Below are 57,671 nucleotides of genomic sequence, written 5' to 3'. Positions count from 1 at the left end.
AGCTCGACGTTGGCATGACGGTCGATATCGACTTGAATTTTATCGGCGCTGCACTGGTTTCCTTCTTTCCAGAAGGAGCAGTTCGCAACGCTGCAGCTTACGCCATTCGGCATAATCAAATCACCCCCGGTATCAAGTTGCCCGTACCGGGGGTGAGTTATGTCTGCCTTATTTTTGTCCTTGCATCCGACGCTGCGTCATGTAATCACTTTCGTAATACGACAGGTCGTCGCGAAGCTCTTCGAATACTTTGGATACGGACAAGACGATGTCGCGCGACGCGCGAACCGGTTTCTTGCGGAAGCGGATCGCGTCTTGTCCCGTGTATGCATAACGGCCGTCCTCGGAATAGCATTCGTTCTTCGGGTAGAAAAATGCGTTGACGCATTGGTGATATACCTCGTAAAGCGCGCGTTCCGCGAAATCCGTATCGAAATTCGGTCTTCTGAGCGCCACGCCAAGCTTCTCGTACGCCACTTCGGAGAACACAAGCATGTGACGAAGATCGGACAGCAATCCTTTATAGAAAAGCTCTGCGTCGTTTCCTTGATCCTCAGCGGTTAGCTGCGGAAGCGAATACTCGTTCAGAAACGATTCCAGTTGGCTGATGGCAAGCTTCAGTTTGTCTCTCGTTGATTCGCTAATCGCTTTTACGTTAGTCGAAGGCATGATTGGTAGTTCCCCTTTCATCATCGCGAACAAATACTTAAATCATCAACATCGTACCATAAAACAAAGGCGGATGGTACTGCCGATTCGTACGGCCCTCTGTATATTTTCCTCCCGGCCACGTTACTCTAAGGTCATCAGGCGATGGCGTGTCTGCGACTTCGCGCAGCCGCGCTTATCAGGGAGGAAATGACGATGACTCGACGTAAATGGATCGGTTGGTTCGCCGTGCTTGCCGCGGTTGCTTTGCTCATTCCGCTTACCCCATGGTTCGGCGGCCGCGCTCCGTCCGAGACGAATAAGAACGGCCGCGTGCATACGACGGCCGCGCATAAAGAGCATCAAATGAAGCTTGCGACCGTGCAGTCCGACATGGACAAGACCGCCCTGCTCTGCAGGACGGAATGCGCGCGCAATTTCCAGAAGCTGATCAAGCACGAGGCGGCCATGCCGCTCAACAAGCAGCATCTGCAGCATATGATGCGCATGCACAAGCAGATGGTGTACGTGTGGTGGCATCATCAAGGCGGCAGCTTGACGGAAGGCGCCAAGCCGTCGTCCGGGAAGCTGGACGCGGTGATCCGCGAAGCGAAGCAGAGCGTGGCGGCAGGCAAAGATTTCGCCTCTGCTCCGCTTGAAGCGAACGGGCATCGGTACATGATCATAGCGGAAGCGGACAAACAGCATAAAGGCGACGGCATCGTCGGCGTGCTGCTGCAGGATATCGTCATGAAAGTCATGGATCATCAGCGGAGAAACCTCCGGCTTGTTCCGTATCCGGCCGAAGGCAAATACAAGATCGAATCCGTGTCGCCGAACACGACCAAGGACATTACGGTTCGCACCGGCGATGATAACGGAAACGCCAGCCATTACCATATCAACGAGGTCGTCGTCCGATTCAAGCAGCATCCGTCCGACGCCGATCTCGCGCAGATCAAGCGGGACATTACGGCGCTGTCCGCGAAGAAGCTTGGCTATACGTACGTGTTCCGTTCCCGCGTCATGGAAGCCGAAGCGATGATGCGGTATTTCAAAAGCAGCCGGAACGTCGTGTACGTGGAGCCCCATTATTTGTACATGACGAACGAAGTCGGCGCTTCGGTCAACATGCGGGCCGGCACAGGCACCGGAGGCGATTTCACGCCGAATGACGAGCTCTATTCGGAATATCAATGGAACCTGCCCGTCATCGAGACCGAGAAGGGCTGGGGCGTCAGCAAAGGCAGCGACAACGTGCTGATCGGCGTCCTGGATACCGGCGTGCAGGCCGATCATCCGGACCTTGTCGGCAAGATCGAAGCAGGCACCAACCTTGTCGACGAGACGAGCCCGCCGGACGACGACGTGGGGCACGGCACGCATGTATCCGGCATCATCGCGGCCGCCGTCAATAATGGCGAAGGGGTTGCTGGCCTGACCTGGTTCAATAAGATCGTGCCCGTCAAGGTGCTGGACGCCAGCGGCGCCGGCTCCACGTATTCCGTCGCCGAAGGGATCATCTGGGCGGCCGATCACGGCATCAAAGTCATAAACATGAGCCTTGGCAACTATGCCGAAGCCCAGTTCCTGCACGATGCCATCAAATACGCCTACGATAAGGACGTCGTTCTCGTCGCAGCCAGCGGCAACGATAACACGGAGCGTCCCGGCTTCCCGGCCGCCTACCCGGAAGTGCTCGCGGTCGCTTCCACGAATGCCGACGGCACGCGCTCGCCGTTCTCCAATTACGGCGATTACATCGACGTGGCCGCGCCCGGCATGAGCATTGCCAGCACGTACCCGGGCAGCCAGTACGCCGCCCTCTCCGGCACGTCCATGGCCAGCCCGCACGTCGCCGCGCTTGCGGGGCTGATCCGGTCGATCAATCCGGATTTGCGCAATACCGAGGTCATGGACATCATTCGCAAGTCGGCGAAGGATCTTGGCGCCAAAGGCAAAGACAAATACTTCGGCTACGGGCAAATCGACATCGACCGCGCATTGCTCTCGGTGCGGCAATCCAAGGTGAGCCTGCAGCAGTTCCCGCAGCAGGTGGAACGGCGGCTGGCGCAAATCGCGCTGAAGTATAGTTAACGGCCAGCCAACGAATGATTAACCAGATCCGGTTCGGATGACGCCCAAGCTGATTCCAAACTGGACCGGACAACGGAATAACCCGCAAGGCATAATGCCTTGCGGGTTATTTGAGCATATGGAAAGTTTGCCGTAAGCCGGGTTCTGTACTTCGCGTGGTAAGACGGGAGCTACCCTCCCACTTATGAAGCGACAATCATCTATCTAGGCCGATCATTGCTAATCGGCTCAAGCGACCAACCCGAACGCGCCCCGGGCAGGGGTGCAGCTCGAAGCTGCTGCGTTCTCTCGGTCTTGCTCCAGATGGGGTTTACCAGCACCGTTGTCGCCAACGGTCCTCGTGGTCTCTTACACCACGGTTCCACCCTTGCCTGTGCGGCGCGCAAGGCGCCGCCATCGGCGGTCCATTTCTGTGGCACTATCCTTCGGCTCGCGCCGACTGGACGTTATCCAGCATCATCGCCCTATGGAGCCCGGACTTTCCTCTCGCGGCAACGAGGCCGCCAGCGATTGTCTGTCAAACTTTCCGTGTACTGAACAGTATACAAGGATCTTCGTCAAAGCTCAAGACGGGAATGCGGATTGGCTTGCGTTCCCTGAGGTGGGACAGGGAATTCGGCTATCATCTGGAAGCCCGATCAGCTTCGGCAGCTTCACAAGCTTTAGCAGCTCCTGAGCCCCTGACAGCCCTTTTAGCTCTGACAGCCCCTATACGAAACGGAACACTTCCGTATTGATGGCCGACGGAACGGCCTCCGTCGCGTATTTGCGCTGCTGCAGCTCGCCGCGGAGCCAATCGGCGAGGCGGGGTTTCATCAGCTTCTCGATATTATGGCCGGGATCGATGATCGACAGTCCCGCCGCCAAAGCGTCATGCGCCGTATGATAATCGATATCGCCCGTAACGAGCACGTCGGCGCCTGCAAACGACGCATGGCGGATATATCTCGAGCCGGAGCCGCCGAGCACGGCGACTTTGCGCACGAGGCGCTCCGGGTCGCCGACCAGGCGCAGCGCCGGTACGTCGAAGGCGGTCTTGGCCCGTTCGGCCAGCTCGCCCAGCTTCACGGCCTCCGGCAGCTTGCCGACGCGGCCCAATCCGAAGACGCGGCCTTTCAGCTCCACGGGGTAGAGATCGTAGGCGACCTCTTCGTACGGATGCGCCTTGAGCATGGCCTGCACGACCTTACGGTGCGCGCTGTGCGGCACGATCGTCTCGATTCTCACCTCATGCACCCGCTCGAGACGGCCCGTCTCGCCGATGAACGGCTGCGCGCCGTCGCCCGGCTTGAACGTGCCCGTGCCGTTGATGTTGAAGCTGCAATGGCTGTATCCGCCGATCTGACCGGCTCCGGCATTCCACACCGCTTGCAGCACCTGCTCATGATGCGTCTCAGGCACGAAGACGACCAGCTTGTACAGCTTGTCCGTGTGCACGTCCTCCAGCGACGAGCGGCCTTCCGCCGGCACGCCGAGCATGTCGGCCATCCAATCGTTAATGCCGCCGTCCGCGACATCGAGATTCGTATGCGCGATGTAGACGGCGATATCATGCTTGATCAGCTTCTCGTACAGCTTGCCGGCAGGCGTCGACGTATCGAGCTTGGCAAGCGGACGATAGATGATGGCGTGATGCGCCACGATCAGCTCGGCGCCCGTCGCGATCGCTTCGTCGACGACTTCGTGCGTAACGTCGAGCGCCACAAGCACCTTCGTCACTTCTTTCTGAAGCGTACCGAGCTGCAGACCGATTTTGTCATTCTCCATCGCTATATGCTTCGGCGCCAGCTGCTCCAGCAGCTGAACTACCGTTTGGCCGTTCGCAAACAAGACAGCACCTCCTCGATCGCATTGATTTCCAAGCGCAGCTGCGCCTGCTTCTCGCGGGATTCCGCCAGATCGGATTGCTCCATCTGCTTGCAGATCCGCTCCAGCTTCCCGATTTCATGCCGCCACTTCGAATCGAGCAGCTCCGCCCGCTGCCGCAGCAAGTACGGGCCCATGCGATACAGCCACTCGCGCTTCTGCCCCGGTTCCAGCGACGCGGCCAGGAACGAAGGATCGTACAAGTCTTCGTTCGTTACTCCCTCCGGGCTGTCCTCATCGCGGAGCGCATGGAGCACCTCGTACATCTTGCCGTCTTCTTCCAACAGCGTTTCGCTCTGCAGGACGTAGCCGTGTTCCACCAGCCACTTGCGGACGATTTCCTCGCCGACGTTCGGCTGCAGCACGAGCTCTCTTACGCCCGCCAGCTTGCCCGCTTGCCGTCCCGTCTCCAGAATATCCGCCATCAGGGCGCCGCCCATTCCGGCGATCGTGACCGTGTCGGCTTCGCCCGGCTGCAATACGCCAAGGCCGTTGCCCTGCCTCGCCTCGATGGCCTTCGCCAATCCCGCCTCGGCGATCTGTTTCCTCGCCGCCTGCAGAGGGCCCGCATTCAGCTCGCCCGCAATCGCGGACGGGCATCTGCCGGCCTGCAGCAAATAGACCGGCAGCAGCGCATGGTCGGAACCGATATCCGCCGCGCGCGCGCCCGGCGTTACGCAATCCGCAATCGTTTGTAATCGTTTCGATAACTTTATCATGTCAAGCAACCCACGCAATCCATTGTTTTCGCAGCGAGAAGAGCAGCATGCCTCCCGCGATGATCTTGATGATTAATGCGACCTGCAAGCCGCCCGCGCCTCCTCCGAACATCGCCGCGTACAGCTCCGGCATGAACCAGGCGATCGCGCCGGCAATGAACAGGATAGAAGCCGAAGACTTCGACCAGCGCTGCACGAGCCAGCTGCACCAGCCGAATACGAACGACAGCGGCAGCCAATACAGCTGAATTTCATACCATTTCGGCGCGGCCGTTTTGCTGGTCAACAGCCATGCGTACACGAGGAACGACGCGAGCCAGCCGCACAGATGGAGCAGCGGGATCCTGGCGCCGATGCCGAAGGCAATCCAGAGCAGCGCGCATGCCGCCAACAGGCCGGCCTTCCAGCCCCATGCATGGAGCTCGTGCAGCCCGAGCATATATAGCCCCGAACCGAGCATGAGCAGCATACCCGCCCCGATGAACATTAGGCCGACAGACTCACTTTTATTTCGGTACTTTTGACCTATTAACAGCATGGCATATACGCCTGCCAGCGACAGGGCAATTTGCAATAGCGGATGAAAAACGTTAAAATAAAGAACAACAAAACAAATCAAGGAAAAAATTCCAAATGTAAGGAGCCATTGTTTCGCTGTCGCTTCTTTCACGACAACCGCCGCCCTGCCGGTAAACGTCGTCGGCGCTCGGGTTTCCCCTTCTTCCAAATACAGATTGAGCAGAAAATCGCAATATTGCTCCGGCAGCAATTTGCTGCGCTGCCAATGTTCAATTTCTTTCACAATCGCTCTTCGGCGTTCCTGGTCCATGTCTGCCTGTCGTCCCTCGCTTCGTACGTGATGGCATGCAGTTTGCTCCGGCTGCGCAGCGCTGAATTTCCAAAAAAAGACCTTGCTGCTCGCGCAGTAAGGTCTCGAAGGTTATTCAAGGAAATCTTTCAGCCGCTTGCTGCGGGATGGGTGCCGCAATTTGCGAAGCGCCTTGGCTTCGATTTGTCGAATCCGTTCGCGGGTGACGCCGAATACTTTGCCGACTTCCTCCAGCGTGCGCGTACGGCCGTCATCAAGTCCGAAACGCAGGCGCAGCACGTTCTCTTCACGCTCGGTGAGCGTATCCAGCACGTCCTCCAGCTGTTCCTTCAGAAGCTCGTAAGCCGCGGCATCGGCCGGTGCGAGCGCCTCTTGATCCTCGATGAAGTCGCCCAGATGCGAATCGTCCTCTTCCCCGATCGGCGTTTCGAGCGATACCGGCTCCTGCGCGATCTTCATGATCTCCCGCACCTTCTCGGTGCTGAGATCCATTTCCGCCGCAATCTCTTCCGGGCTCGGCTCGCGGCCTAGCTCCTGCAGCAGTTGACGGGATACGCGGACGAGCTTGTTGATCGTCTCGACCATATGCACCGGAATCCGGATCGTGCGCGCTTGGTCCGCGATGGCGCGGGTGATCGCTTGTCTGATCCACCAAGTGGCGTACGTACTGAATTTATAGCCCTTCGTATGGTCGAACTTCTCTACCGCCTTGATCAGACCCATGTTGCCTTCTTGAATCAAATCGAGGAAGAGCATGCCGCGGCCGACGTAACGCTTCGCGATGCTGACGACGAGCCGGAGGTTCGCTTCGGCCAGCCTGCGCTTCGCTTCCTCGTCGCCGTGCTCGATGCGCTTGGCCAGTTCAACCTCGTCATCGGCCGACAGGAGCGGCACGCGGCCGATCTCTTTCAGGTACATCCGTACAGGATCGTTTATTTTAATACCGGGCGGAAGCGCCAAGTCGTCATCGAAGTTGAAGTCGTCATGTTCGCGTTCTTGATCGTCCCGATTGCTGATCGGGAGATCCTCGTCGTTCTCGTTCACGACTTCGATGCCGATATCGTCAAGCTGTTCGAAAAACTCATCGATTTGTTCCGGATCCTGATCGAACGGTGAAAGCTTCTCCATAATCTCTTTGTACGTTAGGGAGGATCTTTTTTTCCCGTGCTCAATCAGCTGTTCTTTGACGAGTTCCAGCTTCTGTTCAGTATCCAATTCAGTATGTTGATCATTCGCCATATTCCGACTCCCTCCTCCCTAGAACGATCATCCTACCGACCTTTAAGCTGTCTCTCTAGGGCTATAATCTCACTTGCAATTTGTGCCGCCTTCAGATAATCGCCTGACCGCTCCGCACGTACCATGTCTTCTTTTTTCTGTTCGATCCCGCGAAGCTTAGGCACTTTCACGATTTCATTCACGTAATCTTCGAGCAGCTGCTCGTCGAACGGAACTTCATCGTCCATCATCAGAATGGAAGCGGCGGCCCTTTCAAGACGATCATCCTGCAGCGATGCGATAAACCGGCTAACATCCGGATCATGGCCTTGCGCATAATAAGCGTATAAGTAAGCAGCAAGCGCTGCGTGATCCTCGACTTGAAACGCTTCTCCGAGCCTTCCGTGCACCGTGTTCGCCACATCGGCGCTTACTAACATTTGCGCCAGCAGCTTGCGTTCCGCGACCTGATAGGCAGGCGCGATGGGCGGCGCCGAGGACGCACGGCGGTTTTCACGGTTTTCATTCCTACCATTATTCCACGAATTGTCGTTATTATCCCTTTGCGGTTTCATTTTTTGAAGCTGCTGCCGCTGCGCAAAACAGTCCTGCTTCAATGAATCCAAAGACATATCGAACTCGCGGGACAGCTCTTTCAAGTAAAATTCCCGCTCTGTCGGTGAATCCAGCACGGCAATGATGCGCACGGCTTCAAGCAAGTAATTTTTCTGTCCCTCTTCTTCTAGGAGTATATGGTTTTTCTTAGCATATAGTAATTTAAATTTTGTTGCGGAGACCGGATGCTCGATTATCTCCCGCATGAACGCGTGCGCGCCGTGCTGCTCGATGAATTCGTCCGGATCCATGCCTTTGGGCAGCAGCGCCACCTGCACCCGCAGCCCCGCTTTCTCCAGGATCGGAATCGTCTTCAGCGCCGCGGCTTGTCCGGCATTGTCGCCGTCGTAGCAGATGACCGCGTCGTCCGCGCTGCGCTGCAGCAGCGCCGCATGCTCGTCGGTCAACGACGTTCCCATGGAAGCGACGCCGTTATGAACGCCGGCGCTCCAGGCTTTGATCACGTCCATGTACCCTTCGAACAGCACGACGCGCCTGTTCTTGCGAAGCGCCGCCCGCGCCTGATGGAAGTTGTACAGATTGCGGCTCTTGTTGAACAGCATCGATTCCGGCGAGTTCAAGTATTTGGGCTGTCCTTCGCCGAGCATCCGGCCCGCGAACGCGATGATCTTGCCGTCGCGGTTCCAGATCGGAAACATGATCCTGTCCCTGAACCGGTCGATATGCCCGCTCTTGTCTTGCTTGGCGATCAACAGGCCGCCCTTCTCCATCAATGCGGAATCGAACTCCCGCTTCTCCAGAAAACGCGCAAGCGTATCCCACTCGGGAGGCGCGTAGCCGATCTGAAATTGATCGATCTGCTTGTCGGTCACGCCCCGGGAGCGCAAGTAGTGCAAAGCCGGCTGTCCGTGCGTCGTATTCATCAGCAGGTAATGATACAATTTAGCCGCCAATTCATGCGCTTGAACCAGCTTGTCGCGTTCCCCGTTTCCTTCGTTTCTTGCCCCGTCCTGCGAACCGGACCATGCCAGCGGGATGCCGGCCTCTTCAGCCATGACGCGTACGGCCTCGGGGAACGAATATTCTTCGATCTCCTCGATGAACTTGATGGCGTGGCCGCCCTTGCCGCAACCGTAACAGTAGAAGATGCCTTTCTCCGGCGTGACCGTGAAGGACGGCGACTTCTCGGAATGAAACGGGCAGAGCCCCTTCAAGTATTTCCCGTGCTTCGAGAGGTGAACGTACTTTCCTACCGTTTCGACGATATCGTGATGCTTCAGCACCGCTTCTATGACGGAATCCGGTATTTTCCCGTAAGCCATAACCTTCACCTTCATCCTAAATAACAAGTAATACTATTCGCTACGGTTCAGCATTTTCCTGCCGAGATTCCAAAACTTTTGTCAGCTTTTGCTGAAAGCGGATCCGGTCCTCGTCCGACATCGCTTTGGGTCCCTTCGTTCTTCCGCCTCCCCGGCGCCGTTTGGCAAGCTCGTGCCTGCGTTCCATTAAATAGTCGATATTCCGGTCGTCATACTGCTGCCCTCTCGGCGACAAGGCGAGCGCGTCTTTGGCCAGCACGATCGTCGCCAAGCCGAAATCCTGCGTCACGACGATATCGCCGCGCTTGATGTGGTTGGCGATATACAGATCGACCGACTGGTCGCTTCGGTCGACCTGCATGATCGATACGCCGTCCTCGGCCTGCAGCCGATGATCATGCGATGCTACCATCAGAACCGGCGCGCCGCGGGCTCGAGCAATTTCGACAATCTCCCGTTTGACCGGGCAAGCGTCCGCATCGACTACAATCGTTGGAATGGCCGTCAATTGTGCACCACCGTATCCTCATGTAACTTCCGTACTATTATATACGGCAAATAACCAAAAAATCCTGCAAAACCGCCTCAAACGGATTCAATATGCTCCAAAATGAGGCTTGCCGTCTCCTCGACCGCTTTATGCGACACGTCGATGACGAGGCACCCGATCCGCTCCATGATGGAAGCCGCGTACTGCAGCTCCAATTCGATCCGTTCCGTCTTCGCGTATGATGCGCTGTCCGGCAGGCCGAGCGCCTTGAGCCGTTCTTTCCGGATGCCGTTCAGATAGCGGACGTCGATAATCAGCCCGACGACCTTCTCCTTCGGAATTTGGAACAGCTCCTGCGGCGGCTCGACTTCCGGAATCAGCGGCACGTTCGCGACTTTGAACTGCTTATGCGCCAAGTACATGGACAGCGGCGTCTTGGACGTGCGGGATACGCCGACGAGCACGATGTCCGCTTTCAAGATGCCCGTCGTATCGCGCATGTCGTCGTATTTGACGGCAAACTCGACCGCTTCGACCTTGCGGAAGTAGTTCTCGTCCAGCACATGGTTCAGTCCGGGTTCCTGCCGCGCCTTGCGTTCCGTCTTCGTCTCGAGGCTCTGGATGAGCTGGCCGAGCAGATCGATCGCCGTCACGCCGTACTTGTCCGCAAGCTCAACCATCCGTTCGCGCAAGCCGGGAAGAACGAGCGTATACAGCATGATGGCATGATGTTCCCGCGCCAGGCGGACGAACCGTTCGAGCGATGCTTCGTCTTGCACGAACGGCGCGCGGCGGATGTCGGTCTGAATGGGATGGAATTGGGCCACCGCAGCCCTGACGACAAGCTCGCCGGTATCGCCGGCGGAATCGGAAACGACATAAATGATTACTTCGGGCTGCGTATCGGCTGCCATTTCAATCCCCTTCCTAATAAGGACGTTTCATACTGCGATTAGTTTCGCACAAGCGCGCTTTGTTCTTTGTTTCCGGCAGACTTGCCAAGGAAGCGTTAAGCTCCGCTTCGCGCCTACCACACCAGCTTCGAGAAATCCGCCACCTGCGTCACGCCGCCCGCGATCGAAGCGAGCGTCGCGAGTCGGTTCTTGCGGACCGCTTCGTCATCCGCCATGACCATGACCGCGTCGAAATACGCGTTGATCGGCGCTTTCAGACCCGCCAGCTTGGCAATGGCCGCGGCCGCATCGCCCTCCCGCACCAGGCTCGTTAGGTCATCGCGCACCGAAGTCCAGGCGCCGTAGAGCTCGCCTTCGACGCTTTCCGCGAACAAGGCGGGGTTCACGTCGTTCGACTCGGCTTTCGCAGCCAGGTTGCATACGCGGTTCAGCGCATCGACGACCGTCTTGAACTCTTCGCGGCGGTCGCCGGCAGCTGCAGCCGTTACCGCCGCGGCGCGATCGACCGTCTGGCGCAGATCGTTGTAGCCCACGGCCATGACCGCATCGACGACGTCGTAGCGCACGCTTTGTTCCGTCAGGACGTTCTTCACGCGGAGCGAGAAGAACTCGTACAGATCTTTACGCACGTCGTCCGCATTCCGTTTCATTCCGCGGGCGCCGTGTACGTCAAGCGACAGATCGAACAGCGTGCCGAGCGGCAGCTTCAAGCCGTGCGCCAGCACGATTTGCACGATGCCGGCCGCTTGGCGGCGCAGCGCGTACGGATCCTGCGAGCCCGTCGGGAGGATGCCGATGGAGAAGCAGCCGACGATCGTATCGATTTTGTCCGCCAGGCTGACGACGGCGCCGACGACGGAAGCCGGAGCGCGGTCTCCCGCGAAACGCGGCTGGTAGTGCTCGTTGATCGCTTGCGCCACCGCTTCGCGTTCGCCTGCCTTGCGCGCGTAGTCTTCGCCCATGATGCCTTGCAGCTCGGGGAACTCGTAGACCATTTGCGTTACGAGGTCGAATTTGCAGATCGCCGCCGTGCGCGCCGCGTCCTCGGAAGCTTGCGCGTCCAGGCCGAGCGCTTCCGTTAATTTGCCCGCCGTGGCGACGATCCGGCGCACTTTGTCCGCGACCGTGCCAAGCTCTTCGTGATATACGATGTTCTCCAGCTTCGCCAGCGCATCGCCGATCGCCAGCTTCTGATCTTCCGCGTAGAAGAACTTCGCGTCCGACAGCCGCGCGCGGAGCACCTTCTCGTTGCCCTTCGCGACGTTCTCGATCGACGTCCGGTCGCCATTGCGAACCGTAACGAAGAACGGCAGCAGCTTCCCGTTCCCATCCAGCACCGGGAAGTAGCGCTGATGCTCGCGCATCGACGTAATGAGCACTTCCTGCGGAATGTTGAGGAACGATTCGTCGAACGTGCCGAACAGCACGCTTGGATATTCCACGAGGAAGACGACCTCTTCTAGCAGGTCTTCCTTGACCGCGATATGCCAGCCCTTCTCGGCCGCCAGCGCGTTGATCTGGCCGACGATCAGCGATTCGCGTTCGGCTGCGTCGGCGATAACATGCTGCGCTTTCAAGAGGGACACGTATTCCGCGGGCGACGGAATTTCCGTCTCCGTGCCGAGGAAGCGATGGCCGCGCGACGTTCGGCCGCTTCGGACCGCCGTAATTTCAAACGGCACGACTTCTTCTCCGAACAAGGCCACGAGCCATTTGATCGGGCGCACGAAGCGAAGATCGTAGCTGCCCCAGCGCATGTTCTTCGGGAACGACATCGACGTAATGAGCGACGTCAGTCCTTCCGGCAGGACGTCGGCCGTTACCGTGCCGAGGCTGCTCTTGTTGGCGTAGACATACTCGACGCCGCCGACTTCTTTGAAGAAGAAATCGCTTGGCTCGACGCCCTGGCTGCGCGCGAAGCCGAGCGCGGCCTTGCTCCATTCGCCCTGCTCGTTCTGCGCGATTTTGCGGGAAGGGCCCTTCACTTCCTCGTTCACGTCGGCTTGCTTCTCTTCGACGCCCCGAACGAGAATCGCGATGCGCCTAGGCGTGGCATAGGCCTCGATTTCGCCATGACCGATGCGGCTCGTCTCCAGCCACTTGGCCGTTTTCTCTTTCAATTGGTTCATCGCGCCGCGCACGAAACGGGCCGGCACCTCTTCAAGTCCGATCTCAAGCAGTAAATCCTTAGCCATTGACGCTCTCTCCTTTCTTCAGCAGCGGGAAGCCGAGACGCTCGCGCTCCTCCAGGTACGTGGCCGCGCACGCGCGCGCCAGGTTGCGAACGCGCATGATGTAGCCGGTGCGTTCCGTTACGCTGATCGCGCCGCGGGCATCCAGCAGGTTGAAGGCATGGGAACATTTCAGCACGTAATCGTAGGCCGGGAAGACGAGCTTATGCTCCATCGTTTTCTTCGCTTCTTCTTCGTACATGTTGAAGAGCGAGAACAGCATCGCCGCGTCGGACGTTTCGAACGTATATTTGGAATGCTCGAATTCCGGCTGCAGGAACACGTCGCCATACGTCACGCCGTCCACCCACTCCAGATCGAACACGTTCTCCTTCTCCTGAATATAGGAAGCAAGACGCTCCATGCCGTACGTAATTTCCACGGCGACCGGATTGGCGTCGATGCCGCCGACCTGCTGGAAGTACGTGAACTGCGTAATTTCCATGCCGTTCAGCCACACTTCCCAGCCGAGACCCCAAGCGCCGAGCGTCGGCGATTCCCAGTTGTCCTCGACGAAGCGGATATCGTGATGCCGCGGATCGATGCCGAGACGCTTCAAGCTCTCCAGGTACAGCTCCTGGATGTTGTCCGGCGACGGTTTCAAAATGACCTGGAATTGGTGATGCTGATAGAGACGGTTCGGGTTCTCCCCGTAACGGCCGTCCGCCGGACGGCGCGAAGGCTCGACGTACGCGACGTTCCACGGCTCAGGTCCGATCGAGCGCAGGAAGGTCATCGGATTCATCGTACCGGCGCCCTTCTCCGTATCGTACGGCTGAACAAGAATGCAATTTTGCTCCGCCCAGAATTGCTGCAGCGTCAAAATCATGTTTTGAAAATTCATGTTCTACTCTCCTTTAGCGAATGTGTTGCTCTGATCCCCTTAGCGCTTGCGATATGCCGGAATGCAAAAAAAAGCTCCCGCCTCTACGTCTGGTTCTCAGACATAGGGACGAAAGCTCGAGCTTCCGCGGTTCCACCCTACTTGGCTCCCGCCCGCGCAATCCGTCCGCGATCGGACGACTGCGGCGACAGCCCGCTTTTGACCTTGCTTCAAACTCCGGAGCGCCTTTCGTCGAACAGGTCCGTCCAGGCTTCCACCATCCCCGGCTCGCTTTCATACGGACGATGCATGTCGACTACTTTCTCCATCATCGCTTATTCACATAATAATCTATCTTACCAGTTTCCAAACGGCGTGTCAAACCAAATTTTGATTAAATCGATGGCGTCCGCTTGGGCGCTCAAATCGAATATTTATCCAGCTGATCCAGGAACGAGCGCGATTTCAGCGGAATGCCGATATGCATATCCATCAACAGCCGCATCGCTCCTTTGAGCTGCTGCTTCGTCTCGTCCTTGACCTGAATATTGCCGAGCCGCCTCAAATCCATCTGCTGAAATAACCGCAGCAGCTTGAGCGCGCTTTCGCTCAGCGGATACGCCTGCGCGTCCTTGTAGGCGCAGCGGCTGCACAGCACGCCTCCGCCCTGCGCGCTGAGCGACATCGGCCCGACCGTATTGCCGCACGAGACGCAGGCGTTGAAATCCGGACCGTAGCCCGCTGCCTGCAGCACTTTCATTTCGAATAATTGCGTCGTAATCATCAGGTCCTTGCCTTCTTCGAACGCATGCAGGCATGCTTTCAGCTGCTCGTACATAAACGCGCTTGCATCCTCTTCCTGCAGCGCGCGGTCGACAAGCTCCGCGGCGTAGGACGCATAAGCGGTCATATCCAGCTGTTCACGCAAAACATGGTGAGATTCGATAATCTCACCATGCGTCAACGTGCCGAGCCCGCTGTTCCGATAGAACAGATACTCCCCTTGGGTGAACAGCTGCGAGAGGGAGCCGTGCCGGCTCTTGATTTTCTTCGCGCCGCGAATGATGACGCCGGCCTTGCCGTGCGTATCCGTCAGCAGCGTCACGATTTTGTTGCCTTCCCCGTAATCCATGCTGCGGATGACGATTCCTTCGACCCGCACTTGCATGAGCCTCTCCCCCAACTCCGGCGTACGGCCTTCGCTAGGAAGCGCCGTCGCTCTCAACCGCCTCTTCCCCGTCCTCGTCCTGGGAATCGACGCCATCCTCCGCCTGCCGCTCCATCTCCTTGTATAGCATGAATGCTTCCACATCTCCGGTCAGCGTAAAATACTTCCACGAAAAATTTCGCATTCGTATTCATCCTTTCCGCGCTCAAGGTGAAACGGCGGTCGCCGCCCGAATCGGCTGCGTGACGCGTTTCATTCCGGAATGTTGCTCACGGATTAGGATGCGATGAAGGGCGGAAGCTTATGCTCGCCGAAATATTGACAATCCAGGCGCGAAGCGGCATTGCCGGTCGGTTAATCGTTGCGGAAGCCCAAATCCTTGAGCACCCGCTCCTGATTGCGCCAATCCTTCTTCACTTTGACCCACAGCTCGAGGAAAACCCGCGAGCCGAGCAGCGTCTCGATATCGCGCCGCGCTTCCCGGCCTACCTGCTTCAGCAACGCGCCCTGCTTCCCGATGACGATGCCCTTCTGGGAATCCCGTTCGACGTAGATGACCGCGCCGATATAGACGACGCCGTTCTCCTGCACTTTCATATCCTCGATCGCGACCGCGATGGAATGCGGCACTTCTTCGCGGGTCAGATGCAGAATCTTCTCGCGCACCAGCTCGGCGCATACGAACTGCTCGGGATGGTCCGTCACTTGATCGGCCGGATAATACTGCGGTCCTTCCGGCAGATAGCTGCCGAGCACGTTCAGCAGCGTGCTGACGTTATTGCCCTGAAGCGCGGAGATCGGCACGATTTCGGCGAAGTCATGCAGGTCTTTATATTGCACGATGAGCGGTAGCAGCGCTTCCGGCTCGATCTTGTCGATTTTGTTCATGACGAGAATGATCGGCGTGTTGACTTTCTTGAGCGCTTCGATAATGAAACGGTCGCCGCCGCCCAATCCTTCGGAGGCGTCGATCAGGAATAGCGCCGCGTCTACCTCGCCGAGCGTGCCGATGGCGGATTTCACCATGAAATCGCCGAGCTTGGACGTCGGCTTATGAATGCCCGGCGTATCCAGAAAGACGATCTGGGAGTTGTTCGTCGTATAGACGCCGTGGATTTTGTTCCGCGTGGTCTGCGGCTTATCCGACATGATGGCGATTTTCTGGCCGATCACTTCGTTGATGAGCGTCGATTTGCCGACGTTCGGCCTGCCGACGATCGCCACGAAGCCGGAATGGAATTTCTCTTTGGCCCCTTTGGAACCTGTCGATGCTGCTTTCATAGGTGGTCTAATGTCCCCTTCCAGGCATTAAGCAATAAGTTGCGCTTTCTTAACTTTCGGATTTATGCAGCTGCGCCGACGAGAATGCGCCCGGCAACAGCTCGGCGACCGTCGATATCCGCCAGTCGCCCTCCATGTTGCCCATGATGACGGGCATGTCGGGCGAACAGAGCTCGACGAGCACTTGCCGGCAGACGCCGCATGGCGTAATGGGCTCGTCCGTGTTGCCTACGACCGCGATCGCCTTGAAGCTGCGGGCTTCATGGCCGTCCGCGATCGCCCGGAACAGCGCGGTTCGCTCCGCGCAGTTCGTCGGACTGTACGACGCGTTCTCGATGTTGCAGCCGGCATGGACGCCGTCTTGCGCATCCAGCAGCGCGGCGCCGACCTGAAATTGCGAATAAGGCACATAGGCGCGCTTACGCGCTTCGATGGCTTGCTCCATCAGACGACGGTAGGAATCGGGAAGCGCTTGTCGATGACCCGCGTTCTCGGATCCCGGGATAGAGTCGTTGTGCGATTCGTTGTTGCATGCGTTCCGAGATGCGTATTCGGACATCGTCTGATCCATCTCCCTCGTTTTAAGGCCGTACATGCGGCCAGAATACAATCAGTCCTACGATCGCTGCCGCGATCGCCGTAACGAGCACCGCGCCGGCCGCCGTATCCTTGGCCGCCTTCGCCAGCGGATGCGGCTGCGGGCTCGCCAAATCGACGACATGCTCGACGGCGGTGTTCATCAATTCGGCCGCCAGCACCATGCCCTGCACGATGATGACCGCCAGCCACTCCGCCCGCGAGAGCCCCAGCAGCAAGCCCGCCGCGTTGACGAGAACGGCTGCGGCGAGATGAATTTTCATATTCGCCTGGGAGCCGGAAGCGCTGCGAATGCCGCCCCAGGCGAAAGCCACGCTTCGCAGAAACCGGCGCATTAGCGCGTCAAACCCGCCTGCTGCAGCACTGCTTCCTGCTTCTTCGTCATGACGGCTTCGCTTGCTTCATCCTGATGGTCGTAGCCGATCAAGTGCAGGAAGCCGTGCACGAACAAGAAGCCGAGCTCCCGTTCCAGCGAGTGGCCATACTCCTCGCTCTGCAGCTTCGCGCGTTCCGCGGAAATAATGATATCGCCGAGCATGCCTTCATATGGGATCGGCTCGCTCTCGTCCTCCACTTCGTAGACGATGCCGAGCTCTTCGTCGCTCTCTTCCTGCATGGCGAAGGACAGCACGTCCGTCGGGCGGTCGATGTTGCGGTATTCTTTGTTCAATTGGTGGATTTCTTCATCGTCGACGATGGACAGCGTCACTTCGCCTTCCGTCAACCCTTCCGCTTCGCCCGCAAGCTGCAGCAGCTTCTCCAGTACGCCGATGAAGTCCTCGGCAATATCCACTTTGTCTTGCTCGTTGCTCCAATCCAATTGCAAACTCATGCCAGCCGCTCCTTTGGTTTCACGTCTTCCGGGTATTCGATGCGCGAATGAAAGATGCCGATGATCGTCTCTTTCAGCGTTTGCGCGATTTTATCAAGCTCTTTCAACGTCAGGTCGCATTCGTTGAACTGGCCGTCGTCCAGGCGGCCTTTGATGATTTTGTGAATCATCGACTCCACCTGCTCCATCGTCGGGCTCCGCATGCTGCGCACGGCGGCTTCGACGCTGTCGGCGATGCCGACGATCGCCGCTTCCTTCGACTGCGCCTTCGGGCCGGGGTAGCGGAAATCCTCTTCCGTGAAATCCGGCTCCTCGCCCGCTTCTTCCGCCAGCTTGAGCGCCTTGTGATAGAAGAATTTCAGGAACGTCGTGCCGTGATGCTGCTCCGCGATATCGCGGATCGGCTTCGGCAGCTTATGGGCTTTCAGCATCTCCACGCCGTCCCGCGCATGGGCGATAATGATCGATTTGCTCAGCTTCGGCTCGATGGAATCATGCGGATTTTCATAGTTTGTCTGATTTTCGATAAAATAACTGGGCCGCTTCGTTTTCCCGATATCGTGGTAAAAAGAACCTACCCGGCACAGCAGGCCGTTCGCGCCGATCGCTTCCGCCGCCGCCTCGGACAAGTTGCCGACCATGACGCTGTGATGATACGTCCCCGGCGTCTCCGTCAGCAGCTTGCGCAGCAGCGGATGGTTCGGATTGGAGAGCTCCACCAGCTTCAGGGCGGACAGGATGCCGAAGGTCACTTCGAAGAACGGCATCAGGCCGACGACGAGAATGGCGGTAAGCAGGCCGCTTGCGAAGGCGAACGCCACCGTCATGATCAGATCCGATTTGGCCGGCAGCTCGCCGAGCAGGATGATGGCCAGCACGGAAGCGGAACCGAACAGGCTCGCCATGATGCCGGCTTTCAGTATCGTCGAGCGCTGGCTGGCGCGGTGTATGGCGAAGATCGCCGCGAACGAGACGACCGCCGTCGTGAAGCCGTAGTTGAAATCGAATATCCGGCCAGAATGCGTATTGAAAATAATGCTGCTGACGATCGCGAACAGAAACGAGCTGACGGCGGCCAGCTGCACGTCGAGCAGCATGACGATCAGCATCGCCCCCATCGCCGTCGGCGCCAAATAGCCCACGTACGGCATCGTCTGCGTCTGCGTCAGCTCGATGATCGACATGGCCAATATGTTCAGCACGTAGATCAACAGCAGCATCGTCAGCTGCGCATTGGTGTATCCCTTCCGCTTGCCGCCGCTTAAATTCGAAGCATGCTCCAGATAACCGTAGATGACGATTAAGAAAAGCACCGAGAACAACAACAGACCGAGCTGCGGCCAATCGTTGCGCTTCGTTTGCAGCAGGCCGAAGTCCGACAGGCGGTCGTACATTTCCTGGTTCACGACCTCGCCCTTATGCACGATGACGTCCCCTTGCTTGATGACGACGGGCGGCGTGTTCTCCTTCGCCGCCACGCGGGCGTCGCTCGTCGCCTGCTTGTCGAGGAACTTGTTCGGCATGATGGCGTAACGGGCCAGCTCCTGCACGATTTCGCGCGATTTGCGCTCGCTGAGCGTGCTGGCGTTGACGAGCTCCGCCACCTTCGTCCTCGCCGTCTCCGCTTCGCGCAGCGAGTCGCCCATCAGCTTGTGGACGATGGATACGGCCACAAGCTGCATGTCGCCCAATTGCACGGGCGTCAGCTGCGGCATTTTGTAGAACGTTTCCTCCGGGATGCGGTACGCCTGATCCTTGACCACGTTGGCCATTTCCTCGAGCAGCGAGTCGTTGTACGTCCCGTTGCCTTTGTTGGACCGGACGAACTGATCCACGAAATCGTTATACATCTGGGGGATTTCGCTGCGATAGATCGCCACTTTGTTCTCATGCGTCACTTGATCGTCCTGATTCAGCTGCTCCATGCGGGTGAACACCTGCTCCAGCAGCAATTCGCTGCGGAGCGCGACGATCGAATAGATCGGCTCGACCTGCTCGGCGGCCTGTTCCTGCGCCTGGAGCGTCGCTTTCTCGTCCTTGATCTCCATCGGCGCCTGGATGTCGCGGTCGCTCGCCTTGTTCAGCTGAATATTATACGTCTTGGGCAGCACATGAGGCGCCAGACTGAAATAAAAAAGCAGAACAAACAGAAGCAGCAAAACCCAGCGAACGACGCCGCTTTGCTTCCATCCGCTCCAACCGATTGCCTTCGTCTTCGCTTCGTGATCCTGGTCAATGTGCTGATTCGCCATCGTTGCTATCCTCCTAAACCTGCATCCCCCTAATCCCCCGGACTTCTTGGGACCCTTTCAGGGACGTTGTCCCTTGGACCCTTCTTTATGAACAAACTTTAGTTATTAAACGTTTCAATTCCGGATTTCGTTTCAAACTTTCTAAAACGTTAAACCTTAAAACATTCAAACCTTAAACGTTCAAACCTTAAAAGCGTTTCACAACCCCCTAAATCCCCCTTTCCTAAGGGGGACCCCAGAGACTCCGTCCCTGGACCCGGAATGGGCTGGACCGCTCCTTGGGCCGGCTTCGTGCCGGGCTCGCTTTCGTCCGCTCGCGCGGACACGCTTTTCAGGCGGCGTTCTTCCGATACTGTGTGCCCTAGAACCAAAGATATTTTCTAACCCCTGTTCTAAATCCTAATGGGCCCGGCCTTGAATGACTCAAAGCGTTTCACAGCCCCCTAAATCCCCCTTTCCTAAGGGGGACCCCAGAGACTCGTCCCTGGACCCGGAATGGGCTGGACCGCTCCTTGGGCCGTCTTCGGGCCGGGCTCGCTTTCGTCCGCTCGCGCGGACACGCTTTTCAGGCGGCGTTCTTCCAATACTGGATAGCCTGGAAGCAAAGATATTTTCAAACCAATTCGCCCGCTGTTAGACGCGCTTTTTCAAGCGCCGCTCTTTCGGCAAGGCCGTTTCGATTGCTGCCTAATTTCCCAGGAAATTTATCGCTTGATGGGACGATAAAAATTGATCATCGTGCACCATAGCCTGTCGACATGCTTCGCATGACTGCGCGGATCGCGAAGCTTTGGCGATGCTTGACTTGCTATAAAACAAACGAGCAAAGCGAGTGCGATCGCTTTGCTGTTCTGTTGCCGTTCGTTGTGTCGGTACGAGTTTACTCGCCCCGGCTCTCCGCGTCGATATTGTAGGCCGTAATGATTTTCTGAACGAGCGAATGCCGCACGACGTCCTGCTCGGTGAAGACGATGAAGCCGATTTCAGGAATGTCCTGCAGAATGCGCTGCGCTTCGATCAAGCCGGAGCGTTTGCCCCGCGGCAGATCGATTTGGGTGACGTCGCCGGTGATGACCATTTTGGAGCCGAAGCCGAGACGGGTCAGGAACATCTTCATCTGTTCCGGCGTCGTGTTCTGCGCTTCATCCAGAATGATGAACGAGTCCTCCAGCGTCCGTCCGCGCATATAGGCAAGCGGCGCGACTTCGATCAGTCCGCGCTCGAACGCCTTCGTCGTCTGATCCGGGCCGAGCACGTCATGCAGCGCATCGTAGAGCGGCCGCAAGTAGGGATCGACCTTCTCTTGCAAGTCACCCGGCAGGAAGCCGAGATTCTCGCCCGCTTCCACGGCGGGGCGGGTCAGCACGATTCGCTTCACGGACCCTTCCTTCAGCGCGGCGACCGCAAGCACGACGGCCAAATACGTTTTGCCCGTTCCCGCCGGCCCGATGCCGAAGACAACGTCCATCTTCTTGATCGTTTTTACATAATGACGCTGGCCAATCGTTTTTACCCGAATCGGTTTTCCGCGAAACGTCGTCGTGATCTCGGCTTTGAACAGATCGAGCAGCTGATCGGCCTGCATCGTTCCGGATAGCTCGAGCGCGTAGGAAATATCCCGTTCCGAGGGCGAATAGCCGCCTCTTACAAGCTGCTGAAGCACCGTGTAGAACTGCTCCAGCGAGTCCACTTCGTCCGCGGGACCGGAAATGGCGATTTCCGCGTCGCGCGACATGATATCGGATGACGATTGCTGCTGCACATGCCGCAGGTAGCGATCCTGCGGGCCAAACAATGCGAGTCCTTCCGCCGCGTTGGCAAGCGGAATCTTGACTACCTTGAATTCATTCGGCAAAAACACTCAGTCCCCTTGCATCTGAACTAACGGTCTCTCTTTCACAATCGACTGCTCGACTTCAAAAAACACTTTCATATAAACTTTACCATTGTCCGTCTTCTGATGCAAAATGTTTTCCGCGCGGATATGCGCATCGGGACCGACCTTGGCCAGCAAATCCGCCCGCGCCTGCTGAAGTCCTTCCGCTGCGGCCTCCTCCTGCGTGATCGTCTGCTGCTGCATCTTGACCTCCATGATCGTCTCTTTCATTCGCCCGAACGGCAGCTTCAGCGTCCGCCAAGCGGCTTTCTCCTCCTGTACGACCCGCTCGTACATATCGTACGGAATTTTGCCGAAACCGCTGACCTGTAGGGCGCGTCCGCCGGCTACGCCGTACCAGATGATCTTTTTATTGCCCGTATATACTTTCGACGTCCGCGTGAGCGGCGATACGATGTCGTACTCATGCCATACGAGGCCTTTCACGTCGCCCTTGGCGACGACCGCCGTGCCCGCCGTCTCGTCCCCCAGCAGGCCCGAGATCAGCACGTCCCCCTGCTTCACCTTCGTATTCGGCTTGACGACCGGCCGTCCCGCCTCCGCCATCACTTTGGTGACGACCGCGTCCGTCGAGGCGACCAAGTGACGCGGGTTCATCAGCGGCTTGGCATCCGGCGTCTTCGATTCCACGATCCGGATCGTTATATGCGTCCCCCGCTTCTCGACGCCGATCCACGCCGCGCCGGGCAGCTTTTGCGCGAGATGCTTCGACAGGTCGGACGAGTCCTGGAGACGGAACGACCATTGAAACGGATACAGTCCTTCCGACTTCGCCGCCTGCAAAATTTGCTCCTCCGACAGCTTGTCGTTGCCCTCCACGTCGATTGACCAGATCAGCGAAGACAACAGATACATCCCGATGAAGAACAGGACGAGCCCGGCGCCAAAAAAAACGCGTCTGCGCAAACGCAGCTGCCAGAACGGCAGTCCCATCCGGCTCAGGACATGCACCCGGCAGCCTGTCCGTTTCAACAGCGGGCGAAGCCGGAAGAAATCGCGGATGACGATATTGCACGACATGCCGCCGTCCTTCGTCCGGCGAATGGACCACAGCTGCAGTCCATCCGCAAGCGCTTCGTTCACGAGCCTTTCCATCGCTTCGCCGCGCAAGGCTACGGTAACGTAGCCCCGCAGCCAATGCATCCATGTCGCATCCATGCCCTTTCTCCCCCTTATTCCCGCACCTCGATATTTTTAATAAAGCCCTCTACGAACACTTCTTCCGTCCATATGGTCCGAATGACCAGATCGCTGCCCGTCACTTCGAGCTCTCCCTTGCTGAGCGCAAGCCGCAGCTTGTCGCTCGAGAAATGCAGCACGCCGCGATGGTTCTCAATATACAACTGCCGGTCGCCGATCATCGTGACACGGGGCAAATCCATGACGACGTCCTGCGGCAAATCCAGCAAATCGGCAGCCAGTTTTCGAAGTTTGCGGTTTATGCGGCGCATCCAGGCAGAGGCCCCCTTCCCGTACTGTACCAAACTATGCGGCGGCGGCCGGAAATATGAAAATTGCGAGGCGACGTTTAGGGGGTTGAACGCAAAAAAGCATCCGCTCCCGAAAGAGCGAATGCTTGATAGGCTGAAAAGGTTATTTCTGGCGCAACGGCCGCTTGGACCGGGGCGGGCCCAGCACCTCGGCCATAATGAAGGCCTGGCGAAGCTCCCTGCCCTGCGGCGCGCGGAAAGAAGCGCCTTGCGGCTGCGACGCCGGCCCCGCCTTGGAAACGGCTGATGCCGGCCTCGTCCCCGCGCCCGGATTCAACTTGTCGGAAGCCAGCTTCTCCGCCTCCAGCGTCCGTTCGAGCAAGCTCGGATCCGCGTCTCTCAATTGCCGACCGCCATCGCGCGTCATAGGGGACGTGTAAACCGAGCCGCCCATCGGCCCGGCTGTTGCCGGCGCGGGCACTGCATCGCGCTGCGGCTGCGCTTGCGGTGCCGCACGGCGCCGCTCCGGCTGTGCCGGCCGCTCCTCCGGCGGCCGCGCTTGCTGCCGGCCGTTCGGTCCGCCGCCGAAGGTCGGCATGCCGTTGCTGCCCTGCCGCTGCTTGCCCCTCGCTTTGTTCAGGACCGACAGCAGAAAGCCGATGACGATGACCACGATATAAATATTCGAGAACAGCAGCTTCAATAGATCTTCCATGCGCGCACCTCCCGTTGACGATGATTCGGTCTACGGCATACCGCCATTAGCGGTCGTCTTTCTCGGTACCGTCTTTGCCGATGGAATTGCGCATGCTCGTATCCGCTTCGATGTTCTTGAAATTCATATAATCGAGCACGCCGATTTTGCCCTGCTTCAGCGCCTCGGCCATGGCGAGCGGCACCTGGGATTCCGCTTCGACGACGAGCGCCCGCATCTCGACGACGCGCGCTTTCATTTCCTGCTCCTGCGCAACGGCCATGGCGCGGCGTTCTTCCGCCTTCGCCTGCGCGATCCGCTTGTCGGCTTCCGCTTGCTCCGTCTGCAGATGCGCGCCGATGTTCTTGCCTACGTCGACGTCCGCGATATCGATCGACAGAATTTCGAACGCCGTTCCCGCGTCAAGCCCTTTGCCAAGCACGGTACGGGAGATCAGATCCGGATTCTCGAGCACGTCCTTATGCGATTCCGATGAACCGACCGTCGTAACGATGCCTTCGCCGACACGGGCGATGATCGTTTCTTCGCCGGCGCCGCCGACCAGCCGGTCGATGTTGGCGCGTACGGTGACGCGCGCTTTGACCTTCACTTCGATCCCGTTCTTGGCGACCGCCGCGACGATCGGCGTCTCGATGACGCGCGGGTTTACGCTCATTTGCACGGCTTGCAGCACGTCCCGGCCGGCCAAGTCGATCGCGGCGGCGCGCTCGAATTCAAGCTCGATGTTGGCGCGCTGCGCCGCGATCAAGGAGTTGACGACGCGGTCGACGTTGCCGCCCGCAAGGAAGTGACTCTCCAGCTGGTTGATCGTCAAGCCGAGGCCGGCTTTCGTCGCTTTGATGAGCGGGTTGACGATCCGGCTCGGCACGACGCGTCGCAAGCGCATGGCCACGAGCGTGATGATGCCTACGCGCACGCCCGATGCAAGCGCGGAAATCCAGAGCATGATCGGGAAGAAGCTCAGAAAGACGGAAATGGCGATGACCGCCAAGACGGCAATGATAATAACGGTTACTGTCGGATCCAATGTCAATACAATCCCTCCTAAAAGTTTTGCGAGTCCACTTCAAAGCCCGAAGTTCGGGCAAGCTGAGCAAAATTCGCTTCGAAAGCATAATCGTTTCGCTATTCGTTCTCGTTCTTCGGCCTGACGACGACGCGGGCGCCTTCCACCTGAATGACGGTAATTTCGGCATTCGCCGCAATAAACTCGCCGCGGGTGACGACATCCACGCGGGCTTCGCCGATCAGCGCCGTTCCTGCCGGGCGCAGCGGCGAAACGGCGACGCCATGCAGGCCGACATAATCCGCTTTGTTCACAGAGGAACGATAGCCTTTGTCGCTCGTCAGCTGATCGCGCAGAATGAATTTGTTCCAGACGCCTTTATGCTTGAACCGTTTCGCGACGATGAAGATGATAATCGCCGCGATCACGACCGCGGTCGCCAGCGACAGCAGCGCGGATTTCGGATTCGGCGCCGCCAGCAGCACGCCGGCGATAAGCGAGGCCGCCCCCAGCACGCCTAGAATGCCGAAGCTCGGAATGAAGAATTCCGAGACGAGCAGCAGCAGCCCGGCGATGAACAGCGCCACGTCCTCGAACCCGGCGAAGCCGGACACGTAATGGCCGAAGAAATACAGGACGAACGCGATCATGCCGATAATGCCCGGCGCGCCGAAGCCCGGCACCATGAATTCAATGGCGACGCCGGCGATGCCGATGATCAGCAGGATGGTCATGACCGCCGGATGCGTCAAGAAATCGGCGATCCGCTCCATCACGCCGGGCTCATATTGAACAATCGTCGGCTGGTTCAGATGAAGCCCGTTCAACGCATCGTCAACCGTCGCCGCGGTACTCTCCGCGTATCCCGCCTTGACCGCGTCCTGGGCGGACAGCGTCAGCACTTCGCCCGCCCCCTTCGTCCGCCCGAGCGTTTTCAGCTCGATCTTAAGCGCCGGATTGACCATGGCCGCCGCGATATCGGGATCCCGATCGTTCAGCAGCGCCGCCGACTTCATCGTCTCCGTCCAGTACGATACGGTCTTCGGATTATCGATCAGCGTGCCGTTCTGGTCCACGACAGCCGCCGCGCCGATCGTGCTCCCGGGCTCCATGACGATTTGCTGCGCGTTGAGCGCGATGTAGGTGCCTGCCGACACCGCTTTGCCCTGCACGTACGCGGTCGTCGGCACCTTGCTTTCGCGAATCAGCTCGCCGATGTTCAGCGCGCTGTCGAGCCGGCCGCCAAGCGTGTTCAGCACGAGCAGCACGCGGCTCGCTTTCGCTTCTTCGGCTTCCTTGTACGCGCGCTTCAAGTACTGATAGAGGCCGGATTCCACCGATCTGTCCGCTTTAACGACATAGACGGCAGCGCCTGCCGACGTATCGGCCGAATCGCTCTCCGCCGCCGCGGCCGTCCCCGCAAAGACGAAACAGAGCAGCATGACCGCGGACAACAGCCCTTTCAGTTTCCCCCGGGCGAATGTCTCCACAGCATTCCCTCCTTAACCGGATTTGACATGCGTCTTCTTATATTCCTCTTATACGGGCATGGCCTGAAAACGTTTCAATCATTCGTGCGCCGCCTCTTTCAGCCGGACTGCCGTCCAATCCGTGCGATAAAACCGGAACATGACGGACAAGCCGAAGACCATCAGGAACGTATAGAGCGACAGCCATGCTCCCATGCTGCCCATGTCGAGGACGAAAATAAACAGATACGCCAGCGGCACGAACAGGAACCAGCTGACAACGAACGAAATCCGGAGCAGGAAGGTCGTATCGCCGATTCCCCTCAACCCGCCCGCATAGAAATTGAGCAGTCCGTCGAAAATTTGCAAGTAAGCCGACGTTCGGATCAGGTTCGCGGCCAATTCATACACCTTGGCATCGTCCGTATACAAATGCGTAATTTGATCCGCGAAAATAAACTCGCCCGTTCCGAGCAGAATGAGGAAAATCGAGCCGAGCACGGCCGTGTCCGTGCCGACCCTCCGGCCAAGCAGCGGCGTGCCCTTGCCCACGAACTGCCCGACGAGGATCGTCGCGGTCGAGCCGAAGGCGAACGCCGGCATGAAGCCGAACGACATGATGCTGAGCGCCACCTCGTTGGCGGCCAGCGCCTGATCGCCGAGGCGCGCGACGAACGCGGTGAAAATGTACATCGACAGGCTGAGCGAGAATTCCTGCATGCCCAGCTTGCCGCTCTCGAGCATGATCAGCTTCATTTCAATCCATTTGAACGTCAGCGTCAAATATTTCCGGGTTTGGAACTTTCTATTCAGCACGACGAAGAAAATAAAGGCGCAGATGAGCGTTTGCGCGGATTCGCCGATCAGCGTCGCGTAGCCCGCGCCCTTCAGTCCGAGCTCCGGGAACCCGAACTTCCCGTACGTGAGCAGATAAGTCAAGCTCAGAATCGGTATGTTCGCCATAAGCGAGACGACCATGGACATCTTGGTCGCGCCGATGCCGCGCAGAAAACCGTGAAACGCGAAATTGATGATGCCGAAGGACATCGCATAGAAACGGAGTTCCAGATAGAAGCTGCCCGTTCGCACCAGATTCGCCGAACCGCCGGTCCATCGCAGCACATCGTCCGCCCCGACAAGACCGACAAGCGCAATGAGCAGCGCAAAGACGATGCACATATACATGGCGATGTACGTCCGCTGAATGCCGCGCTTCATGTCGCCGGCGCCGAAGTTCTGCGCGACCAAATAATTGACCGTGTGGCCGATGCCGGAGAAGAGCGCGAACGCATTGTACATGATAATGTTGGAAACGCCGACGATCGCGATAATGAGCGAGCCGAGCTGGCCGACGATGATCAGATTGATGGTGCCGACAACGGTAGCGCTTGCGAAGGAAACCAATGAAGGAATAGCCAAAAACAATATTTCTTTCCAGTTACGCAGCATGTGCAAGGAAGCCTCGTTTCGATTTCGTTAGGTTAGCCCTAATTGTCTCCCAGCCCTCGAGCCCGTGTCAACACTTTTTGGCAGCTTAACAGAAACGAAAAAACACTCCCCGCTCGGAGGAGTGTTTGGCTGTCAGCCTATGTTATTGCAGAAATTGCTGCACAAATGTGTTTACTAGTTTACCATCAGCACGCCCTTTTGTTTTCGGCAAAAGTGCGCTCATGACTTTCCCCATCTCGGCTTTCGAAGAAGCACCGGTTTCCTGGATGGTCTGCTGAACAATCAACTTGATCTCTTCTTCGGTCAGCTGCTGAGGCAGGTATACACTAATAATTTCAATTTCTGCTGCGACATCTTTCGCAAGATCATCGCGGCCGGCTTTCTCAAATTCTTGGAGGGAATCTTTACGTTGTTTGATCTCGCGACTAAGAATATCAAGCACTTCGGCGTCTTCGAGCGGCCGTTTCAATTCAATCTCCTGATTCTTAATGGATGAACGAATCATCCGAATCGTCGTAAGCTTGAACTTCTCCTGGCTCTTCATCGCCTGCTTCATATCGTCGTTCAATCGTTCGCTAAGGTTCATCGTGGAAGGATCCTCCTAAAACTTTCTCTTGCGCGCAGCCTCGGACTTCAACTTACGCTTCACACTAGGCTTCTCATAATGCTTGCGTTTCTTCACCTCGGCCAATACGCCATCCTTTGCGATGGTACGTTTGAAGCGGCGGAGTGCAGCATCGATTGTCTCGTTTTTGCGAACTTTTGTTTCAGACACCAGTTTTCCCTCCCTCCGAATCAGACCGTCCAAGAAAGTTAACACGGTTCATCAAATTTAATTATAGTTGATGATGAAAGGCAGTGTCAACTTGAAAGGACATGCTATTTTTTGCACGTTAATTCAGTCCGTTCAATTTGGCCCCGCCGAGCAGATGAATATGCAGATGGTAGACGACTTGCCCGCCGTCGCCGTTCACGTTGTTGACCAGTCTGTAGCCGGATTCGGCGATGCCGAGCTCCGATGCGATTTGGCGCGCGACCGCGAATAATTCGGCGATCAATGCGTCATCCTCCGCCGTAACGTCGTTCATCGTCGGGATATGTTTCTTGGGAATGATCAGCATATGTACGGGCGCCGCCGGCTGAATGTCATGAAAAGCGACGATGCGCTCGTTCTCGAACACTTTCTTCGACGGAATGCTGCCCTCGACGATCTTACAGAAAATGCAATCCATGTTCCATGTCCCTCCCTTCGAAGCAAATCCTCTACGCTCCATCATATCGAAAAACCGAAGGCAAGTCCAATGCGGCGAACCGGCGTCCATGATGGAACGCCGGTTCGTCAAGGCACGGTGCCGGTCCGGCTGCGCGCGCCCATCAATAGAACGGCAGCAGCGATAAGCCGAGCAGCGCGGCAAGCGGAAACACTTGCCGGTAGAACCGGTTGCGCGGGAAGAACGGATACGGATACAGCTGCGGATAGAACGGGCCCGGGAAGAACGCGCGGTCGCCGCTTCCGCAATGCGGAACGGCGAGGCATACGACTTCGTCGTCGATATACTCCACGAAGCCGTCGCAGCACCAGCCGTCGCGCGTATGGGCCAGCACGTAACGGTGCATGTTCTCGCGGCACCAGCTTTTGATGACATGCTTATGCTCCGGCTGCGTGACGGGCTTCTGGCCCGTCTGCTTCTTGGGCGGCGCTTGCGTCACGGTGCCGGTCGATTTTTTGCCTGCCGGGGATGCAGCCATGCCCGTCGATTGCTTGCCGGCCGGGGATGTAACGACGCCTTTGGACACTTTGCCGACCGGGGAAGTCGACACCTTCTTCTCCATATTCAACATGACCTCCTTGTATAGTTCATGATATTCGCCCGTAGGCAGATGGCGCCTGCGCCCGCCTAAAATAGGCGTTTATCCCGGAAGGATCGATGCCGATTTGAGCGGGCTATCAGCCGAAAATGAGATGGATTGGCCTAATGGCCGCGGTTATAATTGTAAGCGTTGCAGCGCCGAACGGACGCCGGGCCGCAAGGACGAGCCGCTCGTCAAATGCAAGACCGGTTGTGCCGGGCCGTCCGGGCCGTTAGATATTGGGGGGAGAAGAACGACATGAAAGTGGCGATTATCGGAGGCGGATTGGCCGGACTGACGGCCGCCGCTTATCTATCGGAGCATCCCGACATCGAGGGCGTGCTGTTCGAACGAAGCCCGCAGCTCGGCGGACGTGCGTTCACGTACGAGAAGGCAGGTTTTACGCTGAATTACGGCGCGCACGCGATTTACGGCCTTGACCGCCATACGCTCTCCGTCATGGAGCGCGAGCTGTATTTGCGGTTCGGCAGCAAGCAGGTCGACAAGCGGAAAGTGATGTACGAGAAAGGCCGGCAGCTGACGCCGGCGCCGCTCGACTTCGTGAATCTGGTCAAGACGGATATCCTGTCCGGCATGCAGAAGGTCCGGTTCGTCGGCGAGATTACGGCGATGATCGCGAATATTCATCAGATCAAGCATTACGCGACGCTCGGCGATTATTTGGCGGAGTCCGGGGCCGGCGAGGACGTCAAAGAGCTGTGGGAGCATCTCGTGTGCAGCAACTTCTTCATTACGCCGGAGGATGCGCGCCGCGTTCCCGGTTCCGTCATCAGCGAGTACTACCACAATCTGTTCCTGTCGCAGCGCCCCGTCAACTACGTGCTGGGCAGCTGGGCGGTCATCACGGACCAGCTGCGCGACAAAATCGATCTCGCGGGACGCTGGTCTGTCGCCATGCAGGAAGGCGTGGACGGCATTCGGTACGAGCTGGGCAAATACATGCTGAAGACGAAAGCGCGCGAGGAAGCGTTCGACCGCGTCGTCTTCGCGATGCCCGTGCAGCAAGTCGTCAAACTGCTGAGGGGGACGCCTTGGGAACCGTTCCTCGCGCCATACGAGCACAACACGGCTACGGAAGTCATGGTGTACGACGTCGGCCTCAGCACCGTCGTCGCCCGGCCGTTCAGCTACATCAGCGACATGAATCATAAAATGTTCATTTCGGACGTATCCGCCACCGACCATACGCTCGTGCCGGACGGCGGACAGCTGCTCCAAGGCATCGCGTACTTAAGCGACGACACGGCAGGCGGCGAAGGCGACCGCAAAGCATACCTGGAGGAACGGACGCGGCAGATGGAAGCCCTCTTCGACCGTCATTATCCCGGCTGGCGGGAAGCGGTCGCCGTCAAGCGCGTCTCCAAGAAGGCGATGGTGCAGAGCGTCAAGAACGTCGCGGGCAACAAGCTGCTGCCGGTCCGGATCGAGAACATGCCGTTCTACTTCTGCGGCGACGGCTGCGAAGGCAAGGGCGAGCTGGCAGAGCGCGCGTTCTCCAGCGGCCGGTATGCCGCAGAGCTGATGCTGAAGGAAGTCGGGGTTCACGTCAAACAATAAGCAGCCCTAAGCGAACAGCCGCATTCCGTAACCGGAATGCGGCTGTTATGGTTTCGTTTCACGCAAGAAGAGAAGCCCGCTAGCCGGGCTTCTCTTCTACATTCGATGTCCGCATAGGATATTCGCGTTGTCCGTTAAAGGAATAAACTGCGGCCATCCGCATAGCGGAACGATTGGAATGGCGCTCAGCCCTTAAAGGCGAGATCCGCCGGTTCGTTCATTCGGTTCAGCAGCTTGCCCGCGAGCGGCGGCCATTGCTTGTCGACCAGAATGGCAAGCGCCTGTTCCTGGTTGACCGTGTCATGCGAGAACGACGACATCTCCTGCCGGCACGCCTGGAAGACTTGAAGCAGCCCTTGGAGGTAGGCTTTCTCTCCCTCGGCAAGCGGTCCCTCGTGGTTGCCGAGCGTTTGCAGCGCGGCCGCCGTCAGGTCCATGAACTCGGCCGCGCTGCGCTTCGCCGCCGGGAACGGCTTGCCGTTCACGTCCTCCGCTTCCTGGATGAACGCCGCAACGCCTCCGCTCTTGAGATAAGCGGCGAGCAGCTTGCTCTTCGCCGTCATCCGCGAGGCGGCGTCCGCAGCGGCCGACAGCGCTTCGGTCTGCGCCGCCGCCTCGTTGAAGAACGCTGCGGCGTCGTTGCCGGACCGGATGATGGACGTTCCGCGATCGACGCGGTCCATCTGGTTATCGTGAATCGTTTTGGCGTATAGAAACACGTTCCCGATTAAGCTGAATGTCAACAGAATAAGTACGACCGGCGCGAATATCGGCCGTTTCGTCCGCGGCTCTTCCACTACAAGCTGCCCCCTACATCGATTGTTCCGCTTTCGGCCGGGGCAGCAGCTCTGCAGCCCGCACCGTCGGCTTGCTTCTCCCTACGTTAGCGGTTTCGCAGGCAGAAAGCAACCGGCTTCAGGCAACGTTAACAGATCCGTCACATCGTTTCGAGCGCGACGGAGCTGCCTTTGCCGAACGGCTCGGAAGACGTAACGATCAGCCTGCGCGGCAGCCGCGAACGAAGCTCCGGCACATGGCTGATGACGCCGACCGCGAGCGTCTCGTGATGCAGCTTCTCCAGCGCCGTTATGACCGTGTCGAGCAGCTCGGGATCGAGCGTGCCGAAGCCTTCGTCAAGGAAGAAGAACTGGAGCGGATATTTGCCGCGAAGCTGAATTTGACTCGACAGCGCCAGCGCCAGCGCGAGCGAGGCAAGGAACGTCTCGCCGCCGGAAAGCGTCGAGACCGGACGGCGAACGCCGCCGCCCGCGTCGTCGCGAATGACGAAACCGCCGCCGGAGTCGACTTCCAGCGCATAGCGCCGCTTCGTCAGGAAGCCCAGCCGCTCCGATGCGGCTCTGCACACTTGAACGAGCTGCTCCTCCGCCACGTATTCGACGAACGCATTGCCCCTGAATACGGTTTGGAGCGATTTCAGCCGGCCGGTCAGCCGCTCCATGCCGAGCCGCTTGCTCTCCAGCTCGTTCCAGCGCTCCTGCTTGCCGCGAAGCGATTCCAGGTCGCGCTCCGCCTTCGCGGCGGACTGGATGCACCGCTCGTTCTCCGTTCGCAATTGCCGCAAAGCATCGGCCGAGCGCTCCCATTCTTCTTCGGTCAGCGTGCGTCCGCCCAGCTGGTCGCGCAGCAAGCGGATTTGGGCCGAAACCTGCTGCTCTTCGTCGCGATGCCGGGCGATGCCGGCTTCGATCTCATCCTTCCGCGTCAGCAGCGGCTCCAATGCCGCCACTTCCGCGGCGCTCTCGAACGGCGAGCGTTCCAACGCGGAAGCCCAGTCGCCTCCGGTCGAGCGCTCGCGTTCGGCGGCGGCGCGTTCCGCCTCCGCCGTAACCGTCCGCAGCTCGGCGGCTTGCTGAAGCGATTGCTGCGCCGCTTCATGACGCTGCGCGTGCAGCTCCTTCCGCTCGCGGAGCGAGGCGAGCTCCTGTTCCGCTTCGCGGAGGAGTCCGGCTGCAGGAAGACCGCCCGTTACCTCGTTCAGCTGCTTGCGCTTCTCGTCAAGCCGCTGCTGCCGGCCGGCGAGCGTCGCCGTCAGCTCGACGGCTTCCAGCCGCGCCTCTTGCGCCAGCCGGCTGCTCTCCTGCTGCTCGCGGCTCTTCTCCTCGATGTAGCTGACGCTGACATCAAGCCGCTTGCGCAGATCTTCGGCAGCGGCTTCGCGGCGGCCGAGCTCCTGCAGCGTTTCCTCCGCCGCGTTCGGCTGCAGCGCCGCGCCGAACTGCGCCTGCCAGGCGGCCATCGCGGAGCCGCGCTCCTGCTCGCACCGGTCCAGGCGCTCTTGCGCGCGGGCTGCCAGCGCTTCCTGCGTCTTGCAGGCCGACGCGCATTGCGCAAGCAGGCGCTCCGTCTCCGCGAAGCGGGTACGCGCTGCGGACGCCGTCTTCTCGAGCGCGGCGAGCTGCTGCCCGTTCGACGCGATCAGCTCCTGCATCGCCGCGAACGCCGCGTTGAACGAATCCAGCGCATCCGATGGCTGCAGGGAAGAGGAAGGCTCCGGTGCCGGCATGATCGCGGCTGCATCGGCCGAATGGAGCGTCTGCGGCGTATGGGATTGCATTCCGGATGTTGACTGCGTTTGGGACGACGGATGCGTTTGGGATGACGGGAGCGTTTGAGGCGGCGAAGGCGTTTCGGCGCCCGCCGCCGCTTCCAGCAGGTGCGAGGCCTGCATGAGCCGATCGGTCTCGCGTTCGGACCCTTCTTCCGCGGCTCCCCGCCCGGCCGCTTGAAGCGTCTCGAGCAGCCGATCCGCGGCCGCTTCCGCTTTCGCCTGAAGCGGCATCAGCGTCAGCTGCAGCCGGCGGAACCGGCCGCCCAGCTCCTCCCAGGCCTGCAGCTGCGCGTCTGCCGCTTCGTCAACCGCGAGCGGCATGCCATGGCGGCCTTGATGCTCATGCGAGCCGCAAACCGGGCAAGGCTCGCCGTCCTTCAGTTCGGCGGCCAATTGCGCAGCCAGCAGCATACGCTGCCGCTCACGCTGACCCTGCCGGACGATTTCGGCCCACGAAGGGATCGCGGCAACCGCGGCATCGAGCTTGCCGCTGACGCCGGCGAGCAGGCCGCGCACCGGAAGAACTTGCTCCGCCTGCGCGGCGAGCGCCTCCGCCGCCGATTCCCGCTCATGTTCGGCGGCTTCCAGCGCGCTGCCCGCTTCGCCGCGCGCCGCTGCGGCGGCGGCCCGCTCCGCGCGCGCCGCGTCCGTCTGCGCGGCCAGCCCGTTGTAATGCTGCAGCCGCTTCGTCATTTCGCCGCGCCGTTCCCGGTCCGCGGCGGTCAGCTCCACCGCCTTCAGCGCGTCGCGCAGCTCGGCCTGCTTCGCCGACGCGCGGCTCAGCATCTCCTGCGCCTTCGCCGCCTGCTCGCCGAAGCTGCGCTGCCGCTCCGCGGCTTCGCCCGCGCGCTCAGCGGCAGCGGCGATGTCCGCCGCCAGTCCGGCGGCTTCGCCCTCGAGGCGCCGCGCGCCCTCGAGCTGGTCGAGCCGCAGCAGCAGACGCGGCTCGCCGGCCATCGCTTCGGCCGTCACCGCCGACCACGCGGCGGCGGCGGCCGAAGCCTCCGCTTGCCGAGCGGCATGCGCCCGCTCGGCTTGCTCGCGGCGCGCAGCGGCGTCGCGCAGCGCCGCTTCGGCCGCGCGGGCGGCGGCGAGCACGGGCAGCAGACGCTCCGCAGCCGCGAGGCGCTGCAGCTCGCGCTCCAGCTCCGCGACGCGCGGGGCTTCCGCCTGCAGCTGCGCGTGCAGCGCTTCCTTGCCGCGCAGCTCCGCCAGCCGCTCGCGCACTTGCGCGCGCTCCGCGTGCAGACGGTCCGCTTCGGCGAACAGCGCCGCCGCCTCAGCGGCCGCGTCGGCCGCTTCGCGGTAGCGGGCCGCCGCCGCTTCGACCGCGTCGGCCGAGGCGTCGCCGAGGCCCAGCTGCTCGGCCGCCGCCTCCTGCAGCGCGGCTTCCGCCGCTTTCATGCGCTGGCTCAGCTTCAGCGCCAGCCCGTCTCCGAACCGTTCCAGACGGAACAGCCGCTGCAGCATCGAGCGGCGGTCCTTGCCGGTCAGAGACAGGAACTCCGCGAACTTCCCTTGCGGGAGCACGACCGCCCGCGTGAAATCCTGCATGTTCAGCCCGATCTGGGCTTCCACGCAGCGCGTCACGTCCGCCAGCTTGTCGGCGATGACGACGTCGCCGGCTTCCGTCACTTCCACGAAGCGGCTCAGCGTATTGCTGACGGAGACGTCGCCGCCGCGCTTGAACTGGCGCTCGACGCGGAACCGTTTCCGCTCCCCGCCGCCGGCCAGATCGAAGGTGAACGAGACGGCGAGCGTCTTCTCCGCCTGGTTCATAATGCCCTGCGTCCCGCCGGAGGCGCGCTCGACTTTGCCGTAGAGCGCCAGCGTCATCGCGTCGAGGATGCTCGACTTGCCGCTGCCCGTAGGGCCGAAAATCCCGAACACGCCCGCTTCGGTCAACCGTTCGAAATCGATCTCCTGCGCTTCGCGGTAACTTTGCAGGCCGCTCAATCGAAGCGATATCGGCTTCATGCGCCCTCACCTCCCGCTTGTGCTTCCGTGCCTTCTTCCGTTCCGTCCTCGGCCGCCGCCGATTCGTCCTCTTCCGCGATCAGCTCCAGAAACAGCCGAACCGTCTCCGCATCCGGCTCTCCCCCGCCCGTCTGGCGCGAGAAGAAACGGCGGAACAGCTCCTCGGCCGGCAATTGCTCGCGGGACCGGGCGTCTTGCCCGATCAGCTCTTCCATCTCGGGATAGACGGGACGAATATGCACGAACCCGTCATGCTGGCGGCGCAGCTGCTGAATCTGCTGGAGCGTCATCGCCTCGGACATATGGATATTAAGGTCGATCCACGCCCGAGCGTCGCGGCCTTCTTCCAGCCAGCGCTGCACTTCGGCGACGCCGCCCTTGGCAGTCCACTGAACGAGCGGCCGCCCCGAGCCCAGGTGAATCTGCTGCGGTACGACAGGCTGGCCCGGCGCCGCGTCGAAGACGGTAACCGCCTTGACGTAATTCGCTTCCGAGAAGCTGTAGGCGAGCGGCGAGCCGCTGTAGCGCATCGTCTCGTCGCCGGCGACGCGCTGCGGGCGGTGCAGGTGGCCGAGCGCCACGTACTGCGCGCCGATCCGCAAGGCCGACGGATCGACCGTATAGGCGCCGCCGATCTGAATCGGCCGCTCCGAATCCGTCTCGAGTCCCCCGAGCACGTAAATATGGCTCATCGCCAGATTGACGGTGTCGCTCCGGAAAGCCGTCCCCAGCTGCGCCATCAGCCGTCCGACACGCTCCGAGTAGGCGCTGCGAAGCCGGCCTTCGTCCGTCGCCTCGCTCAGCAGCTCGCGCAGCCGCGATTCCGACGGATACGGCAGCGCGGCGATGACCGCCTGCTCGCCCGTGCGCGGCACGCCGACGACGAGCGGCTTGTCCGTCGGCATCCCGACGAGCCGGATGCCGCTGCGCGCGGCAAGCGGCGCGGACGCCGACACGCGGTCGGGATGGTCGTGATTGCCGGCGATGACGGCGATCGTCCGTTTCCCGCCGTCCGCCAGCCGCGCTACGGCGTCGTAGAACAGCGATTCCGCCGCCGCCGGCGGATTGACGGAATCGTACACGTCGCCCGCGAGCAGGATGAGGTCGATGCGCTCGTCATCGGCGATCGACGCGAGCTCGTCGACGAAAGCGGCCTGTTCCTCCAGACGGCCGCGGCCCTCCAGCGTGCGTCCGAAGTGCCAGTCGGCCGTGTGCAATATTCGCATAGTCATTCGTTCCCCCGTCCCATGATTTAAAACAGCTTGACGGCTTTGCCGCCGTCAAGGAAAAACACGTAGCATTCGTCGACCTTCCGGCCGAGGATGCCGGCAATCGCGTCCGCGTAAAGCGTCAGCTGGAAGCGATGCCGTTCGGCAGCCTCTGCCCAGCGGGCCATGCGGACGCGGTCGGTCTTGTAATCGAGCAGCACGAGTCCGCGGTCGTCCTCGAACAAACAGTCGATGACCCCCTGGATCAGAATCGGCTCGGCAGCGACGCCTTCGGCCGCGCCCGGATAGACGCGCGAAGCCGGCAGCGTGCAGCTGAACGGCGTTTCGCGCCGCACCCAAGGCGCCGCAAGCAGGCGGCGGCCAACCTCTTCGGCGAAGAAAGCCGCAGCGCCCGCGATGTCCACCGCTTCCGCCTGCTGCTTCGTCAGCATGCGCCGCGCGACCAGCCCGTCGATGACCGACGCGACCGTCGACTCCGTAACGCCGTCTTCCCCAAGCGGGATATGCTGCATGACGAGATGGCTCACCGTCCCCCGCTCGGCGGCGGTCAGCGCCGCTTCTTCCATGAACCGCGGACGGCGCAAGCGGAACGTATACTCGCCGCCATGCCCGTTCGGCTGCGTATCGGACGCTGCCTGTTGACCGGCCGCAGCCCGGCCCTGTCCAAGATCGCCTGGCGCGGGAGCTCCTCCGCCCGCCGCATTCGGCGACCCGAAATCAAAGCTGAATAAATCAAACGGCTCGGCCGACTCAGCCGTCCCGAACGAAGCGGCGGACAGCGCTCTGCCGCTAGCAGCGGTTCCGCTTCCGGAAGCTGCCGCTCCATTCCCGGAGGCCGCTGCCCCATCGTCCGGAACCGCGCCAGCCTCCGCTGGCGCTTCAGCTCCCGCATTCGATTCTCCCGCTCCCGATTGCGGGCCTGCTTGCGCTTCTGCTCCCGTCCCCGAATCCGGTTCCGCGTAACCGCCAAGGTCCCAAACCTCGCCGGTATCTTCGGCGGAAGCCTGATTGACCGCCGCTCCCGCGCCATCCATACCCGCCAGCTCCGGCAGGAGCAGCGCGTCTTCATCCATGTCCATTTCGGCATGGAGCCGCTTCATCTCCGTCACCGACGTCTTGGCCGCGGTCAATGCCGCTTCCGCGTACGGGTAGCGCCAGCCGAGCCGCCGTTCGATCTCCGCCGCCGCATCGGGGTCCGCCGCCTCGTCTTCCACGAGCGCGAGCTCCTGCACCGCGAGCATGCGCGATTCGAACGCCGCTCTCGCCGCTTCGTCGGTCTCGGCGCCCGCCGCCGCTTCCAAGCCGAGCAGTCCGGCAGGCACGACGGAAGTCCGCCAGCCGCCGAACGGCACGACTTTCCCGGCAGCCGCCGCGGAAGCGCCCGCATCGCCGTCGGCCTTGATGACCGCCGCCGCACTGTCGCCGGCATCGCCGGCGACGCTCGCATCATCGCCGTCTCCCCCAAAACCGGACCCGGCAGCCCCGGTCCCCGAATCGCCCGTTACCTCCGCATCATATCCATCCGCCGCTTCGTCCGAAGGAGCTTCGGCATTCGTTTCCTCCGCCAAGCCCATATCGCCCGCGAAACCGAACGCGGACGCCTGCTCGACCGATACGGACATGCCGGCTCCCATCGCAAGCGGACCGAGCCAATCCAGGAACCGCGCGGCGCTTGCGATGCGGAAATCGGGCAGCCGGCCTTCCGCGTCCAGCGCGGACTGCCAGCGCTGCAGCACCTTATCGGCGCTTGCGACCGTGCCGACGAGGAACATTTTCTCCTTCGGCCGGGTCAGGGCGACGTACAGAATCCGCATCTCTTCCGCAAGCGACTCCATGGCCAGCTTCTGCTTGATCGCCAAGTACGGCAGCGTCGGATACGCGACCCGCAGCTCCGTATCGACGTAGCGCGGTCCTAAACCGAGCTGCTTGTGCATCAGAAACTGGCTGTGCAGGTCTCTGCGGTTGAACGACTTGCCGAGCCCTGCCGCGAATACGACGGGAAACTCGAGCCCCTTGCTCTTATGGATGGACATGATGCGCACGACGTCTTCCTGCTCGCCGAGCGCCCGCGCCGTGCCGAGATCGCCTCCGCTGTCCCGCATCCGGTCGATAAACCGGAGGAACCGGAACAGTCCGCGCAGCGTCGTCGCTTCGTACTGGCGGGTACGGTCGTGCAAGGCGCGCAGGTTGGCCTGCCGCTGCAAGCCGCCCGTCATGCCGCCGACCAGGTCGTAATACCCCGTTTCCCGGTAAATCCGCCACAGCAAATCGGCCAGCGAGCCTTGACGGGCTTCGCTGCGCCACGCCTCGAGCGCATCCAGGAAACGGTTCAGCTTGCTCCGCAATTCGCCCGGCGTCGAATCCTCGCCCGCGGCGCTGCGGACCGCTTCGAAATACGGCACGCGCCCGCCGGCGATGCGAACGATCGACAGCTCCTCTGCCGACAAGCCGACGATCGGCGAACGAAGCGCTCCGGCGAGCGGAATGTCCTGGTACGGGTTGTCGACGACGCGCAGCAGCGAGAGCATCGTCTCGACTTCCGTCGCTTCGAAATACCCGCTGCTCAGCTCGGCATAAGCCGGAATGCCCTGCTGCTGCAGCTCCTCGATCATGATCGGCGCCCACTGCTTGTCCGCGCGCAGCAGAATGACGATGTCCCGCCAGGCGAGCGGCCGTTTCCGCCCTCTCTTGCCGTCGTAGACCAGGAACGGTTCTTCCGCCTCGTCCCCGTCCGGGCTCATCCCCTTCAGGCGAAGGATTTGGCGCGCGATCCAGCGGGCTTCCATCTGCACCGTCTGCAGCTCCTCGGGGCTTTCCGGCGGCGATTCGCCGCCCTCCGCATCGCGTACGGCATCGTCGGCATCGGAAGCCGCATCGCCGCGGCTCTCCGCTTCTTCGCTGCCTCCCCGGTCGAGCACGGCCAGTTCCACCGCGTAGCGTTCCGGCGGCCCGCCGTCGCTTGCCGCCGGATAGGAGGCGCCGCATACGAGCTCCGCCCGCGCGTCGTAATCCATTTCCGCCGCTTTCTCGCGCATGATGGCGCGGAAGACGTCGTTGACGCCGTCCACGACCTCTTGCCGGCTGCGGAAGTTGCGCGCCAGATCGATGCGCACGCCGTACTCGGCGCCGCCTTCTTCCGGCGCCGCATCGTCTCCGGCAGGCCCGTCCGTTCGCTCCGCCGGACCGGCAGCCGACGCATACGATTTGTACTTGCCCAGGAACAGGCCCGGCTCCGCCAGCCGAAACCGGTAGATACTCTGCTTGACGTCGCCGACCATGAAGCGGTTGCCCTTGCCGGGGCGGCTCATCAGCGAAACGATAGCCTCCTGCACCATATTCGTGTCCTGGTATTCATCAAGCAAAATTTCATCGAACTGCTGTTGGTATTCCAGCGCAGCCGCCGAAGGAACCATGTTGTCCGGCGTCGAGGAGCCGTCCCGCAGGATCCGCAGGCAGTAATGCTCCATGTCCCCGAAGTCGATCAGCCCTTTCTCCAGCTTCGCCGCCTCGAAGCGTTCTCCGAACCGCTCCACCAGTCCGGCCAGCGTCTCCATGAACGGCGCCGATTCCCGCAATTCCGCGGCGAACTGTTCCGGCGAACGCATGAACAGCTCGTCGTTCAAGCCGCCGATCAGCGTTTTCGCCTGCTCGCGCAAATCCTTCGCCTGCTCCTGCAGCGACTTGTCGATCGCGTCGCCGCCGCGCTGGCCCTTCAGCTTGCCGAAGCTAGCCGCGCCGAACGCCTCGTGCCACGTCTCCCATGGCTGGCTCTCTACCTTCGCGATCAAGGAGCGGACGACGCCGAGATCGTCCCGGAACGTCTCCCCGTACGCCTCCGGTCCGGCCGGCAGGCGCGTCAAGCCGAGCGCTTGTTCAAGCAGCCGCTCCGCGCCCCGAAGCGTCAGCGCCACGCTGCCTCCCAGGCTCGCCACCCAATCCGTCGCCCCGAGCTCGCTCCCATCCTTCACGCGGAACGAAGCCGCCGTCTGCTGCAGCCACGCCTTCGGCCACGGGTTGCTCTGGGCAAAGTCATACAGCTTCAGCACGAGCGCATAGAGCGGCTCGTCGCCGCGCTCGCCGCCGAAGCGGTCCACGAGCGTCAGGAAAGCGCCGCCTTCCGGTCCGTCCGCCGCGGCGTACCGTTCCTCGAACAGCTCGTCCAGGACGTCCATCCGCAGCAGCTCCGCCTCCGTCTCGTTCGCGATCCGGAATCCCGGATCAAGGCCGATCAGCGAGTAATACCGGCGAATGACGTCCAGGCAGAAGGAGTGCAGCGTCGTGATGGACGCGCGTCCCATCAGGGCAAGCTGCCTGCGCAGATGGTCGGAGTCCGGCTTCTTGTCCAGCTCCTTCTCGAGCGCGATCCGGATCCGTTCCTTCATCTCGGCGGCCGCCGCTTTCGTGAACGTCGCCACGAGCAGCCGGTCGACGTCGGTGTCCGCCGCGATCTTCCGAATGATCCGTTCGACGAGCACGGCCGTTTTGCCCGAGCCCGCCGCCGCGGCGACGAGAATGTTGCTTCCGCCCGTCACGATGGCGCGCCATTGATCGTCCGTCCACGTGCTGCCGAGCGGTTTCGCCGGTACAGTATGTTCAGTTGCTGCCGTCACTGCTCGCTCGCCTCCTTCCCTTGCTGTTCTTGCTGTTCTTGCTGTTCTTGCTGTTCTTGCTGTTCTTGCCGTTCTTGCTGTTCTTGCAGCCCGGCTTGACCCTGCCGGTCACTCGCTCCGTTCCCGTCAGCCGCATCTTCATCTTCTTCGCCGGCGGCGAACAGCGTCCACACTTCGTCCTTGCCCGTCTTCTGCAATTTGTTGTAGTCGTTGCCTTCGATCAGCGGATCGAATTGGCAGACCGGCTTGTAATCGCAGAACTGGCAGGGCGTCTTCCCGCCGAGCCGGTACGGGGCGATCGATACGTCCCCTCCCGCGATACGGTCGCCGATCCGGCGCAGCGTGCCGCGCACCGATTTGCGCAGCTTGCCCCACTGCTCGTCCGATACGACGGAGGAATTGCTGTAGAAGCTGCCGTCTTTCTTCAGCGCGAGCGGCAGCAGATCGGAGTACCCCGTCGACAAAGCATTGTCCATCAAGCGGACCGTCTCTTCGTCGGCGAGGACGAGCCCCTTCAATTTAAACCGCTTGAGCATTTCCATCCTCGCTTGCGCGGGCGGCATGCCGTTCGAGGACGTAATCACCGGATTGTGCACATGGAAATACAGCGCGCCCGCCGCCTTCGCCGGCTGGCCCAGCCATTCCGGCGCATGCGTCAGCAGCACGTCCAGGTACGTCAGCATTTGCAGCGCCATGCCGTACGCGATTTCCTCCAGCCGCAGCTGCTTGGCGCTCGACTTGTAATCGATGACCCGCAGCAGCAAGCCTTCCGTCGTCTGCGCGGCGTCCACGCGGTCGATCCGTCCGACCATTTCCAGCATTTTGCCGTCGGACAGCGGTATGGCGACCGGCGGCAGCGGACCTTCGGGACCGAAGCCGATTTCGAGGCCGACCGGCTTGAACGCGGCGCGGCGCGCATGCTCGCTCAAGATCGTCGCAGCCTGGCTGATAATGTCGGTCAGCTTGCGCGCCACGTATTGATGGCGGCTGCTGCTTAACAGGATTTGCGATTGCAGGCGCTGCGCAAGCTCGCTCACGATTGCCGCGCAATGCGCTCGCAGCTCCGCCGCCGTCAACGCGCCCATCCGGTCGCCGAGCGTCTCCGTCAGCCGGCTCAGCGCGGCATGGAACAGCTGCCCGATATCCGGCGCGGCCAGCCTGTACTGCATCCGCTCGCGGAGCCGCAGCCCGTGAATGGCGAAATGCTGGAACGGACACGACACGAACCGTTCCATCCGCGACACGCTGCCGCGCAGCAGCTTGCCGTACAGCAGGTCCGCCGTCTCGCGGGAGAGCGCCGGTTCTTCGTTCGTATAGCGCAGCGAGCCCGCCAGCCGCTGCAGCTTGTTCTGCCACGCCGGCCTGACCGCATACCAGTTGTACGTCTCCCACCAGAACGAGGCGATAGCGGCGCCGTGCCGCCAAGTCCGCAGCTGCGTGATCAAGTACGACAGCGTCCGTTCGGGATGCGCCATGAACGACAGCTGCTCGCCTTCCGGCATGCCGGGCACCGGTTCGACGGCGACGCTTGCCTCCGTCAATCCCGGGAACATTCCTTTCACATGCCGGATCACCTCGGACGGCAGCAGGCTCTTGCCTTCTTCGTCCGCCAGCGGCCAGCTGATCCACAGATGCCGGCTCGGCGTCGTCAGGGCGTTGTAGATCATGAACCGTTCGTCGAGCAGCTTCCTGCGGACGCCCGGCGCCATGACGAGACCGCCGTTCTCCATCGTTTCCCGCTCCTGCTCCGTCAGCACGCCGTCTTCCTTCATCCGCTGCGGCATGACGCCGTCGTTCGCGCCCAGCAAGTAACAAATCCCGATGTTGCCGGAACGCGTCCTGTCCATGCTGCCGATCAGCACCTGATCGAGCGCCGGCGGCACCGCCGCGAGCTTCAAGCTCTCAAGTCCCGTCTCCGCCATGCCGGCGAACAGCTCGACCGTCATCGTTTCCGTGCCGGTCATCTCCGTCAGCTGGTCCAGCAGGTCCATGACGCCGTCCCACAGCTGCCGGTGCTCGCGCGCGCGCAGCGCGTTGCCTTCGGCCGCCGCCTTGCGGCTCCACCGCTCCAAACGGTCGGGCGCGTCGACGTTCATCAACAGCCTGTACACGGCCTCGCACATGGCGCGAACGTCCGGCGCCTTCTTCAGCTCGCCGATGAATTTCTTCAGCACGGGCACGACGGCTTCCCTGGCGGCCATAACCGCCTCGAATTCGCGCATCTCGCGATCCCCCGCCTGCGCGGGCTCGCCGTCCAGCGTATCGCGCGCCAGCGGCCGCCACTGGCTGGCCGAGAGCCATTTGTTCCCGTTCATCCCTGTCGCCAGCGCGTAATTCTCCAGCAAATCGAACGTTTCCCTGGTCAGGGTGCCGTCCTCCGGAATGAGCAGCTCGGTCTTGATGCAGCGGAAAACCGCCTCGAACCGCCAGCCGTACACGGCGATCTCCAAGGCCGAGCGGATGAATTCGACGAGCGGATGGTGCAAGGCCGCATGCTTCTGGTCGAGGAAGAACGGAATGCCGTAATCGGCGAGTACCGCCTTGATATAGTCGTTGTAGTCCGGCGCGTTCCGCACCATTACGGCCATGTCGCGGTAACGGAGCCCTTCGTCGCGCACCCGCTTGACGATGTCGCGCGCCACGGCTTCCACTTCCGCCCTGCGCCCTGAAGCCGCATGAAGCGATACCGCCCCGTCCGCAAGCTCCGCGGCCGTCAGCCGCAGCTCCTTCCTGCCGCCGCGGCCGTAATGGCGTTCCACATGCGCCAGCATCGGGCTGTCCTTGAACCGGTAAGGCGTGCCTTCCAGCAGCAGCGGCTCCCCGATCTCGATGCCGTTGTTCACGGCGAGCTCGCGCAGCTTCATGTACGTCTCCGCCGTCGGCCGGAACAAATCGAGCTCGTGCGGCATTTCTCCGCTGCCGTACGGCTTGTCCAGACATAGGGTCACGGTCATGTGCCGGGCATGCTTCATGAGCGCTCCCAGCGCTTCGAGCTCCGTCGGCGTGAAGCCGTGGAAGCCGTCGACCCAAATCTCGCAATCCTGCATCGAAGGCGCTTCATGGACTCCCCGGATCAACCAGCCGAGGTAATCTTCCGCATCGACGTAGAGGCCCGCGAGCTCCTGCTCCAGCCGGCTCGATATCAGCTGCAGATCGTCCAGCTTGCGGCCGAGCAGCGTGCTGCGCGCGGCGGACAGATGATGCTCGCCGAACCCTTGCAGCGCCTCGGCGTCGATGCCGTATCTTTTCCACTCGGTCATCAGCTCGCCGAGCCGTTCGATGAATCCGTGCTGGCTCTCGCTGCCCTGGAACAGCTGAAGCTCGCCGTTCAGCCGGGAGACGATCTTGTAGAGCAGCATGTTCTTGCCGTTCTCGCTGATCGGCGTCAGCGCCGTGCCGCCCGTTTCCTGCATGATGCGGAAGGACAGCCGCCGGAAGCTGAGCGCCTGCGCCCGGATGGAGCCGCTCAGCTCCGGATGATGGAGCAGCGCGTACTCGGTTTGAAAGGTCGCCTGTTCAGGCACCAGTATAATAATGGGCGGTCCGTCGGGCTCTGCCAGAATACGCCCGCGAATCTCGTCCAGCACGCAGTGCGTCTTGCCGGACCCCGATCGTCCGATTACAAAGCGGAGCGCCAATTCGCCACCTCTTCCCGTAAGTTCGATTCTCATATTCTAGTTTTCATTCTACCATACGCCATCTATTAGTTCACGCCGAAACGCAAACATTCGTTCGTTTCCGGCAGCGGTAAATTGTGCACTGGTCCTATCAGCCATTCCGGATGGATCGGCAAAAAATAACTATAACCGTTCTTTCGCTTGCCGGCGCATAAGCGCGTATGCGTTAATATAGATGTCGGGCCGACGAAATCTTCGCGAAAGGAGATGATCCAGTTGATCAAACACACAGAGGTGATTTCCGCCTAACAGCGGAAATCGCCATCATGGGGGGGAGGCCTCGCGGCCTCCCTTTTTAATAACGGATAGCTAACGCCTGACCGGGGATCGGAGACAGCGGCCGATTCATTTTGCATGAAACTGATGACGGATTAAACCGTTTTCATTATACTGGTAAGAGAAGCGCGATTGAGGCTGCCTGATCGTGTTTTTTCCATTTTGACGAAAGGGGTGAATGAAACGTGAACAGATTGAATTCCGAGGGCGACGCAATGGCCGAAACGACTAAGGAGGTTTACGTTGAACTACAAAAATGGAAAAGATGTGCTTCCCCCTAGATTGCTGGAGGAGCTGCAACATTACATTCAAGGCGAACTGCTGTACATCCCGAAGCAGCAAAGCGAGCGCGCCGCATGGGGCGAGAAAAGCGGTTCGCGCGTCATGATACAGCGGCGCAACGCGGAGATCTACCGCCGCCATGCCGGCGGAAGCACCGTGCAGGAGCTCGAGCGGCAGTATCACTTGTCCGGCGAAAGCATTCGCAAAATCATTCTTAAGCTTCGCACCGCGGCGGCGTTCTCCCTATCCGAGCGGGACGCGATCGACAAACCGGCCGCGTACGAAGCGATCCAGGCAGGCAAGCCTTGAACCGATGGCGTCCGGATTGCAGCGGACGAATAGATCCTATAACGAAGAGCCCTCCCGATCGCAGCCGTTAGCGCGACGGGAAGGCTCTTTTGCATGGTATCGAACGTCTAGCAACGATTGTATCGAATCGCCTGTACCGAATCGAGAGAGAGCGGCCGATTACCGGCTGCGTACTTCGAAAATGCCGAATTTCAAGTAATGCCCCTCGTTCACGCCGAGAATCTGCGGATGATCCTTGCCGGCCGCGCGCCATTCGATGAGCCGCAGCGTCTTGCCGGCATCGACGGCCGCCGCCTGAATCGTCTCCAGGAACAGCTCCGGACGCATATGGTACGAGCAGCTGGCCGTGACGAGATAGCCGCCCTCATTCACCAGCTTCATGCCGTGCAGGTTGATGTCCTTGTAGCCTCTTACCGCGCCTTCGATCGCATGCTTCGATTTCGTGAACGCCGGCGGATCGAGAATGACGACGTCCCATTTGCGGCCTTCCGCACCGCTGAGCGGCTTCGACGTGTCGGTCTTCGCGCCCTTGGCATTCGCCGCATTGCCGCGCTCCATCCGTTCTTCGATGCCTTTCGCCTGCGAACGCAAGTACTCGAACGCATCGGCGACGACGAACTCGACGCGATCCGCGAAGCCGTTCCGTTCGACGTTGCGCCGCGCCGTCTCGACGGCATGGGCGGATACGTCCAGGCACGTTACCTTCTTCGCGCCGTATTTGCACGCATGCAGCGTGAAGCTGCCCGTATGCGCGAAGCATTCCAGCACAGTCGCGCCGTCCCAGTACGGGAACGTCACGACTTTTCCGTTGGCGTTGACCGGCACGCGCGCCGGCTCCTTCATATCGGCGATCGCCCCGGTATCGTCGGCTTCCGCCGCGTTGTCGCCGTCCTGAAGCTCGACGAGCCGGATGCCGCTGCGCGCTCCCCAGCCGGTCATGAGCGGGGCGATCGAGGCGCGGTTCTCGCGCTGGTCGAAGAAATAGCCGGTCTTCTGGCCTTCGACGATGTCGACCTCCAGCCTCAGGCCGTTCTCCACGATTTCCACGATGCGCGGGCATTCGCCGTACAGCACGCCCGTCTGCTCCTCCAGCCCTTCCAGCGCGCGCACCGATACGTCGCTCCGCTCGTAGATGCCCTTCGGCTCGAACACCGCGGCGAGCGCCGCCACGAGCGCCTCGCGGTGGACTTCCATGCCGAGCGTCAGCAGCTGCACGACGAGCACTTCGCCGAACCGGTCGACGATGAGTCCCGGCAGAAAATCCGCTTCCCCGTACACGAGCCGGCAATCCTTGCCGTTCACGAAACGGGCGCGGTGACTCTTGCACAGCCGCAGCCGCTCGGCGAAGAACGCTTCGTCCATCGCCTCTACGGGCTTATGGGACACGACGCGAATCGTAATCTGCGACGCCGGATTCCAATAGCCGGTCGCCAAATACCGCCCTTGATGATTGACGACGTCGATCAGCCCGCCCGGAACCGCTTGGCCTTCCATCCGCTCGATTTCGCCGGCGAAAATCCACGGATGGCCGGACTCCGTCCGTTTCTTCCGTTCCTTCTTCAATACCGCTCTTGCGCGTTCCATTCCTAACTCCGCCCTTCATGCCGCCAAAATGCTTGTCATGCCTGTCCTGGCGGCCGCATATGTATCGATACCTGTATAACCGAATTCCCGCACCTGCAAGCACAGCCTTAATCCCGTCCAGCCGCGTTGCGGTATTCCCGCGTTTCCCGCTTCCGTATTCCCGTATGTAAAGGAGACCTTGTCCTTATGCTGTTCGCCATTGCTTTGCCGCTGCTAGGCGGCTTCACGCTCTTCCTATCCGGCATGCGCACGATGGAGCATGCGCTGCAGCGCACCGTCGGCCGCAGCCTCCACCGCATCCTGGAGAAATTCACGGCCACGCCGCTGCACGGCCTTGCGGTCGGAACCGCAGCAACGGCCGTCCTGCAGAGCAGCACAGCCGTTACGGTCATGTCGATCGGAATGGTGAACGCCGGCCTGCTCACGTTTCCGCGGACGCTCGGCATCGTGCTCGGCACCAATATCGGCACCTGCCTGACGACGGAGCTCATCGGGCTGAACTTGAACCGCTACGGCCTGCCCTTGCTTGGCTGCGCCTGCGCGCTCTGGCTGCTGACGGCGCTCTTCGGCGAAATGGGTCTCGGCCGCCGCAGCGGCCGGAGCCGCGATTCCTTCACGATCCAAGACAGCCGGCTGCTTGCCCCGCTGCGGACGGTCTCCGTCGTGACTGCCGGCTTCGCCCTGCTGCTCGTCGGCATCGGCATGATGCAATCGATCGCGGACACGGTCCGGTCGATGCCGTTCTTCCATGCCTACCTAGAGCGCGCCGACGACAGCGTCTTCTGGGGACTGGCCGCCGGCATCGTGCTGACGGCCGTCGTTCACAGCAGCGCGGCCGTCATCGGCATCGTCATGGGGCTCGCGGAATCCGGCGCCATGCCGGTCGAAGTCGGCATCGCCATCGTGCTCGGCGCGAACGTCGGCACATGCGTCACCGCCGTCATCGCCGCGGTCGGCGGCACCCGCTCCGGCCGGTTCGTCGCCTGGTCGCATGTGCTGCTCAACGTCGGCGGCGCCGCCCTGTTCATGCCGTTCACCCCGGCGCTCGGCGCGGCGGCCGCTTGGCTGACGGCCTCTCCGGCCGGGCAAATCGCGCACGCGCAGACGCTGTTCAACGTCATCTGCTCGCTATTGGCGCTGCCGGTCTGTTATCATCCGCGCCTGCGGAAGCTGCGTGCCGACTAACCGACTCGCGAGCATTCGCCACTGCGCGCAACGAAATCGGCCGCCCGTCCGGGAGGCCGATTGTCATGCGTATCCGACCGGCGTACCATCCGGCTTGGCAGACGCATCCGATTAGGCGGGCGTACCCGACTGACAGCGCAACGTTCGCGCATCAAGGCTCGCCTGCGATGTCCAACCCGAGCAGCCGCAGCGCGCCGCCCAAAATCCGGTCGTTGTTGCTGTAGCCCGACTGCTTCTGCCTTCTCCACGCTTCCCCCGGCTCGAACCATTCCACGCCGCGGATTTCCTCCACCTGCGCCTGCAGCTTGCCGCCGACGGCTTCGACCAGATAATAATGGACCTCTTTATCGACCGGCCCTTTGGACTCATGGTTGTACCGGTATTTGATCTGATCGATCGGGGCGACGATCGCGCCCTGAATGCCGGTCTCTTCCACGATTTCGCGGAGCGCCGTCTGTTCCACCGTCTCGCCCGGCTCCATCTTTCCTTTAGGCAGCGAAATTTTGCCGTACCGGTCTTGAATCAATTGAACTTGCAGTTCGCCGTTCACCCGGCGAAAAACGACGCCGCCTGCGGAAATTTCTTTCATCATGCGTCTCCCCTTTGCCATGGACGTCATTGGCTCAGTTATGTAGAGCAAGGATTCCGCGCCGCCTGCGTTCAAGCGGCCTCGGAATCCTTGCAGCGGTTCGCTATTTCCTTACGCCTGCATCGCTGCCGGCAGCGGCTTGCGTTTGGCGTCTTCGGCGCGCGCGGCGCTTGCCGAGCGCTCTGCCGCCGGCGTCTTCTCGTCCAGCACGCGCACGAGCTGGCCGAAGCATTCATTGACGCCCGCTTGCGTGATTTTCACGCGGCACAGCTGGCCGGTGAGCGACTCCGAGCCCTCGAACACCACCTGGATGTAGTTGTCGGAGTAGCCCATGATCCGTCCTTCTCCCGGCGCCCCCTTGTGCTCGCGCTCAGGGATGACGTCCAGCACCTCGCCCACGTACTTCTCGGCGTACTGCAGCTGCATCCGTTCGGACAGGTCGATCAATTGATGCACGCGTTCGTTCTTCGTTTCCTCGTCGATCTGATCGTCCATCCGCGCGGCAGGCGTTCCCGTCCGCTTGGAGTAAGGGAAGACGTGCATTTCCGCGAAGCCGAGCTTCTCCATGAAGTCGAAGCCGTTCCTGTACATCTCTTCGGTCTCGCCGGGGAAGCCGACGATGACGTCCGTCGTGATCGCGACGCCCGGCATCGCTTCGTGCAGCAGCCGGATTTTGTCCGCGAACTGCTCTACCGTATATTTGCGGCGCATCCGCTTCAAGACGTCGTTGTCGCCCGCCTGCAGCGGAATGTGCAGATGACGGCACATTTTCGTCGAACGGTTCAGCACCTCGATCATCTTGTCGTCGATTTGGCTTGCCTCGATCGAGCTGATTCGAATGCGCTCCAGTCCTTCGATGGCATCCAGATCCCACAGCAGATCGGATAAACGGTAGTTCTCCATATCGTCACCGTAACCGCCGGTATGAATACCCGTCAGCACGATTTCTTTGTAACCCGCCGCCACGAGCTGGCGCGCCTGGTCGAGCACGCTTCGCGGATCGCGGCTGCGGGAGAGCCCGCGCGACCAAGGAATGATGCAGAAGGTGCAGAAATTGTTGCAGCCTTCCTGAATCTTGAGGAACGCGCGCGTGCGCTCCGCGAAATCCGGCACGTCGAGCTCTTCGAACTCGCGCGTCTTCATGATGTTGCGGACGGCGTTCACGGGCTTGCGCTCGTTCCGCAGGTCATTGATATAGCCCATCAGCTTGTCGCGGTCCTGCGTGCCGATGACGAGATCGACGCCCTCGATCGCCATGATCTCGGCCGGCGACGTCTGCGCGTAGCAGCCGGTGACGGCGATGATGGCGTCCGGGTTGCGGCGAATCGCGCGGCGGATGATCTGCCTGCTCTTCTTGTCTCCCGTGTTCGTTACCGTGCATGTATTGATCAAATATACGTCCGCAGTCGTCGTCTCGAAGTCAACCTGCTCGTAGCCTTCGTTCTTGAACAGCTGCCAGACCGCTTCCGTATCGTAGAAGTTCACCTTGCATCCTAATGTGTAAAAAGCAACCGACGGCATGTCGTTAAACGCCTCCCATTTCTCCTGATTCATACATGAGGCAGGCGAGTCCGACCATCGCAGCGGTTTCCGTGCGCAAGATTCGCTTGCCCAGGCCGACGACGACCGCGCCGGCCTCTTCTGCTTCCGCGGCTTCGCGCTCGGTGAAGCCGCCTTCGGGACCGACGACGAGCAGAATGTTCCGCTCCTCGCCGCCCCATTCGCCGCTTTGCCGGCGAGCGGACACGGCCTCTCTCAGACCCCGTCCTCCGCCTTCCTTCTCATAGCAAAACAGCGCCAAATCATAGGAAGGGATCCGCGCGACCAGCTCTTTCCACGAGGCGACCGCGCCGATGGCCGGAATGCGGCTCCGATGCGCCTGCTCCGCGGCCTCTTTGGCGATTTTGCCCCATCGCTCCAGACGCTTCGCTTCCTTCTTCCCGTCGTACTGCACGATCATCCGCTCGGATTCGAACGGCATGAAGGCCGCCGCCCCGATCTCGGTCCCCTTCTGTATGACCAGTTCCATCTTGTCGCCCTTCGGCAGGCTTTGCGCAACCGTCACCGACCAGAGCGGCTCGCCTTCGATCGGGAGCCAGGCCGCGGCTTCCGCTTCCACCTTGCCGGGGGAGAGCGACTTGATCGACGCTTCCGCCACGCGGGAGACGCCGTCGCTGACGATGATGACGTCGTCTTCTTCCATGCGCATGACGCGCGTTATATGATGAGCATCGTCGCCGGCAAGCACGATGCGGCTTCCGTCGATCTGCTCCGGGGTTACAAAATATCGCTGCATGCTGGCAGAACCTCTCCTGTCGAATACCTTGCTTTACGAGTCGCAGGCCCCGCCGAACGGCGCCCGCGCAAAAAAAACTCCAATCTCCATCATACCCGTTTTCGCTCCGCTTCGCTACCCGGAGCGAAAAATTACCAGCCTGCCCCGGGACGGATCGAAGCGCTGATCGGCCGCGGACGGCAGCCGCTCAGAAATCTCTCCACAGCAGCGGCCAGTTCACGGGATCGAACACGAGCTCGCACTTCATGCAGACGTATCGGAATATATCGTTCGCGTTCGAGAACAGCGGATCGAGCGTCTCGGCGCGCAGCGAAGGAACGAACACGATCAGCAGGAAGACGTAGATGCCCCACTGCGCGTATTGATCCATCTGCTCCCGGACTCTGAGCGGCACGAGATCCTGAATGATCCGGTAGCCGTCAAGCGGCGGGATCGGTATCAAATTGAAGAAGAACAGCAGGAAATTAATCGTAATGAGATAATGGGTAAAATGGCCGATGGCTTGCCGCACGCCGGTAGAAGCCGCTTCTAAAAAGCCCGCCTCGTTAATGATATACACCGCAATGATGCCGAGCACCGCGATCAGCAAATTGCTGAGCGGGCCGACCGCCGATACGACGATGCCCATCAGCCGCGGGTATTTGAAACGCCCGCGGTTGACGGGAACCGGCCTCGCCCAGCCGAAGCCGGCGACGAGCAGCAGAATCGTTCCCCACATGTCGAGATGCACGCGAGGGTTAAGCGTTACCCTGCCCGCATCGTAAGCCGTCCGGTCGCCGAATTTATAAGCGCTGTACGCATGGGCGAACTCGTGCACCGTGAACGCGATCATCAGCACGAGGAACACGAAGGGAAGGTCTTGGATCGGATACCATAAAAAGTTCAAGCCGTAGCCTCCTAAAGGTTCTGGCGCGCCGCTTGCCGGCGCGCGGTTTCGCGAAGCTGCCTATTCCGGCTTCTTCGCCACGAATGCGATCCAATCCTGGTCGCGCTGACGGTCGACGATCGCGAAGCCCGCCGCTTCCAGCCCTTCCGCCACCGCATCTTCCTTGTTCTTGAAGATGCCGGAAGCGATGTATGTACCGCCCGGCTTCAAAGCCGCATAGACGTCGTCGATGAACAGCAGTATGATTTCCGCCAAAATATTCGCGATCACGAGGTCGACCGGAACCGTCACGTTCAGCTCCGTTCCGCCGCAGCCCTCTTCGCCGTTATTCAACACGCCGAGCAGATCGCTCAAGTGCACTTGGATATCGTCCTGCAGGTTGTTCAACCGGCTGTTCTCCGTAGCCGAGCTGACCGCGATCGGGTCGAGATCGAGCGCCAGCACGCGGCTCGCGCCGAGCAGCATGGCGCCGATGGCCAGAATGCCGGATCCCGTGCCGACGTCGATGACTTCCTCGCCGCCTTTAACGACCGAATCCAGCGTGCGCAGGCAAAGCGCGGTCGTCGGGTGCGTGCCCGTGCCGAATGCCATGCCCGGATCGAGTTCGATGATGCGCTCGCCCGGCGCCGGCTCGTAATCTTCCCAGGTCGGCTTGATCGTCAGGCGCTCCGAGACGCGGATCGGCTTGAAGTACTGCTTCCACTCGTTCGCCCAATCCTCTTCGTCGACAAGCCCCGTCGTAATCGTATACTCGCCCGGGTCGATATCGAATTCCCGCAGCTCGTCGATGCGGCCCGGCAATTCCGCGAGCAGGGCATCGACGTCGGCGTCCAACTCGGAGAAATAGCCTTTGATCACGGCTTGTCCTTCCGGGATATCGTTCAGCGGATGCTCGTACCATTGTCCGAGCGACGTGTCGCGCGGCTTGTTCAACGTCCCCGATTCTTCGATGGATACGCCGTCCGCGTCCATCTCATGCAGGAAGTTCGAGATCATCTCGATTGCTTCTTCCGTCGTCTTGATCGTGATTTCATGCCATTTCACTTGCGGTGTCCCCCTGTTATTCAACGTTGATCATGTATGCATGCATAAACCTATGACGTCTATTCTACACTAGAAGCCCGATCCGCACAAAATCCCGTCGCATGCCCGCCATGCGCAAACAAGCCCGTTTCCTCGCGGAAACGGGCTGCGGCGTTGGACGGCAGGCGCGGCTGCCTCTCCTGCCTATTCGTCTCGGCCTTATCTCGTCGCGATGTAGCTTGCCGGCGCAACAACGGCGCCCTTGCTCGACGAATCGCCGATGGCGAACAGCGTCGCCAGCGTCTGCAGATTGTCCCTGCCGGAGGTCGACGGCGCTTTCCCGCCGGCGATGCTGGCGGCAAACTCCGCCAGCACGCCGTGAATGCTCTCCTTGCCGCTCGGCAGCGGACCTTCGTGGTACGGTACGAAGCGTCTGTTCTGCTCCGCATCGACGACATAGACGCCGTAGCCCTGACCCAGATCGGCCAGGTGAACGGAGCCGTGCTCGCACTGAATCCGCCACTCGCCCTCCCAAGGCGTCGCCAGCCCTTTCGATACGAGGCTGCCCAGGTAGAAGACCGGCATGCCGTTCTCGAGCTCCATGCGCGCCTGCACGTTCGGGTGACCGCTGTACATGCTGCCCTCGACGTTCCACGTATGACCCGAAACGTTTCGGATATTGGCATCGAACAAGAAGCGAACCATGTCGATATGATGCACCGCCATTTCAAGCAGCATGAAATTCGGCATCGTCTGCTGATAGTCTTTGCCGAAATGGTCGTAACAGAATTGAACGTCGGCGAACATCGGCTTCCCGGCCTCCGCGATCGCCGCCTTGAGCGACCTCACCGCGTTGATGTACCTGTAGTTCTGGCTGACCATCAGCACGCGCCCCTGCCGTTCGGCCAGATCGACCAGCTCGCATGCTTCCGCCATGTCGACGACGAACGGCTTCTCGACCAGGACATGCAGGCCTTGCTCCAGCGCCGCCTTGCAGATCGCATAGTGATACGGCGATGCCGCCGTCACGAAGACCGCGTCGGCTTCGCAGGAGCGGAACGCCTCGTTATAATCCGTATACCGGTTCGCTGCCGCAACCCCGAGCTCTTCCGCGCACGCGTTCAACCGATCCGGGTTGATCTCCGCGACGCCCGCGAACTTGAAATCCGGCGACTGCGCGACGAACGCCTTGGCGACGCCGAAGCCGTGCATGCCCAATCCGACTTGAATCATACGCAATGTCATTCCCCGATCCCTCTCTCTCGATGCAAATGTCCGTGAAGACCGCCTTCCGGCATGATGCCGTAGCAGTAGACGGCGACCATGTCCTCCGTCACGAGCAGCGAATGCTCGTCGCCCGCCTTGGTCAGCACCATGTCGCCCGCTCCGATCTCGTACGTATCGCCTTCCGTCGTGCACGTTCCCCTGCCGCTTACGATGATCCAGTATTCGTTGCAGCTGTGATAATGCAGCTCCACCGTATCTCCCGCCTTCAACCGATTGACGCCGTAATGGCTGATCTCGCTCCATGGCGGAGCGTTCTGCGGTTCATGCTGCCTGATAACCGGCACGATCGATCCTCTCCCATCCTCATTGACTGCCCAAGCCTTCTTATTCTGCCATAATAGAGATCGCTTTCACAAGCCTGCACGGCAAAAAATGCCACCCTCCGCGGCCTGCGCGGGGAATGGCATTCGTCTTCAACCGCTGTCGTTATTCATCATTATCGGCGGTGCCGCCGGTCTGTCTGATGACGTGCAGCGCACGGTCCATCAGTTCGTCGCCGACGTCGGCCGTCAGCGAGGCGCCGTCGGCGCCTTGATCGATCTGCTCGATCCGCAGGAACTGCAGCTTGCGCTGCGCTTCCCGGGCGCGAGCGCCGTCCTGAAACGTCGCATGGAGCGTGGCCACGGGAACCGTCCTACAAGAGCCGCTGCGCTTGCTGCGTAGCGTTCGCCTGCGCTCTCGCGTCCGCTTCCTGGGCGCGCTTCATCGCGATGCGGTCGGCTTCGTCCGCCTGCTCCGCCGAAAACTCCACGTCTTCGTTTTTACCGATCGGCAGGTTGCCGAAGTTTTGCTTTTCCAGGTTTTCGCTCATGGTCATTCTCCTTCGTGTCTGAAATGAACTAACACGAAGGTTAGCATCGGCCAACGACCGCGATCTTATGCCCGGAAGCCGCGGCGATACCTAAGCATATGCTTCCGATGCGGGTTTTCTCACGAAAACCTTTAATCCCCCCGGAACGCTTTCTTCATCCGCTCGAAAATCGTCTCGTGGTGCTCCTGCGGCGTTTCGCCGGAGCCGCCGGCGCCTCCGGTCGCGAGCTGCCGGAACAGCTCCTTCTGCTCTTCGCTCAAGCTCGTCGGCGTGACGACCGTTACTTTCACGTGCTGGTCGCCTTGGCCGTAGCCGCGCAGCCGCGGCACCCCTTTGCCCTTCAGCCGGAAGTACGTGCCCGTCTGCGTGCCCGCGGGAATCTTCAGCTTCACTTTCTCGTTCAGCGTCGGGATTTCGATCTCGTCGCCGAGCGCCGCCTGCGCGAACGTCAGCGGCACTTCGCAGTAGATGTCGTCGTTCTCCCGCTCGAAGAAGTCATGCGGCTTCACGCGGATGACGATATACAAGTCGCCGGAAGGACCGCCGCGCGTGCCGCTCTCGCCTTCGCCGGTCAAGCGGATTTGCGCGCCTTCGTCGACGCCCGCCGGGATTTTCACGTTGATCTTGCGGTTCTTCTTCACTTTGCCCGCGCCGTGGCAGGTCGTGCACTTCTCTTTGATGACTTTACCGGAGCCGCCGCAATTCGAGCATGCGCGGCGATTGACCATGCGGCCGAACGGCGTGTTCTGCACGACTTCCTGCTGGCCGGTGCCGCGGCAGACGCCGCAGGTCTCAGGCTTCGTGCCGGGCTTGGCGCCCGAGCCCGCGCATGTATCGCAGTTCTCGGTGCGCGGAATCGTAATTTCGGTTTCTTTGCCGAACACGGCTTCCTTGAATTCGATCGTCATCGTGTACTGCAAATCGTTGCCGCGCTGCGGCGCGTTCGGATCGCGCCGGCCTCCGCCGCCGAAGAACATGTCGAAGATATCGCCGAAGCCCCCGTTGAAATCGGCGCCGCCTCCGCCGCCAAACCCTTGGTTCGGGTCGACATGCCCGTATTGGTCGTACTGCGCGCGCTTGCCGTCATCGCTGAGGACGTCGTACGCTTCCTTGACTTCCTTGAACTTGGTTTCCGCGTCCGCTTCCTTGTTCACGTCCGGATGGTATTGGCGAGCCAGCTTCCGGTACGCCTTCTTGATCTCGTCCTCGTTCGCGCCTTTCCCAACGCCGAGCACTTCGTAATAATCCCGCTTATTAGCCAAAATCCGTCACCCCGTCTCCTATTTACGCTGCTTTCTCTCTCCGACTGCGCCAAACAGACGAAAAACGGCTGCGCCGTCCACAATTGCACGGACGGCGCACCGTTTACGCTAAACGAATCGCATGCTTATCGCAGCGGCTTACTTCTTGTCGTCGACGACTTCGTAGTCGGCATCGACTACATTGTCTTTGCCGCCTTGCGGGCCGCCCGCTTCCGGACCTGCGCCTTCCGCGCCGCCGGCTGCCTGCGCCTGCTCATACAGCTTCACGGACAGCTGTTGAATGATTTCCGTCAGCTCTTGCGTCGCTGCATTGATTTTCTCGACGTCGTCGGTCGCGATCGCCGCGGTTACTTTCTCTTTTGCTTCGTTCGCCTTCGCGATTTCGCCGGCGTCTACTTTGTCGCCCAGATCTTTGATCGTCTTGTCGACGGAGTAGACCAGCTGATCCGCGTTGTTCTTCGCTTCGACCAGCTCGCGGCGCTTGCGGTCTTCTTCCGCGTTCAGCTCGGCATCTTTCATCATACGATCGATTTCTTCATCCGACAAGCCGCCGGAGGACGT

At 60.6% G+C, this 57,671-nt stretch carries 50 protein-coding genes and 1 other RNA gene (2 of these 51 running past the window's edge); 4 read left to right on the top strand and 47 right to left on the bottom strand.

Features of this window, described 5'->3' with window-relative positions:
* Both GXP70_RS10435 and GXP70_RS10430 read right to left on the bottom strand, forming a co-directional pair.
* On the bottom strand, positions 1–113 hold the 5' portion of the coding sequence (locus GXP70_RS10435; protein ID WP_162356433.1) for a DUF1540 domain-containing protein. 100 nt of this gene lie to the left of the window's left edge; only the first 113 of its 213 coding nucleotides appear in the window; it begins with the start codon at positions 111–113; its stop codon lies off the left edge, out of view.
* Positions 114–168: 55 nt separating this feature from the next.
* Entirely contained in the window at positions 169–669 is a 501-nt protein-coding gene (locus GXP70_RS10430; RefSeq protein WP_162356431.1) for a YpuI family protein, read from the bottom strand.
* A 195-nt stretch (positions 670–864) separates the two neighbouring features.
* Between GXP70_RS10430 and GXP70_RS10425 the strand changes: the two genes are divergently transcribed.
* Complete coding sequence (locus GXP70_RS10425; protein WP_162356429.1) at positions 865–2,745, top strand: S8 family peptidase; 1,881 nt, start codon at positions 865–867, stop codon at positions 2,743–2,745.
* A 118-nt stretch (positions 2,746–2,863) separates the two neighbouring features.
* On the opposite strand, the gene rnpB is transcribed toward GXP70_RS10425, so the two are convergent.
* From rnpB to GXP70_RS29800, 28 genes are all read right to left on the bottom strand, one after another.
* Positions 2,864–3,271: RNase P RNA component class A (gene rnpB, locus GXP70_RS10420), an RNA gene on the bottom strand.
* Positions 3,272–3,453: 182 nt separating this feature from the next.
* Positions 3,454–4,575, bottom strand: a complete 1,122-nt coding sequence (locus GXP70_RS10415; RefSeq protein WP_162356428.1) for a Nif3-like dinuclear metal center hexameric protein — start codon at positions 4,573–4,575, stop codon at positions 3,454–3,456.
* On the bottom strand, positions 4,551–5,330 hold the full coding sequence (locus GXP70_RS10410) for a tRNA (adenine(22)-N(1))-methyltransferase (RefSeq protein ID WP_162356420.1): 780 nt from the start codon (positions 5,328–5,330) through the stop codon (positions 4,551–4,553). Before GXP70_RS10410 ends, GXP70_RS10415 begins: the two co-directional genes overlap by 25 nt.
* A 1-nt stretch (position 5,331) precedes the next feature.
* Complete coding sequence (locus GXP70_RS29805; protein ID WP_225442751.1) at positions 5,332–5,817, bottom strand: hypothetical protein; 486 nt, start codon at positions 5,815–5,817, stop codon at positions 5,332–5,334.
* Positions 5,818–6,270: 453 nt separating this feature from the next.
* Positions 6,271–7,398 carry an RNA polymerase sigma factor RpoD gene (gene rpoD, locus GXP70_RS10400; protein WP_162356417.1) on the bottom strand — a complete coding sequence of 376 codons (1,128 nt, stop codon included), beginning with the start codon at positions 7,396–7,398 and terminating at the stop codon, positions 6,271–6,273.
* Between the two features lie 32 nt (positions 7,399–7,430).
* Positions 7,431–9,275 (bottom strand): DNA primase, encoded by a 1,845-nt coding sequence (gene dnaG, locus GXP70_RS10395; protein WP_162356415.1) that lies wholly within the window; start codon positions 9,273–9,275, stop codon positions 7,431–7,433.
* A 40-nt stretch (positions 9,276–9,315) separates the two neighbouring features.
* Complete coding sequence (locus GXP70_RS10390; RefSeq protein WP_162356413.1) at positions 9,316–9,783, bottom strand: YaiI/YqxD family protein; 468 nt, start codon at positions 9,781–9,783, stop codon at positions 9,316–9,318.
* Positions 9,784–9,860: 77 nt separating this feature from the next.
* Entirely contained in the window at positions 9,861–10,679 is an 819-nt protein-coding gene (locus GXP70_RS10385; protein ID WP_162356411.1) for a pyruvate, water dikinase regulatory protein, read from the bottom strand.
* Positions 10,680–10,792: 113 nt separating this feature from the next.
* Positions 10,793–12,874, bottom strand: a complete 2,082-nt coding sequence (gene glyS / locus GXP70_RS10380) for a glycine--tRNA ligase subunit beta (protein ID WP_162356410.1) — start codon at positions 12,872–12,874, stop codon at positions 10,793–10,795.
* Entirely contained in the window at positions 12,867–13,754 is an 888-nt protein-coding gene (gene glyQ / locus GXP70_RS10375) for a glycine--tRNA ligase subunit alpha (protein WP_162356408.1), read from the bottom strand. Before glyQ ends, glyS begins: the two co-directional genes overlap by 8 nt.
* 400 nt (positions 13,755–14,154) lie before the next feature.
* Positions 14,155–14,901: a DNA repair protein RecO gene (gene recO, locus GXP70_RS10370; protein ID WP_162356407.1), complete on the bottom strand. Its 747-nt coding sequence runs from the start codon at positions 14,899–14,901 to the stop codon at positions 14,155–14,157.
* 34 nt (positions 14,902–14,935) lie between these two features.
* The gene (locus tag GXP70_RS10365; protein WP_162356405.1) at positions 14,936–15,085 is read right to left on the bottom strand and encodes a YqzL family protein; all 150 of its coding nucleotides are present in this window, start codon (positions 15,083–15,085) and stop codon (positions 14,936–14,938) included.
* 170 nt (positions 15,086–15,255) lie between these two features.
* The gene (era, locus tag GXP70_RS10360; RefSeq protein WP_162356403.1) at positions 15,256–16,182 is read right to left on the bottom strand and encodes a GTPase Era; all 927 of its coding nucleotides are present in this window, start codon (positions 16,180–16,182) and stop codon (positions 15,256–15,258) included.
* A gap of 49 nt (positions 16,183–16,231) precedes the next feature.
* Positions 16,232–16,627, bottom strand: coding sequence for a cytidine deaminase (gene cdd / locus GXP70_RS10355; protein ID WP_263864127.1), 396 nt, complete (start codon positions 16,625–16,627; stop codon positions 16,232–16,234).
* A gap of 136 nt (positions 16,628–16,763) precedes the next feature.
* Complete coding sequence (locus GXP70_RS10350; protein WP_162356400.1) at positions 16,764–17,114, bottom strand: diacylglycerol kinase family protein; 351 nt, start codon at positions 17,112–17,114, stop codon at positions 16,764–16,766.
* A complete protein-coding gene (ybeY, locus tag GXP70_RS10345; RefSeq protein WP_162356398.1) occupies positions 17,114–17,611 on the bottom strand; it encodes an rRNA maturation RNase YbeY in 498 nt (165 codons plus the stop codon). Before ybeY ends, GXP70_RS10350 begins: the two co-directional genes overlap by 1 nt.
* The gene (locus tag GXP70_RS10340; protein ID WP_162356396.1) at positions 17,608–19,863 is read right to left on the bottom strand and encodes an HD family phosphohydrolase; all 2,256 of its coding nucleotides are present in this window, start codon (positions 19,861–19,863) and stop codon (positions 17,608–17,610) included. Before GXP70_RS10340 ends, ybeY begins: the two co-directional genes overlap by 4 nt.
* 880 nt (positions 19,864–20,743) lie before the next feature.
* Positions 20,744–21,718 (bottom strand): PhoH family protein, encoded by a 975-nt coding sequence (locus GXP70_RS10335; RefSeq protein ID WP_162356394.1) that lies wholly within the window; start codon positions 21,716–21,718, stop codon positions 20,744–20,746.
* A 6-nt stretch (positions 21,719–21,724) separates the two neighbouring features.
* Entirely contained in the window at positions 21,725–22,918 is a 1,194-nt protein-coding gene (gene yqfD, locus GXP70_RS10330) for a sporulation protein YqfD (RefSeq protein WP_162356392.1), read from the bottom strand.
* 14 nt (positions 22,919–22,932) lie between these two features.
* Positions 22,933–23,211: a sporulation protein YqfC gene (gene yqfC, locus GXP70_RS10325; protein ID WP_162356390.1), complete on the bottom strand. Its 279-nt coding sequence runs from the start codon at positions 23,209–23,211 to the stop codon at positions 22,933–22,935.
* Between the two features lie 142 nt (positions 23,212–23,353).
* Positions 23,354–23,905 (bottom strand): hypothetical protein, encoded by a 552-nt coding sequence (locus GXP70_RS10320; protein ID WP_162356389.1) that lies wholly within the window; start codon positions 23,903–23,905, stop codon positions 23,354–23,356.
* Positions 23,906–23,951: 46 nt separating this feature from the next.
* Entirely contained in the window at positions 23,952–24,932 is a 981-nt protein-coding gene (gene floA, locus GXP70_RS10315; protein ID WP_162360412.1) for a flotillin-like protein FloA, read from the bottom strand.
* Positions 24,933–25,030: 98 nt separating this feature from the next.
* Positions 25,031–26,401, bottom strand: a complete 1,371-nt coding sequence (locus tag GXP70_RS10310; protein ID WP_225442750.1) for an NfeD family protein — start codon at positions 26,399–26,401, stop codon at positions 25,031–25,033.
* 78 nt (positions 26,402–26,479) lie between these two features.
* Positions 26,480–27,829 (bottom strand): MATE family efflux transporter, encoded by a 1,350-nt coding sequence (locus tag GXP70_RS10305; RefSeq protein WP_162356387.1) that lies wholly within the window; start codon positions 27,827–27,829, stop codon positions 26,480–26,482.
* Between the two features lie 142 nt (positions 27,830–27,971).
* Positions 27,972–28,415, bottom strand: coding sequence for a GatB/YqeY domain-containing protein (locus GXP70_RS10300; protein ID WP_162356386.1), 444 nt, complete (start codon positions 28,413–28,415; stop codon positions 27,972–27,974).
* 15 nt (positions 28,416–28,430) lie between these two features.
* On the bottom strand, positions 28,431–28,604 hold the full coding sequence (rpsU, locus tag GXP70_RS10295; protein ID WP_090573672.1) for a 30S ribosomal protein S21: 174 nt from the start codon (positions 28,602–28,604) through the stop codon (positions 28,431–28,433).
* 118 nt (positions 28,605–28,722) lie between these two features.
* Positions 28,723–29,061 carry a histidine triad nucleotide-binding protein gene (locus tag GXP70_RS10290; RefSeq protein WP_162356384.1) on the bottom strand — a complete coding sequence of 113 codons (339 nt, stop codon included), beginning with the start codon at positions 29,059–29,061 and terminating at the stop codon, positions 28,723–28,725.
* 142 nt (positions 29,062–29,203) lie between these two features.
* Complete coding sequence (locus GXP70_RS29800) at positions 29,204–29,662, bottom strand: hypothetical protein (RefSeq protein WP_225442749.1); 459 nt, start codon at positions 29,660–29,662, stop codon at positions 29,204–29,206.
* Between the two features lie 276 nt (positions 29,663–29,938).
* Here GXP70_RS29800 and GXP70_RS10280 point away from each other — a divergent pair, with 276 nt between their 5' ends.
* Positions 29,939–31,258, top strand: coding sequence for an FAD-dependent oxidoreductase (locus tag GXP70_RS10280; RefSeq protein WP_162356383.1), 1,320 nt, complete (start codon positions 29,939–29,941; stop codon positions 31,256–31,258).
* A gap of 185 nt (positions 31,259–31,443) precedes the next feature.
* On the opposite strand, the gene GXP70_RS10275 is transcribed toward GXP70_RS10280, so the two are convergent.
* The 5 genes from GXP70_RS10275 to addB all read right to left on the bottom strand — a co-directional run bounded on the left by GXP70_RS10275 (position 31,444) and on the right by addB (position 45,314).
* A complete protein-coding gene (locus tag GXP70_RS10275; RefSeq protein ID WP_162356381.1) occupies positions 31,444–32,055 on the bottom strand; it encodes a hypothetical protein in 612 nt (203 codons plus the stop codon).
* Between the two features lie 140 nt (positions 32,056–32,195).
* Positions 32,196–35,804: an AAA family ATPase gene (locus GXP70_RS10270; RefSeq protein WP_162356379.1), complete on the bottom strand. Its 3,609-nt coding sequence runs from the start codon at positions 35,802–35,804 to the stop codon at positions 32,196–32,198.
* Complete coding sequence (locus GXP70_RS10265) at positions 35,801–37,030, bottom strand: metallophosphoesterase family protein (protein ID WP_162356377.1); 1,230 nt, start codon at positions 37,028–37,030, stop codon at positions 35,801–35,803. The genes GXP70_RS10270 and GXP70_RS10265 overlap by 4 nt, the downstream gene beginning before the upstream one ends.
* Positions 37,031–37,056: 26 nt before the next feature.
* Positions 37,057–41,643, bottom strand: a complete 4,587-nt coding sequence (gene addA / locus GXP70_RS29795) for a helicase-exonuclease AddAB subunit AddA (protein ID WP_225442748.1) — start codon at positions 41,641–41,643, stop codon at positions 37,057–37,059.
* Positions 41,640–45,314 carry a helicase-exonuclease AddAB subunit AddB gene (addB, locus tag GXP70_RS10250; RefSeq protein ID WP_225442747.1) on the bottom strand — a complete coding sequence of 1,225 codons (3,675 nt, stop codon included), beginning with the start codon at positions 45,312–45,314 and terminating at the stop codon, positions 41,640–41,642. Before addB ends, addA begins: the two co-directional genes overlap by 4 nt.
* Positions 45,315–45,839: 525 nt before the next feature.
* Here addB and GXP70_RS10245 point away from each other — a divergent pair.
* On the top strand, positions 45,840–46,187 hold the full coding sequence (locus GXP70_RS10245) for a CD3324 family protein (protein ID WP_162356375.1): 348 nt from the start codon (positions 45,840–45,842) through the stop codon (positions 46,185–46,187).
* Between the two features lie 159 nt (positions 46,188–46,346).
* Here the strand turns inward: GXP70_RS10245 and GXP70_RS10240 are convergent, their stop codons facing one another.
* Positions 46,347–47,771: a class I SAM-dependent rRNA methyltransferase gene (locus GXP70_RS10240; protein ID WP_162356373.1), complete on the bottom strand. Its 1,425-nt coding sequence runs from the start codon at positions 47,769–47,771 to the stop codon at positions 46,347–46,349.
* A 186-nt stretch (positions 47,772–47,957) separates the two neighbouring features.
* Between GXP70_RS10240 and GXP70_RS10235 the strand changes: the two genes are divergently transcribed.
* On the top strand, positions 47,958–48,956 hold the full coding sequence (locus GXP70_RS10235) for a Na/Pi cotransporter family protein (RefSeq protein ID WP_162356372.1): 999 nt from the start codon (positions 47,958–47,960) through the stop codon (positions 48,954–48,956).
* Between the two features lie 151 nt (positions 48,957–49,107).
* Here GXP70_RS10235 and GXP70_RS10230 read toward each other — a convergent pair whose 3' ends face one another.
* From GXP70_RS10230 to dnaK, 11 genes are all read right to left on the bottom strand, one after another.
* Positions 49,108–49,545, bottom strand: coding sequence for an NUDIX hydrolase (locus GXP70_RS10230; RefSeq protein ID WP_162360407.1), 438 nt, complete (start codon positions 49,543–49,545; stop codon positions 49,108–49,110).
* A gap of 111 nt (positions 49,546–49,656) precedes the next feature.
* Positions 49,657–51,066 carry a tRNA (N(6)-L-threonylcarbamoyladenosine(37)-C(2))-methylthiotransferase MtaB gene (mtaB, locus tag GXP70_RS10225; RefSeq protein ID WP_162356370.1) on the bottom strand — a complete coding sequence of 470 codons (1,410 nt, stop codon included), beginning with the start codon at positions 51,064–51,066 and terminating at the stop codon, positions 49,657–49,659.
* A 4-nt stretch (positions 51,067–51,070) separates the two neighbouring features.
* Positions 51,071–51,841 (bottom strand): RsmE family RNA methyltransferase, encoded by a 771-nt coding sequence (locus GXP70_RS10220; protein ID WP_162356369.1) that lies wholly within the window; start codon positions 51,839–51,841, stop codon positions 51,071–51,073.
* 187 nt (positions 51,842–52,028) lie between these two features.
* Positions 52,029–52,673 carry a site-2 protease family protein gene (locus GXP70_RS10215; RefSeq protein ID WP_162360406.1) on the bottom strand — a complete coding sequence of 215 codons (645 nt, stop codon included), beginning with the start codon at positions 52,671–52,673 and terminating at the stop codon, positions 52,029–52,031.
* A gap of 114 nt (positions 52,674–52,787) precedes the next feature.
* The gene (gene prmA, locus GXP70_RS10210; RefSeq protein WP_162356367.1) at positions 52,788–53,771 is read right to left on the bottom strand and encodes a 50S ribosomal protein L11 methyltransferase; all 984 of its coding nucleotides are present in this window, start codon (positions 53,769–53,771) and stop codon (positions 52,788–52,790) included.
* A gap of 198 nt (positions 53,772–53,969) precedes the next feature.
* Positions 53,970–54,995, bottom strand: a complete 1,026-nt coding sequence (locus GXP70_RS10205) for a Gfo/Idh/MocA family protein (RefSeq protein ID WP_162356366.1) — start codon at positions 54,993–54,995, stop codon at positions 53,970–53,972.
* The gene (locus tag GXP70_RS10200) at positions 54,992–55,321 is read right to left on the bottom strand and encodes a cupin domain-containing protein (protein ID WP_162356364.1); all 330 of its coding nucleotides are present in this window, start codon (positions 55,319–55,321) and stop codon (positions 54,992–54,994) included. The genes GXP70_RS10205 and GXP70_RS10200 overlap by 4 nt, the downstream gene beginning before the upstream one ends.
* Positions 55,322–55,463: 142 nt before the next feature.
* On the bottom strand, positions 55,464–55,661 hold the full coding sequence (locus GXP70_RS10195) for a hypothetical protein (RefSeq protein WP_162356362.1): 198 nt from the start codon (positions 55,659–55,661) through the stop codon (positions 55,464–55,466).
* Positions 55,662–55,671: 10 nt separating this feature from the next.
* Positions 55,672–55,848 (bottom strand): YfhD family protein, encoded by a 177-nt coding sequence (locus tag GXP70_RS10190; protein ID WP_162356360.1) that lies wholly within the window; start codon positions 55,846–55,848, stop codon positions 55,672–55,674.
* Positions 55,849–55,979: 131 nt separating this feature from the next.
* Entirely contained in the window at positions 55,980–57,110 is a 1,131-nt protein-coding gene (dnaJ, locus tag GXP70_RS10185; RefSeq protein ID WP_162356358.1) for a molecular chaperone DnaJ, read from the bottom strand.
* 138 nt (positions 57,111–57,248) lie between these two features.
* Positions 57,249–57,671, bottom strand: partial view of a molecular chaperone DnaK gene (gene dnaK / locus GXP70_RS10180; RefSeq protein WP_162356356.1) — the 3' end only. The gene runs 1,416 nt beyond the window's last position; only the last 423 of its 1,839 coding nucleotides appear in the window; its start codon lies off the right edge, out of view; its stop codon occupies positions 57,249–57,251.

The sequence above is a fragment of the Paenibacillus lycopersici genome (genome assembly GCF_010119935.1).
Lineage (GTDB): Bacteria > Bacillota > Bacilli > Paenibacillales > Paenibacillaceae > Paenibacillus_Z > Paenibacillus_Z lycopersici.
The sequence above is the reverse complement of the archived record's forward strand: the minus strand, read 5'-3'. Positions and strand labels throughout refer to the sequence as shown.

What these genes read in the sequence shown, in the direction of transcription:
- GXP70_RS10290 (WP_162356384.1), bottom strand. Translation starts at nt 29,061, where the DNA reads ATGGATTGCATTTTCTGTAAGATCGTCGAGGGCAGCATTCCGTCGAAG.
- yqfD (WP_162356392.1), bottom strand. Translation starts at nt 22,918, where the DNA reads ATGGATGCGACATGGATGCATTGGCTGCGGGGCTACGTTACCGTAGCC.
- GXP70_RS10365 (WP_162356405.1), bottom strand. Translation starts at nt 15,085, where the DNA reads ATGCGAAATTTTTCGTGGAAGTATTTTACGCTGACCGGAGATGTGGAA.
- yqfC (WP_162356390.1), bottom strand. Translation starts at nt 23,211, where the DNA reads ATGCGCCGCATAAACCGCAAACTTCGAAAACTGGCTGCCGATTTGCTG.
- GXP70_RS10385 (WP_162356411.1), bottom strand. Translation starts at nt 10,679, where the DNA reads ATGGCAGCCGATACGCAGCCCGAAGTAATCATTTATGTCGTTTCCGAT.
- GXP70_RS10220 (WP_162356369.1), bottom strand. Translation starts at nt 51,841, where the DNA reads ATGCAGCGATATTTTGTAACCCCGGAGCAGATCGACGGAAGCCGCATC.
- GXP70_RS10230 (WP_162360407.1), bottom strand. Translation starts at nt 49,545, where the DNA reads ATGAAAGAAATTTCCGCAGGCGGCGTCGTTTTTCGCCGGGTGAACGGC.
- GXP70_RS10270 (WP_162356379.1), bottom strand. Translation starts at nt 35,804, where the DNA reads ATGAAGCCGATATCGCTTCGATTGAGCGGCCTGCAAAGTTACCGCGAA.
- GXP70_RS10320 (WP_162356389.1), bottom strand. Translation starts at nt 23,905, where the DNA reads ATGGAAGATCTATTGAAGCTGCTGTTCTCGAATATTTATATCGTGGTC.
- GXP70_RS10430 (WP_162356431.1), bottom strand. Translation starts at nt 669, where the DNA reads ATGCCTTCGACTAACGTAAAAGCGATTAGCGAATCAACGAGAGACAAA.
- recO (WP_162356407.1), bottom strand. Translation starts at nt 14,901, where the DNA reads ATGCAAGTGCGGGTCGAAGGAATCGTCATCCGCAGCATGGATTACGGG.
- ybeY (WP_162356398.1), bottom strand. Translation starts at nt 17,611, where the DNA reads ATGAGTTTGCAATTGGATTGGAGCAACGAGCAAGACAAAGTGGATATT.
- addB (WP_225442747.1), bottom strand. Translation starts at nt 45,314, where the DNA reads ATGAGAATCGAACTTACGGGAAGAGGTGGCGAATTGGCGCTCCGCTTT.
- GXP70_RS10280 (WP_162356383.1), top strand. Translation starts at nt 29,939, where the DNA reads ATGAAAGTGGCGATTATCGGAGGCGGATTGGCCGGACTGACGGCCGCC.
- mtaB (WP_162356370.1), bottom strand. Translation starts at nt 51,066, where the DNA reads ATGCCGTCGGTTGCTTTTTACACATTAGGATGCAAGGTGAACTTCTAC.
- era (WP_162356403.1), bottom strand. Translation starts at nt 16,182, where the DNA reads ATGAAAGCAGCATCGACAGGTTCCAAAGGGGCCAAAGAGAAATTCCAT.
- GXP70_RS10265 (WP_162356377.1), bottom strand. Translation starts at nt 37,030, where the DNA reads ATGCGAATATTGCACACGGCCGACTGGCACTTCGGACGCACGCTGGAG.
- dnaG (WP_162356415.1), bottom strand. Translation starts at nt 9,275, where the DNA reads ATGGCTTACGGGAAAATACCGGATTCCGTCATAGAAGCGGTGCTGAAG.
- rpoD (WP_162356417.1), bottom strand. Translation starts at nt 7,398, where the DNA reads ATGGCGAATGATCAACATACTGAATTGGATACTGAACAGAAGCTGGAA.
- GXP70_RS29800 (WP_225442749.1), bottom strand. Translation starts at nt 29,662, where the DNA reads ATGGAGAAGAAGGTGTCGACTTCCCCGGTCGGCAAAGTGTCCAAAGGC.
- glyS (WP_162356410.1), bottom strand. Translation starts at nt 12,874, where the DNA reads ATGGCTAAGGATTTACTGCTTGAGATCGGACTTGAAGAGGTGCCGGCC.
- GXP70_RS10305 (WP_162356387.1), bottom strand. Translation starts at nt 27,829, where the DNA reads ATGCTGCGTAACTGGAAAGAAATATTGTTTTTGGCTATTCCTTCATTG.
- GXP70_RS10235 (WP_162356372.1), top strand. Translation starts at nt 47,958, where the DNA reads ATGCTGTTCGCCATTGCTTTGCCGCTGCTAGGCGGCTTCACGCTCTTC.
- GXP70_RS10300 (WP_162356386.1), bottom strand. Translation starts at nt 28,415, where the DNA reads ATGAACCTTAGCGAACGATTGAACGACGATATGAAGCAGGCGATGAAG.
- cdd (WP_263864127.1), bottom strand. Translation starts at nt 16,627, where the DNA reads ATGGAGCAAGCCATCGAAGCGCGTAAGCGCGCCTATGTGCCTTATTCG.
- GXP70_RS10425 (WP_162356429.1), top strand. Translation starts at nt 865, where the DNA reads ATGACTCGACGTAAATGGATCGGTTGGTTCGCCGTGCTTGCCGCGGTT.
- GXP70_RS29805 (WP_225442751.1), bottom strand. Translation starts at nt 5,817, where the DNA reads ATGTTCATCGGGGCGGGTATGCTGCTCATGCTCGGTTCGGGGCTATAT.
- GXP70_RS10215 (WP_162360406.1), bottom strand. Translation starts at nt 52,673, where the DNA reads ATGATCGCGTTCACGGTGCACGAGTTCGCCCATGCGTACAGCGCTTAT.
- GXP70_RS10340 (WP_162356396.1), bottom strand. Translation starts at nt 19,863, where the DNA reads ATGGCGAATCAGCACATTGACCAGGATCACGAAGCGAAGACGAAGGCA.
- GXP70_RS10350 (WP_162356400.1), bottom strand. Translation starts at nt 17,114, where the DNA reads ATGCGCCGGTTTCTGCGAAGCGTGGCTTTCGCCTGGGGCGGCATTCGC.
- GXP70_RS10205 (WP_162356366.1), bottom strand. Translation starts at nt 54,995, where the DNA reads ATGACATTGCGTATGATTCAAGTCGGATTGGGCATGCACGGCTTCGGC.
- GXP70_RS10410 (WP_162356420.1), bottom strand. Translation starts at nt 5,330, where the DNA reads ATGATAAAGTTATCGAAACGATTACAAACGATTGCGGATTGCGTAACG.
- glyQ (WP_162356408.1), bottom strand. Translation starts at nt 13,754, where the DNA reads ATGAATTTTCAAAACATGATTTTGACGCTGCAGCAATTCTGGGCGGAG.
- GXP70_RS10190 (WP_162356360.1), bottom strand. Translation starts at nt 55,848, where the DNA reads ATGAGCGAAAACCTGGAAAAGCAAAACTTCGGCAACCTGCCGATCGGT.
- GXP70_RS10240 (WP_162356373.1), bottom strand. Translation starts at nt 47,771, where the DNA reads ATGGAACGCGCAAGAGCGGTATTGAAGAAGGAACGGAAGAAACGGACG.